The sequence below is a fragment of the Sorangium sp. So ce362 genome (assembly GCF_051519845.1).
Lineage (GTDB): Bacteria > Myxococcota_A > Polyangia > Polyangiales > Polyangiaceae > Sorangium.
Window position 1 is genome coordinate 1 of record NZ_CP150332.1, and the last position, 56,651, is coordinate 56,651.

Sequence of the window (56,651 nt, forward strand, 5' to 3'; positions counted from 1 at the left end):
ATGACGATTCCGAAACACGAGCCGCGCGAAGTCTTCGATCAGGCGATCGAGCATACGCGGACGCTTTCGCCCGCAACTTTTGATCAGTGGTTCGGGGGAGTTCAGTTCGATGATCTGACCGACGGCGTGCTCACGCTGCGCGTCCAGAACGAGTTCGTCCTCGAGTGGGTCAGGGACAACTTCCTGCCGTCGCTGACGGACAAGATCCGCGAGCTCACCGGCTGGTCGGTCCAGGTGGCGTGGACGGTCGATCAGCACCTCGACTCGCCGATCGCGAAGCGCGTGGAGCTCACCCCGGTGCGCCCGCGGGCGCTCGTGGTGCGTCCGACGAGCACGGCGCCGGCGCCGGTGCCCCGGCCCGAGCCGTCGCTCCGGCGCGTCTCGTCGCTGCCGGACGACCTGAACCCGAAGCACACCTTCGCGAGCTTCGTCGTGGGCCCGTCGAACCAGCTGGCGCACGCGGCCGCGATCGCGGCGGCGGGCGGCGGAGGCCGCCGGTACAACCCGCTCTTCATCTGCGGCGGTACGGGGCTCGGCAAGACCCACCTCATGCACGCGATCGCGCACCGCGTCTTCGAGGGCAGGCCGGACGCGCGGATCATCTACGTCTCGGCCGAGAAGTTCACGAACGACTTCATCACGGCCATCCAGCACCACCGGATGGACGAGTTCCGCGCGCGGTACAGGTCGAACTGCGACGTGCTGCTTGTCGACGACATCCAGTTCCTGGCCGGACGCGAGCAGACGCAGGAGGAGTTCTTCCACACCTTCAACGCGCTCCACACGCTCGACCGGCAGATAGTGGTGACGAGCGACAAGTACCCCCAGAACCTCGAGCGCATGGAAGAGCGCCTCGTCTCGCGGTTCTCCTGGGGGCTCGTCGCCGACATCCAGGTGCCGGAGCTGGAGACGCGCGTCGCGATCGTCCGGAACAAGGCGGCGCTCGAGGGCATCGCGCTCACCGACGACGTGGCGCTCTACCTCGCGCAGATGGTCCGCTCCAACGTCCGCGAGCTCGAGGGGACGCTGATCCGGCTGGCGGCCAAGAGCTCGCTCACCGGTCGCCCCGTGGACCTCCCGTTCGCGCGCGCCGAGATCACGGCCACGTCGCCGCCGCGGGCGCAGATGATGAGCGTCGAGGACATCCAGCGCGCGGTGTGCCACCACTTCCACCTGCGCTCGATCGATCTCACGTCGAAGGACCGCCACAAGAGCGTGGCCTTCGCGCGCCACGTGGCGATGTACCTGTGCAAGCAGCGGCTGAAGTGCAGCTTCCCGGAGATCGGGCGGGCCTTCGGCAACCGCGATCACACGACGGTGATGAGCGCCGTCCGCAAGATCGAGGCGCAGCGCGACTCCGATCCGCAGGTCCGCGCCCACCTCGAGGCGCTCGAGAAGAAGCTCGCCGACGAATAGGGCGCGCCGCGCGCCGAACAACGCGCGCCGCGCGCCGAAGTAGGCGCGCCGCGCGCCGGAGATCCTGCCGCAGCCGCTGGGCGGTCAGAGCTCCGACAGCGCGGTGCGCGCGTCGTCGGCGACGAGCTTGTTGCTGTACGCGGAGGCGAGCGCGAGCACCTCCGCGAGCTCGCCGCGCGCCTCCTCGACCTGGCCCCGCTGCTTCAGGAGCGCGCCGAGCAGGTACCGGCTCTCCAGGGCGTCCGTCCGGTAGGAGCGCGCCTCGGCGTAACGCGCGAGCTCGCGCAGGAGATCGCCGGCGCCGGCCGCGCCGCTCAGGCCGTCGAGGTAGGCGAGGTGCGCGCGGTTGATCGAGACGAGGCGCTCGTGGCCGCTCTCCTCCGCGAGCTCCTTCGACTCGGTGAGCGAGGCGTAGGCGCGCGGCAGATCGCCGAGCCGGCGGCTCGCGTCGCCGAGGTTGTGCAGCGCGGCGGCGGTCTCGAAGCGCAGGCCCGCGGACCGGGCGAGGTCGACGGCGCGCGCCGAGGTCTTCACCGCCGCGGCGAAGTCGCGGAGGAAGACGTGCACGAGGACGCGCTGCTTCTCGCGCTCGCTCGCCGCCGCGAGATCGCCCGGGTTGCCGAGCGCCTCGGCCAGATCGAGCGCGCGGATCGCCGCCTCGATGTCGCCCGTCGCCGCGCGCGTCTGGGAGATCGCGAGCAGCAGCCGCTCGTCGTCGATGTCGCCCATCGCCTCGAGCTGCTCGACCGCGCGGACCGCGCGGGTGAAATCGCCCGTCCTCACGCCGATCTCCGTCTCGCACGCGAGCGCCTTGCGGCGGAGGTCCTCCCGGTCGCCGGTGAGGGCGTACGCCTCCTCCAGCCGCGCGTACGCGTCGGCGAAGAGGTCCACCGCGCCGAGGGCGCGCGCCACGTCGACGCGCGCCGAGAGCTTCTGCTCGGGGGTGCCGGCCTCGTCGATGCGCCGGAGCGCGCGGGCCGCGACGTCGCCGAGGTCGGGCGCGGAGCGCACGCGCACGACGACGTCCGCGAGCGCGCCGAGCCACGCGGAGAGCTCCGCCGGCGAGCGGTGGGCGTGGTCGCCGAGGTCGAGCGCCTGGGAGATGAGCCGGAGCGCCGGGTCGAGCTGGCTCGCGCGGATCTTGTGGAGCGCCGCCCGCGCGTGGAACGTGGCGGCCCGGTCGCGATCGCCGGCCTGGTAGAAATGCTGCCCGATGCGCTCGGCGTGCTCGGCGCTGTCCTCGCCCACGACCGCGAGGTACGCCGCCGCGGCCGCGGCGTGCAGCTCCCGGCGGAGCTCCGGCGGGATCGCGTCGAGGACGATCTCGCCGTGCATGGGCGACGCGAAGCTCGCCTGCTCGGGGCCCTTGAGCCGCAAGAGATCGCGGGTCGCGAGCCCCGAGATCGCGCGGTTCACGAGCGAGAGCTTCTGCTGGAGGAGCGCCGCGAGGACCTCGGTCGGCACCGGATCGCCGAGGATCGCCGCCGCCTGGAGCACGGCGCGGTCGCTCGGGTCGAGCCGCCGCACCCGGGTGGCGATGAGCGTGCGCAGCGAGCGCGGCACCGCCGAGGCGCCGTCGAGCCGGGCCTTCACGGCGCCGCCGACGACGCTGAGCGCGCCGGAGTCGCTCAGCTCCTTGATGAGCTCTTCGAGGAAGAGCGGGTGGCCGCCGGCGCGCTCGCGGCAGAAGGCGAGCACCTCGGGCGGCAGGAAGGTCGCGCCGATGCGCGCCGACATGAGGCGCGCGCTGTCGCTATCCGAGAGCTCGCCGACCTGGATCCGGTAGAAGTGGGGGTGCGCCTCGAGCAGCGGCGGCGGGTCGCTGCGCGTCGCCAGGATCAGCACGGCGCGGAGCCCGCCGGCGCGGCCGGCCGTGGCGAGGAGGGTCTCGGCGGTGAGGTGGTCCATCGCCTGCGCGTCGTCCCAGGCGAAGCAGTGGAGCCGATCCTCGCAGAGGCTCTGCACCATCCGCGGGAAGGCCGCGCGCAGGATCGCGGTCGTCCCCTGCGGCGCCCGCTGGTCGACGAGCGCCGCGCCGAGCTGGCCGAGCACCGCCGCGGACTCGTCCTCGCGCAGGCCGAGCGCGCGCAGCCGCGGCAGCACCGCGCGGATGCGCTCCTCGTCGTCACCCTCCTGGATGCCGCAGAGCACCTGCAGCATCGCGGTGAGGCCGCTCCACGGGACGTCGGCGCCGTTGTGCGGGCACGACGCGACGTAGACCCCGACGTTGTAGTCGCCCTTCGAGAGCCGCCGCTCCATCTCGGCGAGCAGCCGCGTCTTGCCGATGCCGCGCTCGCCCTGGATGACGGCGATCTGCGCGCGCTTCCTCGTGGCGTCGGCGAGGATGTCCCCGAGCTGCTTGAGCTCGTCGCGGCGGCCGACGAAGCGGCCGTACGCGCCGTCCGGGGGCTGCGCCGAGGTGACCACGCGGCCCCCCTCGGGCGCGGTCCGGCCCGCGCCGGGCAGCTCCTCGGTCGTGAACGTGTTGCGGAGGACGCGCCCGGTGAGGTGTGACACGGCCACGTGCGACTCGGTCGCGCGGGCGAGCGCCTGGGCCGAGGCGATGAGCGACGTGAGCCGCTCGTCCCGGATCGGGGCGCCGCCGCTGTCGACCAGGATGCGGGCGAGGTGGATGCCGGCCGAGGCGGCCGCGCCCCCGCCGCGCGAGCGCAGGATCACGAGGGCGGCGCGCACCGCGGCCTCGGTGTCGCGGCCGTCGGCGTCGCCGAGCCCGAAGACCGCGACGAGCTGCGACGCCTCCTGCTCGAGCAGGAGCGCGCCGTAGCGCGCCAGCACCTCGCGGGCCCGCCCGATGCGCCTCGCCGCGTCGTCCTCGGGGCCCGTGAAGATGAGCACGAGCGCCGTGACCTCGCGCCGTTCGCCGAGCCCGCGCGCGGACGGGCTGCTGTCGGCCTTCTCGAGCAGCTGGAGGAGCCCCGACGCCGTGCGGCTGCGCGCGCTGCTCGTCGTGTGCGGCACCTCGACCGGCGTGCGCTCGTTGGCCCCGATCGGCTCCTCCTCGAGCACGGCGCTCGCCTCGAGCGCGGCGCCCGCCTTCTCCTCGTGGAACGGCTCCAGGAACTCGGCGAGGTCGTTCGCCCCGAACCGCTCGCCCGTCGCGTAGAAGAACCCGAGGAGCGCCTCGTGCAGCCGCCCGGCGTCGGGGACCCGATCCTCGACGTTCCTCGCGAGCATCGTGCTCACGATGTCGACGAGCGAGCTCGGCGCGTCGGGGCGCACGAGCGCGAGCGGCGGGTACTCGCTCGCCTGCAGCCGCCGCATGACCTCGAACGCCGTCGGCGCCGCGAACGGGTTCGAGCCGGCGATCATCTCGTAGAGCACCGTCCCGAGCGAGAAGAGGTCGCTCCTGCCGTCGATCGCGTCGGCGCGCGACTGCTCGGGGCTCATGTACGCGAGCTTTCCGCGGATCCTGCCGGCGCGCTTCTCGCCGACCTCCTCCTCGGTCATCGACTGCGTCGCCTTGGCGATGCCGAAGTCGGTGACCTTCACCTCTCCCTCCCAGGAGAGCAGGATGTTCTGGGGCGAGATGTCGCGGTGGACGATGCCGAGGGGGCGCGACTGCTCGTCGCGCCGCCGGTGGGCGTGGTCGAGCGCCTTCGCGATCTCGGCCGTCATGAAGACGGCCATGCCGAGGGGGATCGGCCGCTTCAGCCTCCGGCAGCGGGCGAGCAGCGTCGCCAGGTCGAGCCCGGGGACGTACTCCATCGCGATGAAGTAGCTGGTCGGATCGCCGTTCGGATGGTCGACGCGGCCGAGGTCGAACACCTGCACGATGTTCGCGTGCGAGAGGCGGACGGCGAGCTTGGCCTCGTGCACGAACATGTCCACGAAGCGCCCCTGCTCGGCGAGCTTGGGGAGGATGCGCTTGATGACGAGGACCTTCTCGAACCCCTCGACGCCGAAGCTCTTGGCCTTGAAGACCTCGGCCATGCCGCCTTCGCCGAGGCGCTCGAGCAAGCGATAGCGTCCGAAGGTCTCGTTCAGCATCGTCCCGTCGAAGCCCCGCGCAGCCTAGCGTCTAGAGCGCGCGCGGCGCTCCGGAGGGGACGGCCTCGGATCGGCGAGCGAGCCGGTCTTTGCTCCCCGGCTGCGTCGCCCGGCCGCGCGTCACGTCTCGACCGCCTTGTTCGCGCCGGCGTCATCGTCCCCTCCATACATCGACTCGGCGATCCGGAACGCCGCCCCCTCGAGGCGCGCGTACGCCGCCCGGAGCGTGTCGAGATCGCCGCCGCCGTCGAGCAGCTTCCGCAGCGCGGCGCACTCGGCGTGGACCTCGCCGAGGAGCTCGGCGTCGAGCAGATCGCCGTAGCCCTCGAGGGCCTGCTCGGTCGTGTAGGCGAGGGTCTCGGCCTGGTTGCGGATCTCGGCGAGCTCGCGCCGGAGCGCGTCGGTCTCCTTGAACCGCTGGCCCTCCGAGACGAGCCGATCGACCTCGTCCGGCGTGAGGCCGCTCGTCGGGGTCACCCGGACCTCCTGCACCCGCCCCGTCCCGAGATCCCGCGCCTCGACGCGCACGATGCCGTTCTCGTCGATGCGGAAGGTGACCTGGATCTTGGGCAGCCCGCGGGGCGCGGGCGGGATGCCGGTGAGCTCGAAGCGGGCGAGGCTCCGGCAGTCGGCGGCCATCTCGCGCTCGCCCTGGAGCACGTGCACGGGGACGAAGCTCTGGTTGTCGACGCTCGTCGTGAAGATCTCGCTCCGCTCGGTCGGGATCGTGGTGTTCCGCGGGATGAGCTTGAACATCACGCCGCCGCCGGTCTCGACGCCGAGCGACAGCGGCGTCACGTCGAGGAGCAGCACCTCGTCCACGTGCCCCGAGAGCGCGGCGCCCTGCAGCGCCGCCCCGACCGCGACGACCTCGTCGGGGTTCACGCCCTTGTTCGGCTCCCGGCCGAAGAACTCGCGCACCGCCGCCTGCACCGAGGGCATCCGCGTCATGCCGCCGACGAGGACCACGGTGTTGACGGCCGAGACGGGGAGCTTGGCGTCCCCGAGCGTCGCCCGGCAGACGTCGATGGTCCGCCGGATGAGGCTCTCGCAGAGCATCTCGAGCTCGTTGCGCCGCATCGTGCGCTCGAGGTGGAGCGGCCCGCCGCCCGGGCCGACGGCGATGAAGGGGATGTTGATCTCGGTCTCGAGCGACGACGAGAGCTCGTGCTTCGCCTTCTCCGCCGCCTCCTTGAGCCGCTGCAGCGCCATGCGATCCCGGCGCAGATCGATCCGGTGCATGCCGTCGAACTCGTCGGCGAGCAGGTCGATGAGCCGCTGGTCGAAATCCTCGCCGCCGAGGTGCGTGTCGCCGCCGGTCGACTTGACGCTGAAGACGCCGCTCGCGATCTCGAGGATCGAGATGTCGAACGTCCCTCCGCCGAGGTCGTAGACCGCGATCGTCTCGGCCTTCACCTTGTCGAGGCCGTAGGCGAGCGCCGCGGCGGTCGGCTCGTTGATGATCCGGCGCACCTCGAGCCCGGCGATCCGCCCCGCGTCCTTCGTCGCCTGCCGCTGCGCGTCGTCGAAGTAGGCCGGGACGGTCACCACCGCCTCCGTCACCGGCTCGCCGAGGAACCGCTCGGCGACCTGCTTCATCTGGCCGAGGATCATCGCCGAGATCTCGGGGGGCGAGTAGCTGCGCCCCTTGACCTCGACCCAGGCGTCGCTGTTCGACGCCTCGACCATCTTGTACGGGGCGAGCAGGACCTGCTTGCTGACCTCGGGCGCGCTGAACTTGCGGCCCATCAGCCGCTTCACCGCATAGATGGTGTTCTGCGGGTTCGTGACCGCCTGGCGCCGCGCCACCTGCCCGACCAGGCGCTCACCGCTCGCGGGGAAGCCGACCACGGAGGGGGTCGTGCGCGCGCCCTCGGCGTTCGGGATCACCCGCACGTCGCTGGCCGAGGCGACCCCTGCCCCTTCGACGACCGCCACACACGAGTTCGTCGTCCCGAGATCGATGCCGATCACCTTCCCCATATGCGGCGAAAGATACTACAGACCTGGATGCTCGCTGGGTGGGCAGACGACCGTGGCGCCCGCGATATTTGGGGAGATCGTGCGGTGAGGTGGCGGGGCACAGCAGATCCCGGAGAGGACCACCGCCCTGATGCGCATGAGGCAGGAGGTGTGCGCCCGGGGAACCGGCGCGCGCCGCCGCTGGAAGATCAGCCCGCTTCGGAAGCCGGCTCGCCGGGCGAGCCCTTCGAGACGACGACCATGGCCGCGCGGAGGAGGTAGTCGCCCTGAATGTATCCCGGCTGGACCTCCGCGATCACGACGCCGGCCGGGTGCTCGGTCGACTCGATCTGCTGGATGGCCTCGTGCACGCTGGGATCGAAGGGCTTGCCGACGGCGGCGATGCGCTTGATGCCCATGCGATCGAGCGTGTCGACGAACTGCTTCGCCACGATCCGCACGCCCTCGGCGACCGACTTCGCGTCGGGCGCGCTCTCGGCGTGGCTGGCGGCGCGCTCGAGGTTGTCGAAGACCGGGAGCAGATCCTTCAGGATCGTCTCGCGACCGCGGCGCTGCGCCTCATCGACCTCGCGCCGGGAGCGCTTACGGAAGTTGTCGAAATCGGCGGCGGTGCGCAGCAGCTGCTCGCGCATCCGCGCGGCCTCCGCCTGCGCCTCGCCGAGCTTGTCTTCGGGGGTGGGGGCTCGCTGCTCCGCCGGCTCTGCGCGTTCCGCCTGCGCTTCCGCCGTCTCCCCCGTGTTCTGGTTCGACCCATTTTGTTCCGAATCGCTCATAGGACGGCCGGCACTATAGCCAGCCGCGATCCGCTGGCAATCTCCAGGCCGAAGTCGGCCCGCGGCGGGCGAGCGCCGGCGCGTCCGGCCGGCCGCGCCTCCCGGGACCGGCCGCGGGCGCTCGCCGGTGTCCGTGACCGGGCGCTCTGGACGCGCGTTTCGCCCAGGTCTCGGCGATCAGCAGCGGCCATGCATCCACCGTTTGCTCCGACCCCCTGCCCGGCGTTAGATCGGCCCCATGAGCATCGCCACGAGCCCGGGCGGCGACCCCGCCCCGGCGAACGCCTCGACGCCCGCCAGCTCGCCGCTCCTCGCGGCGCAGAAGCACCTCCTCGGCAACTACCGCCAGCCTGCGTTCGTCCTCGACCGCGGCCGGGGTTGCGAGCTCTTCGACACGGAGGGGCGCAGGTATCTCGACATGTGCGCCGGGGTGGCGGTGGCGTCGCTCGGGCATGCTCACCCGCGGCTCGTGGCGACCATCGCCGAGCAGGCGGGCCGCCTCATGCACGTCTCCAACTACTTCTTCAACGCGGAGAACCTCCGCCTCGCCGAGGAGCTCTGCGCGAAGACCGGCTTCGACCGCGCCTTCTTCTGCAACTCGGGCACCGAGGCGAACGAGGCGATGCTCAAGCTCGCGCGCCGCCACTTCTTCAACCGGGGCGAGACGGAGCGCTACCGGATCGTCGCGTTCGAGAACGCGTTCCACGGCCGCACCCTCGGCGCGATCGCCCTGACCGGGACGCCGAAGTACCGCGAGGGGTTCGGCCCGCCGCTCGCGGGCGTCACCCACGTGCCTTACGGGGACGTGGCCGCTGTGCGCGCCGCCATGGGCCCGGACGTCGCGGGGATCCTCGTGGAGCCGGTGCAGGGGGAGGGCGGCGTCCTGCCGGCCCCGGCCGGGTTCCTCGCCGAGCTGCGGCGCATCGCGGATGAGCACGGCGCGCTGCTGCTCCTCGACGAGGTGCAGACCGGCATCGCGCGCACGGGGCACTGGCTCGGCTCGATGTACGACGGTGTCCAGGGCGACGCAGCGGCGCTCGCGAAGGGGCTCGGCGGCGGCTTCCCTGTCGGCGCGCTGGTGCTGCGGGAGCGGCTCAACGGCGCGCTGCCCCCGGGCTCGCACGGCTCGACCTACGGAGGCAACGCGCTCGCCTCCGCCACGGCGCGCACGGTGCTCGCGGTCATCGAGGACGAGAAGCTCTGCGAGGCCGCCCAGAAGCGCGGCGAGCAGCTCGGCCGCGGCCTCGCCGCGATCGCCGCGCGGCTGCCGGGCATGTGCGCCGGCGAGCGCGGGCGCGGCCTGCTCCGCGGGCTCATCCTCGCGCCCGGGGTGGACGGGCGGGCCGCGCTCGGTCGCGCGCGCGACCGGGGCGTGCTGCTCACGATCGCGGGCAGCAACGTGCTCCGGTTCACGCCGCCCCTCATCGTGAGCGAGGCGCAGATCGACGAAGCTCTGGCCGAGGTCGAGGCCGCGCTCGCCGAGACGCCGGCTGCGGGTTGAGGTGGTCGCGTCGCGCGCAGCCGGGCCCACCGTCGCGCCCCTCCCGTGCTCGGGCTGCAGCAAGCTGATCGATCCGCTGCGCGCGGGGCACGTCGCGATCTTCGACCAGCGCTTCCACTATTTCTGCAACGCCCGGTGCCGCCACACCTTCCTCGGTGAGGCGTCGCCCGCGCCGGGCGACGTCCGGCCGCCTGGCCTCGCGGCGCACGGCGCGGCGTTCCTCGGCGCTGCTGCTCGAGGGAGCTCGCCGGGGACGCCACCGGGCGCCGCCGGGCCGTACGCCTCAGCGCCGCGCGCCGAGCCCGCGCGGGCGGGCTCGGACGAGGGCGCCACGCGCATCGCCGATCTCGACGCGCCGATCGTCGACGCGTTCCCGCCCGTGTCGCTCGACGAGAAGCTCCCGGACCTGCCCCTCCTCGACGACGATCGCGCGCTGCTCGAGCCGATCGGGAACACCATCCTGAGCGAGGAGCCGCAGCGCTACGAGGCGGTCGAGGCGCGGGACATCGGCGCGCTCCTGCTCGTGCTCGCGATCATCGCGGGGACGCTCGCCGTCGCGCTCACCCTCGCCGGGGACGCGAAGCTCGTCATCGGCGCCCGCATCGTGCTCGCCACGGTGAGCGCGGGGATGCTCCTCGGCCGCGCCGCGACGACCGCGCGCGACGCCACGGACCCGCACCCGGCGCCGATGCTCGCTCCCGTCCTGGGCGGGCTCGTGGCCGCCGTCTGGGCCCTCTTCGGTCAGGATCGCGCGCTCGCGGCCGAGGCCGCGTCGCTCGCGGGCGTGATCGCCACCGCCAGCGCGATCAGCGCCTGGCTCATCGAGAGCGCCCGCCACCGCGTGTTCGCGGAGCGGGGCTGGATCGCGTCGGTGCTCTCCGCGCCGGCGCGCTGGCCGCCGGGCGCGTGGGCGCCGAGCCCGGCGCCCGCCGACCGAGCCCTTCCGCGCGGCGACGACGGCGCCGCCGAGGGCGCCGGGGTCGAGCTCTACGAGCTGCGACCGGGCGAGAGCGTCCAGGTCGACGCGGGGGATGTCGTCCCCGTCGACGTCGTGGTCACGGGCGGCGACATCGAGGTGCTCCCGTGGATCGGCGCGACCACGCCGGCCCGTCGCCGCGACGGCGACCCGGTCATCGCCGGGGCCACGGTGGTCCGGGGCCGCCTCGTCGGCGCGTGCACCTTCTCCGGCGGCGATCGCGCGGTCGCGCGCGTGCTGCTCGACGCTCGCCGGCGCGCGGACGCCCTCGCGCCGATCGCGCAGGCCTCGCGCGCCCTGACCGAGCGCTGGGCGTTCGGCGCCGCGGCGATCGGCGCGCTCTCCGCGTTCGTCGCCGGGCGGGCGCCCGTCGAGATCGCGATGACCGCGGCCGCCGTGCTCGCCGCGATGGCCACGGCGATCACGGCTTCCATCGCCTCGGTGCACGTCGCGCGGGGCATCCTGCTCGGGCTCCGCCGGGGCATCGTCTACAAGAGCGCCGACGCCTGGGATCGCGCAGGCAGGATCTCGGTCGCCGTGTTCTGCGCGCGCGGCACGCTGCTGCTCGGCGAGCCCGAGCTCGCGGAGCTGGAGGCGACCGGCCAGAAGCTCACGCCGAGCGACGTGCTCGCGCTCGCGGCCGGGGCGGAGCGCACCGAGGAGCACCCGGTCGCCACGGCGATCGTCCGCGCCGCCCGCGTCCGCGGCCTGCGGCCCGACGGGGTGCGCAACCCCAACTTCCACCCAGGCCTCGGCGTGACGGCCGTCACCTCGTCCGGCGAGGAGCTCTGCGTCGGCAACCGCGCGCTCATGCTCGAGCAGCGGATCTCGATCGCCGCGGCCGAGAGCCGCGTCGCCGAGCTCGAGGCGCTGGGGCGCACCGTGGTCCTCGTCGCGGTGGGCGCCCGCCTCGTCGGCGTCATCGGCCTGCAGGACGGGCTGCGCCCCGGGGCGCGGGCCGCCATCCAGCACCTGCTCGACGCGCAGATCGAGCCCGTGCTGATGTCGGGCGACGCGCGCGAGACGTGCGAGGCGATCGGCCGCTCGCTCGACATCGACCACATCCGCCCCGAGGTCCTCCCCGCGGATCGCGGCGCCGAGGTGCGCCGCCTGATCGACGCGGGCACGAGCGTCGCCGTCCTCGGCCACGCCGGCGTCGACGACGCCGCGCTCGGCGCCGCGGACGTCTCGGTGGCCCTGGGCGCGGCCGGCTCCGCGCCCGCCGACTTCTCCACGGTCCTCGCCTCGGACGACGTCCGCGACGCTGCGCTCTCCCTCGCGCTCGCGCACCGCACGCGCCTCGAGGCGCGCGTCGGGCTCGCGCTGAGCGTCGCCCCCGCGCTCGTCGGCGCCGCGGTGATCTCCGCGTTCGTGCTCCCGCCGGCCTACGCCCCCATCGCCTCGCTGCTCGGCGGCGTCATGGCCGTCGTCCACGCCCGCGCGCTCGACGCGAAGAGCTGAGCGCCGCGCGCGGCCTGCAGCGCCGGCGCGGGCTACGAGATGCTGGAGGCCGCGTCCTTTGTGTCGCGGCAGTCCAGGCAGACGCCGTACATCTCGTGCTTGTGCCAGGTCACCTCGAAGCCGTACTTCGCGGCGATCTCCTCCTGGAGGGCCTCGATGCGCGGCTCCTCGAACTCGATGATCTTCCCGCAGCTGACGCAGATCAGGTGGTCGTGGTGCGCGCTGGCGTCGTCCGCCAGCTCGTAACGGCTGAGGCCGTCGCCGAACCGGCGCTCCGAGGCCACGCCGCACTCCGCGAGCAGCTTGAGCGTCCGGTAGACCGTCGCGTACCCGATGCCCCGGTCGTGCGCGCGCACTTCCGTGAGCAGGTCCTCGATGGTCATGTGCGGCGCGCCCGAGAAGAAGGTGTCGACGATCAGCCGGCGCTGCGCCGTCGACCTCAGCCCCTTCTTGGCCATGTACGCCTGGAGACGGGCGCGCAGCCGGTCGAGGGCAACTTTGTCGACCTGGGTCACGCTGTCCCCCTCCCTCGCGATGACGGCCATGACGAGTTTATCCCGTTCGCGGCGAACCGCGTCAAGGCCGGCGACCGCGCCTGCTCGGCGCGACCGGGCAAGCCCCCCTGTCGCTACTCGCCGACCTGCGCCATGTAGCTGACCTGCGCGGCCGAGCCTCCCAAGGGGCTCAGCAGCGTGACGGGCGGCGCCACCATCCCGGCCGCCGACGTGTTGTCGATGACAACGTAGTAGAGGCCCGGGCGCAGCGCATAGCGGCGCGTCTCGATGATCCCGGGCTGGAGAGGGCCGCCCGCCTGCACCGGGCCGGGCGGGGGACCGAGCGGCTTGCCGGTCTGATAGGCCTCGCGCCAGGCGTCGCCCGTCGGCTTGTCGACGATCATGATGTCCACGGGGGCGCCCTGCACGCTCACCTTGAGGTAGAGCGCCTGGTCCGAGTCGGCGATCTCGAACGGCCCGAGGTAGTCGCGCTGGTGCGCGTGCACCTCGACGCTCTCGTTCGCGAACGTGTAGCGCTCGTCGTCCTCCACCTCGAACGGGTGGTGCGGCCGCTGGGGCGGCATGAGGATCCCCAGCGTGAAGTCCTTCCCGGTCTCCTCGTTGTAGAGGACGGTGAACCCGCGGGTCATCTCGCCCGCGACGATCTGGTTGCCGATCAGGTTGGCGATCCCTCCGAACGGCGCGACGTTCGCCATCACGTCGATGACGGGGTTCTCGACGTAGCCGAGCTGGAAGCTCGGGCCCTGCACGATCCGGTTCAGCCGTCCCCACACGTAGACGTCGTCGCCCGCGATCTGGAAGTCGGGCCGGTACTCGACGGACGTCGTGAGGGAGAAGCCCACCCGCTTGGCCGGCTGCATGTAGCCGTACCCCGTGCCGGTGATGTGCACGGTGACCGTCTGGGCCGAGTCGTTGACGTCGTACGAGCACTGCATCGGGAAGAACCGCCCCATGGCCGACGATCGGTCCTGCAGGCGCAGGGAGACCCCGCTCTTCAGCATCTCGGGGCAGATCTTGCTGGCGCCGAAGTTCGAGAACAGAAACCAGCGGAGGCCGGGGCTCGCGTTCACGGGACCGCTGATGCAGGGGCAGCCGACGAACGTGAACGACAGGGCGACGGCGGCGAGCGTCAGCGCGGCAGACGCGGTGGACGCGCGGGGGAGCGGGGAGCTTCGTGCGGGCACGCGGGTTAACATAGCGGGTCGACCTCGGGGCGAGAGCGGGTTTGCGCCGGGGAGGACGGCCGGTCCCGCCTCAGCGCACGAGATGCCATTGGACGCCGGGAGTGACCTCCAGATGCAGGTGATTTTTGTGCGCCCGGTCGTAGTTGGGGGTGAGGATCGACGTGAAGATGTGCTGATCCGCGGCCTCGCACACGATGGAGCGCAGCTCTCGCGCCGTCGTGTCCGCCGGAGGGCTGCCGCTCGCACCCCTGCCGGCCGCCCTGGGCTTCCCGGTCGCCCTGGCGCCCTCGCCGCACACCGGCGCGCCGCGCCTGCCGACGAAGTCGCGCTCGACGTCGAGCCACTCCTCCGCGAGCCCGTCGCCCACGCGCTCCTTGACGAACCGGTAGGGGTCGATGGCGAGCCCGCCCGGGTGCCTCGGGGCCAGCTTGCCCTCGGGCCACATCCTCGACGGAGGTCGCCAGGCCGAGAACATCAGCACCTCGACGATGTCGTGCACGCGCAGGATCCGGCTGAAGTCCGAGAGCGCGAGCGCGAGGCGGCAGTCGAAGACGTCGTTCGGGTTGTCCGCGCGCCGGTGGGTCGGCAGCGCCGTCCGGTAGAGGACCCCGCCGACCCCCTGCATCAGCCGCACCGGCGCGAGCACGCCCGGCGCGCGCGGCACCGGCTCGAACGCGATCTTCCGCCGCGCGAGCGCCGCGCGGCACTGCTCCGCGCTCAGGGCCGCGTAGCGCGCCGACGGGTGCTTCGCCCAGTCCTGATGGAACCGCACCTTCGGCTTGCCCTGCGCGCTCGGCGCGGCGGCGAGCGGGACGAGCGCGAGGGCGAGCGCGGCGGCGGTGGCGGCGTGACGTACGGACGGCATCGTTGCGGGGTCGGCCTCGCGCGGGCAGGCGAAGCGCCCGCTGGAGGAGGCGGAAAGCTGGAGGCGCCCGCCGGTGAGCGGGGCGCCGCGGAATTGCGCGCGGCGGCGGCGCCCATCCTACCGCGCCATTTGACCGGGCCGTGCGATCGCCTCAAAATAGCTCGCATGCGCATCCGTGGGCCCGGCGCCCGCTCGCGCCTCTTGATGTATGGGAGCGAAGGCCCGGCCCGCACGGCTTCCCGGTCCGGGCGGTCCCTGGGCCAGGTAGCCACAGCAGCGCACGCATGCGCCGCCTGCAGTTGACATGGGAGATTTTTCCAATCGCGCTCGAAAGATCCTTTTCGCAGCGGTCACCGAGTTCATCGCGACAGGCGACCCCGTAGGCAGCAGGACGCTTGCGCGGAAGTACGGGCTCGATCTCTCGGCTGCCTCGATCCGCAACGTGCTCGCGGACCTCGAGGAGGCCGGCTACCTCCACCAGCCGCACACCTCTGCTGGGAGGATCCCGACCGACCGCGCGCTCCGGTTGTTCATCGACGCGCTCGTCGAGCTCCGGTCGCTCTCCCCCGAGCAGCAGGCCGAGCTCAGCGCCAGGTTCACCGAGATCTACACGGTGGCGAGCGATCCGCTCCGCGAGACGGGGCGTTACCTCTCGGAGCTGTCCGGCGCCGCGGCGGTCGTCGCTGCGCCGCGGGCGGAGATCCGCGCCCTCTCCCAGCTGCGCTTCATCCCGACGAAGCCCGGGCAGCTGCTCGCCGTGCTCGTCTTCGCCGACGGCTCGGTCGAGAACCGCTTCCTCTCGATCGGCGAGTCGATCAACGAAGGGGAGCTCAACCGGATCCACAACCTGCTCGCCGACGTCATCGAGGGGCGCACGCTGGGCGAGATCCGGGACCTCTTCGCCCGCCGCCTCGCCGATGAGCGCCTCCAGATCGACGCGCTGAGGCGCCGCGCCTTCGAGCTCGGCAGCAAGGCGACGGCCGACGTGACGCGGCGGAGCCAGGTCGTCATCGAGGGGCAGAACCGCCTGATCGATCTGCCCGAGTACGCCGACGTCGACCGGCTCAGGAAGCTGATGAGGGCGCTCGAGGAGCGCGAGGAGCTCGTCGATCTGCTCGACCGCACCCTCGCCGCCGGCGCGGGCGAGGTCACCGTCTTCGTGGGCAGCGAGGCGGGCGATCTCGGCGGCGGACAGCTCAGCCTCGTCGCCGCGCCGTACATGGAGAACGGGCGCGTCGCAGGGACCGTGGGCGTGCTCGGCCCGACGCGGATGGACTACGCGAAGGTGATGCCGCTCGTCGACGCCACCGCCGCGGCCATGAGCGAGGCGCGCGGCAAGGTCAAGTAGCGCCCTTCCGGCGCGCCTCGCGGAGCCGCTCGAGCACCTCGTCGAAGTCGGGGGGCGGCGGCGCCTGGAACCGCATCGGCCGGTCGTCTGCAGGGTGATCGAAGCCGAGCTCGGCCGCGTGGAGCATCAGCCGCGGGGCGGGGATCCTCGGCCCGCGGTAGTCCCGCACGTAGACCGTCTCGCCGACGAGCGGGTGCCCGGCCTCGGCGAGGTGGATGCGGATCTGGTGCGTGCGCCCCGTCTCGAGGCGGCAGGCGACCAGCGTCACGCCCGCGGCGCCGGTCCCGTCCTGCGGCCCCGGGAGCGTCTCGATCGGCTCCACGTGTGTCACCGCGAGCTGCCCCTCGCGCCGTCCCCCCCTCGCCGAGCCGCGCAGCCCGTCGCCCCGATCCTCGATGAGGTAGCTGCGGTGGGTGCCGCGCGGGACGGCGCCGTGCGCGAGCGCCAGGTACTGCCGGTGCATCGAGCGGACGCGGAGCTGCTGCGCGAGGTGCTTCTTCGCGGCGAGCGTCCGCGCGAAGACGAGCACCCCGCTCGTCCCCTTGTCGAGGCGCTGCACCACGCCGAGCGGGGCCCGTCCGCGCAGACGGTCGCGCCGGGCCAGCACCTCCCGCACGAGCGCGTCGAGCGTCGAGGCCTGCTCCGCGGGGTCCTCGTCGCCGTAAGGGATGGTGCTCACCCCGGCGGGCTTGTTCACCACCACGACGCTCGCGTCCGCGTAGACAACGAGCTCGCTCTCGAGCTTGCGCCGCCGCACCGTCTCGGGCCGCGGCGCGTGCAGGCGGACCTCGATCGGCTCCCCGCGGAGCACCCGCCGCCGGGTGCTCGTCGCCACCGCGTTCCCGACCAGCACCTTGCCGGTCTCGATCAGCCGGCGCGCGTCGGACCACGAGACCGAGGCCAGCACCCGGACGGCCCCGTCGAGAGGCCTCCGATCCAGCTCTGCCGGCACCGTCCAGCGGCCATCCTGTGGGGGCCGGACCGGGGCGGTCGAGTCGGCGCCGAGCGGTTCGGCGTCCTGGATCTGGGGCGGCGGAGCGGGAGCGGCGGGTCGGAGCGGGCGCATGAGAGCTCGTTGGGGGCGCCTCGGCTCCGCCCACCGGCGTGGGGCCGGGCTCTACCGGCGCGGAAAACGCACATCCGCGGGGCTCGCGAGGCGAAAGACACCGCGAATGTTGACACATCGCGCGACCGGGGCCGAAGATATCGGAGCCGTCATCGCTTTCTCGCCATCTGAGAGGAGACCCGTTCGTGGCCAGCACCCTTCTCGCCGTAGACGACAGCGTGACCATGCGCAAAGTGCTCGAAATCACCTTTGCGGGTCAGGATTTCCGCGTCGTGACGGCGAGCAGCGCCGACGCTGCGCTGCAGAAGCTCAAGAGCGATAAACCCGACCTGGTGATCGCCGACATCACGCTCGAGCCGAAGAATGGCTACGAGCTGTGCAAGGCGATCAAGCAGGCCTCACCGGCGACGCCCGTCCTGATCCTGTCGTCCAAGCAGAACCCGTTCGATCCCGCGAAGGGCTCGAGCGCGCAAGCCGACGACCACATGGACAAGCCGTTCGACACCCAGCAGATGATCGACAAGGTCAAGAAGCTGCTGGCGTCGCGCGGCGAGGCGAAGCCCGCCGCCGCGGCTCCTGCGGCGGCGACGCCTGCGCCCGCGCGCACGCCCGCCGCGGCGCAGCCCGCCGCCGCGGCCACGAGCCCGCTCCAGCGCGCGAAGACCCTCATCTACACGCCGAACGCGCCCGCCACCAGCGCCGCGCCGGCCCAGGCCTCGGTCAAGACGGCGCCGGGCGGTGCGGGGAGCGTGCCGGTCACGACGACGATGGCGTTCTCGCCGACGCCGGTGTCCGGCGTGCCGAAGACGGCGTCCGGGCCCGCGGCGGTGGCGGCCACCGCCGCGGTCCAGGTCAACGGCCAGATGGCGAGCAAGCTCGAGGGCCTCGGGCTCACGCCCGAGCAGGTGGAGGCCGTGATGGCGCTTTCCCGCGACGTCGTGGAGCGCGTCGTCTGGGAGGTCGTGCCCGTCCTCGCCGAGACGATCATCAAGGAAGAGATCGCGCGCCTGACGAAGTAGCCGCGCGCCGCGGCCGCCGCGCGGCCGCGCTGCGCGGGAGCATGCGCGACCGCTGCTTTGCCCGGCGACGTGGAGTTGCTACGTCAGGGCCGCGCCTCGTTCCGCGTTCGGCGCAGCCATGAACGACACGCACGACAAGAGCAGCGGTGCGCCCGCGGATGCCGGCGACGAGACGGACGCGCTCGAAGCCGACGAGGTGCGCCTCGTGCCACAGGGCAACCCGCTCCGCTGGCGCGGCGCGGCTGTGTCCGCCGTGGGCGCCCTCCTCGCGTTCATCGTGATGGCGCTCGCGCCTCAGCTTCGCTGGGGGGTCCCGCTCGGCGCGCTCGGGATCGCCGTCGCGGCGCTCGGCCTGCTCGACTTGCTCGGCACGTTCGACGACCCGCCCGAGCGCGTCGCCGCGCGCGTCGGGATCCGCGACCTCCTCGGTCCGCTCGCGCTGCTCGGGGGCGGGCTCGTCGCGTTCTTCGTTCTCATCACGCTCAGCGTGGCGGGCTACCTCTCGCCGAGCTCCCTCTCGCGGGACGGCGCGCCCACGCTGCTCTCGCTGGCGGCGTCCGCCGTCGCCGTCCCTGCCGCGTTCCTCACGGCTGTGGTCGGCGTGTTCCGGCTCGGCGAGCGCCTCGGCCCCTGCCGCGTCGACGAGGCGGGCGCCCCGCGCCCCCTGATCCGGCGGCATGGCTTCTGGCTCGTCGCCCTCGTCACGCTGCTCTACCTGCCCATGCTCGGGAGCCACTCGCTCACCGACCCGTGGGAGACGCACTACGGCGAGGTCGCGCGCGAGATCCTGGCCAGGAACGACTGGATCTCCCTCTGGTGGGCGCAGGACGGCTGGTTCTGGTCGAAGCCGGTGCTCGACTTCTGGATGCAGGCGCTCGCGATGGCGGCCTTCGGCGTCCGCTACCGATCGGGAGAGATGCTCTCGGCGGTCGCCGAGGGGCGAACACCGTGGCCCGAATGGGCGGTCCGGCTGCCCATCTTCGCGCTCACGCTCGTCGCCGTTTACCTCCTCTACAAGGCCATCGCGCGGATCTTCGGCCGCCGCGCGGGGCTGCTCGCGGGGGTCGTCCTCACCACGATGCCGCAGTGGTTCATGGTCTCCCACCAGACCATGACCGACATGCCCTTCGTCGCGACGATGGCCGCGGCCATGGCGCTCCTCCTGCTCGGCATCCACACCGACGAGGCGGAGGAGGCGCGCGTCTACGAGGTCGAGCTCGGCGTGCTCAAGGTGGGCCTCTCGGTCTACCACCTCGTGCTCGGGGCGATCGTCGCCTGCGCGCTGCCGCAGATCCTCTACCTGCTCTCGCGTCACGTCGAGATCCACGCGGCGCCCTTCGGCCTGCGCCTCCACGGCGACGTCTTCAGCTCCGGCTCGCCGGGCAACTGCGGGCTGCCCGGCAACGAGGCCTGCCGGTCGGTGCTGCCCGTGCTCCCCGGCCTGCAGCCGGTGCTCCAGGCGATCATCTGGGCGCAGACGCTCGCGATCGTCCTGTACGCCAGCTGGGGCGAGCGGCGCGTGCAGCGGCTCCTCTTCCTCGCGGCGTGGTTCTTCGCCGCCCTCTCCACGATGGCCAAGGGGCCGGCCGGCTTCGGGCTCCCGGTGCTCTGCGCGCTCGGTTACGTCGTCGTCTCGCGCCGGTACCGCGACCTGCTCAAGATGGAGATCCCTGTCGGGCTGCTCGTGCTCGCGTGCGTCGCGCTGCCCTGGTTCGTCGCGATGTACGCGCGGCACGGCCAGCCGTTCACCGACAGGCTCCTGTTCCACGACATGTTCAAGCGCGCCTTCACCCACGTGCACGACACGAACGAGGGCGACGACGTGAGCTTCCGCTACTACGTGTGGCAGCTCGGCTACGCGATGTTCCCGTGGACGGGGCTCGTGCCCGCCTCGCTCGTGTGGTGGCTCCGGCGGCGCGAGGGGGGACCCCCGGGGGAGCCCGGCTCGGCCGAGGCCCGCCAGAGCGACGCCTCGGTGTTCCTGGCGATGTGGTTCATCTTCGGCTTCGCGCTCTTCTCGCTGATGCTGACGAAGTTCCACCACTACATCCTGCCGGCCGTCCCGCCGGCCGCGATGCTCACGGGGATCCTGCTCGACGACATGCTGCGGCTGGAGCGCGGCGCGGGCGGGCTCGCGCCGCGCTCGGGCAGCGCCTCCGCGCCGGCGCGCTCGCCCTCGACGGTCAGCTACGAGCGCGCGATGCTCGGCGCCGTCGCGATCGGCGCTGCGCTCCTGGTCTTCTTCGTCGGGCGCGATCTCGCGATGGCGCGTGAGGGGCAGGCGAGCCAGGCCAGGCTGCTGCACCTGTTCACGTACAACTACAAGCGCCCCTGGCCGCAGTCGCTCGATTTCTCCGCGACCCTCTGGGCCTTCACCGCCGCCGCGGCCGGCCTGTGCTTCTTGCTCATGGTCGCGCGCTGGCGCCGCCTCGTCCTCTACGCGCTCGTCTCGCTCGCTGTCGCGTTCACGGCGTGGGGGCTCGACGTGTACTTCGTGCGGACATCGCCCCACTGGGGGCAGCGCGAGACATTGCTCGCCTACATGCGCTCGAGCCAGGAAATCCCAGGGCCGCTCGTCGCCTACCAGATGAACTGGAAGGGCGAGAACTTCTATGCTGGCAACAAGCTGGCGGTCTTCGTGTCGAGCGGAAAGAAGTTTCAGGACTACATCAATGAGCAGAAGAAGAAGGGCGTGAAGACCTTCTACTTCGCCACCGAGCATGGGCGCATCAGCTCCCTGTCGAACGAGCTCGGCAATCCCCGCATCTTCGAGCGGCTCACGTCCATCGAGCTCAACAACAAGTTCCTCGTGGTTCGAGCAACATTCGAGTGATCGGGCGCGCCTGAAGGCGTTTATCTCACCGGCGCCGTCCGGCTGTGACGCTGTGTGCCTGCTCCGACCTGAAGACGGCGCTTGTAGATGTTCAACGGTACTGCTGCATCGGGAAATTCCTTGCACCTCTGTCGCGAGGGGAGCGCAGGAGCGCAAGGGAGCTCCGGTTCCGACGTCCTAAGTACCTGAATTCACTCCAGGAAGGTGCAGGCACGCATCGTGCTCTCTGTGAGCTCGAGCGTCGCGGCGGAGACCTCCCCCCCAGGTCCGCTGCGACGCTTTTTTTGCGCCGTGGAGCTCGCCGCACATCGTGCGACAAGCGCCTCAGTTGTCGGCGCTTGTCGGGGCAGCTTGCAACGCAGCGAAATGTCGATCCAGCGCGTCCAGGAGACCTGCTGTGGTGCTCACCTCGGCGGTCACGCCGACCCGGAGCCCCCGCTTCTCGGCGGTCGCGGTCGTGATCGGGCCGATGCTCGCGAGGAGCACGCGGTCGAGGCGCGCTGCGGCGCCCTCGCCGAGGAGATCGCAGAGGCTATCGACGGTGCTGCTCGACGTGAGCAGCACGACGTCGATCTTGCCCGCCGAGAGCGCCCGGAGCAGCTCCTCGCGGCGCTCGCTCGACGCGGGGCGGGTCTCGTAGACGGGCACCACGTCAACCTCGCAGCCGGCGGCGCGGAGGCCCTCGGGGAGCACTTCGCGGGCGACGAGCGCGCGCGCGAGGAGGACGCGGACCGGGGGGCGCGCCGCCCTGCGCTCGGCCAGCGCGGGATCGGCGAGGATGGCCTGCGCGAGCTCCTCGCCGCGGAACTCCTTCGGGACGATGTCGGCGCGGACGCCGCGCGCGGCGAGCGCGGCGGCCGTCCCGACCCCGACCGCGGCGAGGCGGGCCGAGCCGAAGGCGCGCGCGTCCAGGCCGAGCCGCTCCAGCTCCTCGAAGAAGCAGGCCACCCCGTTCTCGCTCGTGAAGACGACGGCGTGGTACCCGGAGAGCCCGCGGACCGCCTCGGTGACCCGCGCGGGGTGGGGGGGCGGGTGGATCTCGATTGTCGCGAGCTCGACCGCCTCGCCGCCGTGGAGGCGGATGAGACGCGACGTCGAGCGCGCCTGGTGACGCGGCCGGGTCACGAGGACCCGCTTGCCGAACAGCGGCTTCCGGTCGAACCAGCGCAGCGCGTCGCGCAGGCCGGTGACGGCGCCGACGACGATGACCGCGGGGCTCTGGAGCCCCGCCTCCCTGACGCCGCGGGGCAGCTCGTCGAGGCGGCTCGAGACGACGCGCTGGTCGGCCCGCGTGCCCCACTGGATGGCCGCCGCCGGCGTCGCGGGATCGCGCCGCCCCGGCCCTATCAGCCCCGCGACCACCGCATCGAGCGCCTGCATGCCCATCAGGACGCAGATGGTCCCGCGGACCGAGGCGAGCTCGCTCCAGTCGAACGCTCTGCCCGCTCGGGTGACGCCGCTGACGATCATCACGCTGGAGGCGATGTTCCGGTGCGTCAGCGAGATGCCGGCGTAGGCCGTCGCGCCGAGCGGAGAGCAGACGCCCGGCACCACCTCGAACGGCACCCCGGCCCGCGCGAGCGCCTCCGCCTCCTCCGAGCCGCGCCCGAAGAGGAACGGATCGCCGCCCTTCAGGCGCACCACGCTGCGGCCGGCGAGCCCGAGCGCGACGAGCTCCGCGTCGATCTCCGCCTGCTTCGCGTCCTTCACCACCCGATCGCCGCCGCGCTTGCCGACCGAGCGCACCTCGGCGCCCTCCCGGACGCCGTCCAGCAGCGCGGGGTGGACGAGCTCGTCGTGCAGCACGACGTCGGCCGTGGCGAGGAGCTCTGCGCCGCGCAGCGTGAAGAGCCCCGGGTCCCCCGGGCCCGCGCCGACGAGGTACACGACGCCCGGCCTGGCCGCGGCCGGCCCCCCGCCCGCGGCCCGCAGGGCCGCCACGCCGTGGCCTCCCTCCGAGGGGTCGTCACGCCTGGGAACCATCGTCAAACTCCCGTCGTTCTCTCGTTCATTCATGGCAGACGTTGATTGTCATAGCGATTCTGTAGTCAGGTTGACTCGGTGCGTTAATGGTATAGAATCGCCCCCGTTCGATTCAACGTCCGACGGTTTCTGGAGTCCATTCGATGAGATCTGTGAAACTGTTCGAGGAGCTGCGGAGCTCAGAGCGCGGCTTTCCGGACCGATGGTACGTCACCAACGGCGAGCGATCTGTCGGGCCCGTCAAGCTCGACCAGCTCGCGCGCGGCATCGAGAGCGGAATCGTCCCGCTCGATAGCTTCGTCCGCAATGAAACCTGGACCGTGTGGTGCCCGCTGTCCGACATTGCAATGGTCACGGTCGCCGCCGCGGAGACGCCTGCAGAGCAGCCGGACGAGGTCTCGGACGCGGACGACGACGATACGGTCCCGCTCTCGTCCCAGCAGACGCCCCTGACCCCGCCGCGTTCCGGGCCGGCGGCGCGCTCGAGCGCGCGCCCCGGAGCGGCCCAGCGCTGAGCGATCTCGGCGCGGCGGGGCGGGCGCGGCCGGAAGAAGGGAAGTGGATGGCCGGTCTCATGCTGGCGGTTTCGGGCGAACACTAGCCGATTCCTGCGCTCAGGCGATCCACGGATCGCGCGCGGCGAGACCGGAGCGGTCCCCGCGGGCGAAGGGCTGCTATGCTCCGCCGCCGTGTTCCCCACGAAGAGACCGCGCCGGCTCCGCCGCTCGCCCGCCCTCCGCGCCCTGGTGCGGGAGACGTCCCTCAACCCGGGGGATTTCATCCTCCCCCTCTTCTTCAACGAGGCGCTCGACGCGCCTCGCCCGGTCGGGACGATGCCGGGCGTCTCGCAGCTGCCCGTGAGCGCCGCGGCGGCGCAGGCGCGGCTCTGCAAGGAGCTCGGCATCGGCGGGACGATCCTGTTCGGGCTCCCGCGCATCAAGGACGCGTCGGGATCGAGCGCGTACGACGCGGACGGCCCCGTCCCGCGCGCCGTGAAGGCGATGAAGGAGGCGGTGCCGGAGCTCCTCGTGATCACCGACGTGTGCGTGGACGAGTACACAGATCACGGCCACTGCGGCCTGCTCCGGCAGGACGCGTCCGGCGCGGTGGACGTCGACAACGACGCGACGCTGGAGGTGCTCGCGCGGGCGGCGCTCGTCCACGCCAAGGCGGGGGCCGACGTTGTCGCGCCGAGCGACATGATGGACGGCCGCGTCGCCGCCATCCGGCGCGCGCTCGACGCCGAGTCGCTGGCGGGGACGGCGATCCTCTCCTACGCCGTGAAGTATGCGTCCGGCTTCTACGGGCCGTTCCGCGAGGCGGCGGACTGCGCGCCCAAGTTCGGCGACCGGGCGGGCTACCAGATGGACCCAGGGAACGCGCGCGAGGGTCTTCGCGAGGCGGCGCTCGATGAGGAGGAGGGGGCTGACATGCTCATGGTCAAGCCCGCGCTCGCGTACCTCGACGTCATCGCGCGCGTGCGCGAGGCGACGACGCTGCCGCTCGGCGCCTACAACGTCAGCGGCGAGTACGCGATGATCAAGGCGGCCGCGGAGCGCGGGATGATCGAAGAGAAGCGCGCGGTGCTCGAGCTGCTCACGTCGATCCGGCGCGCCGGGGCCGACTTCATCCTCACCTACCACGCGCTCGACGCCGCGCGCTGGCTCGGCTGATCCATGCGAAGCCAGGGCGCGGGCGGAGGTGCTGCGCGGCGCTCGGGGTGGGCCGCCGCCTGCGCGGTGGGGGCGTCGGCCGCGCTCGCGGCGGGGTGCGCGCCGAGCCGGTGCGACCGGTCCGAGAGCGCGAACCCGCCCATCGAGTTCACCGAGGCCGCGCCCGAGGGGGGCGTCTACGAGACGTCGGCGCCGGACGGCGAGCTCCTCTATTTTCCGGGCGGCATGCGGTACGCGCTCAAGCACGGCCTCGGCGCGCGGCCGCGGTGGTGGCAGGTCTACCTGTCGTTCGAGAGCGACGGCACGAAGCGCGGCGGCACGCTGGCGCACGCGGCGGGCAACCAGGCCGAGGTGACCTGCGTGGACGACGAGCACCTGATCGTCATGAACGACAGCTGCTCCGAGTACTGGATGCGGGTGGTCGCCGGAGGCGCGGACGGCGCTGACGAGGGCGCGACGGGAGGCGCCGTCGCCGGCAAGTGCTACGGCGACGACCCGGAGCCCGCTGAACCCTAGGCCTGCGCCACCGCCTGCCGGGCGAACTGGAGCCGGTACAGCTTGCTGTAGACGCCGCCTGCGGCGAGCAGATCCTCGTGCGTGCCCTGCTCGACGACGCAGCCCTTGTGGAAGACGACGATGCGATCGACGGCGCGGATCGTCGAGAGGCGGTGCGCGATGATCAGCGCCGTGCGCCCCTCCATGGCGCCCTCGAGCGCGCGCTGCAGGCGCGCCTCGGTGTCGCTGTCGACGTTGGCCGTGGCCTCGTCCAGGATGAGGAGCGGCGGATCGCGGTAGAGGGCGCGGGCGAAGGCGATCAGCTGGCGCTCGCCAGCGCTGAAGTTGCTGCCGCGCTCGAGCACCGGGGCGTCGAGGCCGTCCTCGCGGCGCTCGAAGAGATCGAGCGCGCCGATGCGGTTCAGCGCGTTCACCACCTTCGCGCGATCCGGGGTCGCGTCGCCGGCCGCGATGTTCGTGAGCACCGTGCCGGGGAACAGGAACACGTCCTGGGGGACGACGGCGAACTTGCGGCGCAGCTCGTCGCGAGGGTACGCGCTCACGTCGCGGCCGAAGACCCGCACGGCGCCCTCCTCGACGTCGTAGAGGCGGAGCAGCAGCGACGCCACGGTGCTCTTGCCGGCGCCGGTCGCGCCGACCAGCGCGACCTTCTCGCCGCTCCTCGCAGCCATCGAGACCTGCCGCAGCACGGGCGCGCCCGGCTTGTAGCCGAACACGACGTTGTCGAGCTCGAACGCGACGCCCTCGTCCGCGGCCTTCGCCGCGCCGCTACAGCTCGCCGTCGCCGTCGCGTCCTCGTCCTTGTTGTCGAGCAGCTCGAAGATGCGCTCCGCGCCGGCCATCGCGGACTGGAGCAGCGTGTACCGAGCCGAGAGATCGCGGATCGGGACGAAGAACATGTCGATGTAGGCGACGAAGGCGAACAGCGTCCCGAACGAGATCTCCTCCTTCAGGCTCTTCACGCCGGCGTACCAGAGCACCGCGGCGATGCAGACGCTCGAGACCATCTCGATGGCGGCGTCGAGCGTCGCGTCGAGCACGATGGAGCGGTTGTTCGCGCTGCGGTAGGCCGCGTTGATCTCGTCGAACTCCTCGGCCGAGCGCTCTTCCCTGGCGTAGGCCTGCACGACGGCCATCCCGGAGACCTGCTCGTTGAGGTACGCGTTCATCCTGGCCGTCTTCGCCCGCACCTCCCGGAAGGCGTCGCGGATCCGGCGCCGCGTCCAGTTGACGCCGAGGGCGACGGGGGGCACCGCCGCGAAGGCGAGCAACGACATGCGCCAGTCGAGCGACACCATCACCACGACGATGACGGCGAGGCGGATCAGATCGCCGAACGCGTTGAGCGCGCCGGACGCGAACATCTCGCCGATCGCGTCCACGTCGTTCGTCACCCGCGTGACGAGCCGGCCGACCGGCGTGCGATCGAAGAACCCGAGGCGCCTCGTGTGCAAGAACCCGAAGACGCGCACGCGCAGGTCGGCCATCGCGCGCGCGCCGGCGAGCTGCATCAGGTAGAGCTGCGGGAACGCGAGCGACTGCTCCGCGAGCATGATGCCCGTGAGCAGGAAGCCGTTGCGCGTGAGGCGATCGAGCCCGCCGGGCGAGTCGAAGGCGTCGAGCGCGTCGCGCATGATGAGCGGGCGCATGAGCGCCAGCAGGGCGGTGACGATGAGCAGCGACAGCGAGAGCGCGAGGTGCTTGCTCTGCGGGCGAACGAACGGCCATAGCCGCAGCAGCATGCGCGCGTCGTACGCCTCGCCGAGCTGCGCCTCCTCGTGGAAGCGGCTCAGCACGTCCTCGGTGCGGCTCGCCTTCTTCGCCCCGCGGCCCCTGTCCGCCGCCTGCGCCGGCCGCCGCGGGCTCGCGCCCACCTCTCCGGCGGCCGAGGGGCCGCTCGATTTCGACCGCATCGTCGCGCTTTCTCCGGGGCTCGGTTGCGTCACGAGAGCCCCACCGGCTGCGAGGACGGCGACGCCTCGAGGGTCGCGAGATCCTCTTCGAGCTGCTGCTCCTCGGCGAACGAAGCGTACAGCCCGCCCGCGCGGACGAGCTCGTCGTGCGTGCCGCGCTCGATGACCTGGCCCTGCTCCAGCACGACGATCGCGTCGCACCGCCGCGCGGCCGCCACCCTGTGCGTGATCAGGATGACGGTCCGTCGCGCCGCCTGCCGCTCGATCGCCTCGAGGATCGCCTGCTCGGTCTTCGCGTCGACGGCGGAGAGCGGATCGTCGAGGACGAGGATGTTCGGCTCGCGCACGAGCGCGCGCGCGAGCGCGACGCGCTGGCGCTGTCCGCCGGACAGCTGCACGCCCCGCTCCCCGACCACCGTGTCGAAGCCGTCCGGCAGCGAGAGGATCTCGTTCAGCACCTCGGCCTCGGCCGCGGCGGCGCGGATGGTCTCGGACGAGGCGGGCGAGTCCGGATCGTCGAGCGAGTAGCCGATGTTGCGGGCCACGGTGGTCGAGAAGAGGAACGCGTCCTGCTGCGCATAGCCGATGCTGGCGCGCACGGTCTCCAGGGGCAGATCGCAGATGTCGATGCCGTCCAGGAACACCGCGCCGCGCGGCGTGGGCATGAGCCGGGCGAGCAGCGTGGCGATGGTGCTCTTGCCCGAGCCCGTGCGCCCCACGATGGCGAGCGAGCCGCCCGCTTCGACCTCGAAGCTCACCCCGTCGACCACCTTCCTGGCGCCGTGGGAGAACGTCAGCTCCTTGACGGAGAGGGCGCCGCGGATGACCTCGGGGGACGGCGTCGGGCCGCTCACGACCTCGGGGATGGCGTCGAAGATCGCCTTGAGCCGCACGTAGCCGGCGCGACCGCGCTGGACGATCGCCGCGACGAAGCCGAGGGCGAGCATCGGCCACGTGAGCCGCAGCAGCGCCAGCCAGAAGGAGACGAAGTCCCCCCTCGTCATCTGCTTGTCCAGCACGAGCTGCCCGCCGTACCAGAAGACGATGAGCACGCCGACCGAGCTGATGGCCCCCATGAGCGGCCCCATGGATCCGCGCAGCTTGGCGAGGGTGAGGCTCTTCTCGAGGTAGGCCTGGTTCGTGCTCGTGAACGCCGCCATCTCGGACGCCTCGAGCGCGAAGGAGCGGACCACCCGGACGCCCGCGAGGCTCGCGAGGACGCGGTCGCTCATGGCGCCGATCGCCTCCTGGTTGTCGCGGGTGCGGACGAAGAGCTTGCTCGAGAACGAGCGGGTGACGAGCATCAGCGCGGGCATCGTCAGGAGCGCCGCGAGCGTGAGCCGCTCCGAGATGTGCAGCATCACGTACAGGGCGCTCGCGAACGCGAAGACCGAGCCGACGACGTTCAGCAGGCCGAAGCCGAGGAGGAGGCGCACCTGCGTCAGGTCGTTCGTCGCCCGGCTCATGATCTCGCCGGTCGGCATCTTGCGGAAGAAGGCCGGCCCGAGCTTGTGCAGGCGCGCGAGCAGGATCGCCCGGAGCTCGTACTCGACGTTGCGGCCCGCCGTGAAGATGGTGACCCGCGAGAAGACGCGCATGACCGCGGCGCCCACGCTCACCGCGAGCATGATGAGCGCCGCCCGCGAGGCCTCGTCCGACTGGAGGCCCACGGCGGCGTCGACGGCATCCTTGACCAGGAAGTCGCGCTTGGCCATGAGGAGCTGCTGCATCGCGAGCAGCGCCGCGCCGGCCAGGTAGAACGGGAGTTTGTGGCGGAACTGGGCGGCGAGCCCGACCGGGTAGGTTGAAGGATCGCGTTTGACCATTGAGGAGAGTGCCGCGCGGCGACGCTCAGCGCGCCTTGCGGGGCGTCGGCGCGAGCGGCTTGCGGTGCGACGTCGAGAGCGCAGGCCGATCTCGGGCATCGGCCACGAGATCGAGCTCGTCGAGATCGAGCCTCGTCGAGAGCAGGCCGAGCAGGACGCGCGCCCCTCCGCGCCCGTCGAGCTCGCTCACCACACCGATCTTGTCGCCAAAGGGCCCCCGCCGCACGCGCACCCGGCTGCCCTTCTCGAGCACGCCGCCCTTCGCGGGCTCCGGGGTGGCCTTCGCCGTGGCGTCCGGCTCGCCGGACGGGCCGCGCTGCGCCCGCGGCGCGTGCTCGACCGGCGGCTTCCGCGGGGCTTCGGCCTTCGTCGGCTGCTCCGCCTCGCCGTGCGGCGCTCGCCGGGCCGGGGAGCCGCCCTCTCCGCCGTGCCTCGGCGAGGGCCGCGGCTCTCCTCCGCGACCGGCGCCGGCCGCCGCCTTGAACAGCGTCGCCAGGGTCGGCCGGCGGGCGGGGAGGGCGGCCTCGACGCGCTCGTCGCCGCGCGCCCGCGCCTGCTCCATCGATCGCTCGCGCGCCCGGGCCTGCTCGGAGCGCCACCGCTCGTTCTCGGCCTCGATCTCGGCGTGGGCGCGCGCCCGCTCCTGCTCGATGCCCTCGAGCTTGTGGTCGAGCGCAATGCGGTCGTTCTCGCGCGACCACGCGACGAGCCGGTAGATGGGGGTGAGCGCGACGAGCGCGTCCTCGAGCTGCTCGTCGAGGATGTCGGCGTGCTCGACCGCGGTCTCGCGCGGGACCGACCAGCCGATCCAGAGCGGCACCTGCCCGTCGGCGGCGCGGCGGAGCATCTCGGCGATCGCGTCGGGCGTGGCCGCGCTGCAGGCGACGCGATCGCCCCCGCCGGCGCCGAAGGAGAACTGCTCCGGGAGCGCGTGGAGGGCGCTCGTGAGCTCGGCGGCGAGCGGCGAGGCCGGCTCGCCCGTCGCCTCCTCGGTCGCCGAGAGGCGGGCCCGGAGGTTGTCGACGTCGACCTTCGCGTCCGGGTGGACCGCGAAGCACACCTGCACCTCGCCCTCCGAGATGCGCAGCGCGAGGAACGCGTGCCGCGTGTAGGGGCTCGGATCGTCGATCGCGTCGGAGATCGAGCGGCCGCGGTCGAGCAGGCGGTCGAGCTCGTCGCGCGCCGCCTGATCACGCCAGAAGAAGACCCACTGGCAGTCGGCCCGGTGCTTGTTGCGGATCGAGGGGTGCTCGTCCGAGCCGTGAACGTCGACCGAGATGCCGAGGTCGCCCAGCCGGGCGACGACGCAGCGCGCCCAGGCGAGCGCGCGCTGCTTCACCTCGAGGCGCGGGCGTGAGTAGGCCTTCGAGGTCGCTTTTTCGGCGGCGTACGCGTCGAAGTCACGAGCGGTGAGATGCAGGGAGGGATGGCTCATTGCTTCGACTGGCTGCGAGGCGCGGCGTGGGCGGGGGCTGCCCTTGGTGGGTCACGGGAGTCGCGGGAGGAGCTGCGCTCCTCGTGAAAGTCGCGCGGATGGTATCGTGAGGAGCTTCGAAATCAAAGCCTCCGCGCCGCGCGATCGATCCCGGCGATGCGTGGAGGCGGCACGCTTGACCGCCATGACAAGCATGTCACCGTAGGCACTCCCGTGCCCCATCAAGAGGGCGATCCCACCAATATCACCTAGATCCCCGCGTAAATTGCGCATCTCCGGCGCAGCGGGGCCGCTCCCGGGCGCTCCTGTTCCCCGCGTTATCCGAGCTTACCCGAGCACCCGAGCCCGTGAGCCTGCGAGGCCCGTCGGCCTGACGAAAGAGGAATCATGGAACAGCATCGAGACGAGCACATTGTCTGCGCGAGCTGCGGCACGTCGTTCCTATTCTCGGCTGCGGAAGCCGCCGTCTACGCCGAACGGAAGCTCGCGGCCCCGCCGAAGCGGTGCCGGACCTGCCGCCGCGCGCGCAAGGACAACCGAGGGGAGCACGAGAGCGCGCCGACCGCTCGCGCGGCACAGAACCAGCGCCCTGGGCCGGCCCGGAGCGCCGGCGGGTACCGCGGCGCGGCGCGCGGTGACGGTCGGCCCCGGAAGCCCCACTACACGGGCGACGTGAACGAGTACCGCAGCCCGATGCAGGACGCGTACTCGGGGCTTGCGCCCGCGTGGACGGCGCCGAGCGCCTACCCGCACCGTCCGCGCGGCGGCGCGCCCGTCCGCGACGACGGCAACTACCGCGCGCCGTCGTTCGCCGGCGAGCGCCGAGCCGTGCCGCAGGGCCGCGGCGCGCCGCAGCAGCAGCAGCGCAACCGTCCGACGTTCTCGATCACCTGCAAGTCGTGCGGCTCCGAGGGCGAGGTCCCGTTCAAGCCTGTCGAGGGCCGCGACGTGTTCTGTCAAGCGTGCTACCGCGCGCGCAAGCCCTCCTGAGAATCCCGTCAGCGCAGCGGCCTCGAAGCGGCGCAGAGGCCCGGCCATCGTTGGCCGGGCGCCGGGCGCCGGGCGTCGGGCCTCTGGCGAGCGGAGCTAGAGGCTGATCTCGCAGGCGAGCTCGGAGGTGAAGCCGAGCTCGCCGAGCGTGATCGTGACCTTTACGCCCCCGCCGGACGCGCGGCGCGCCGTCTCCTCGACCATCCCCACGACCCACAGCCGGAGCGGCAGCGAGGCAGGGTCGAAGTCGCCGATGTGGAGCGTCACCCGCCCGGTCGGTCCGGTCGCCACGCGCCATGAGCCGAACGTGAAGAGCCGCGACCAGATCGAGGTCCCGCGGCGCATGAGCGACGCGATGTCGGTCAGCGGGCGGGCGAACAGCGTGCGCACGAGGCTGTGCAGCTCGCCGCCCACGCCGAGCCTGCCGATGTCGCGCCAGCGCTCGAGATCGCGCAGGACCAGCGACGTCGCGAGCTCCATGTACGCGTCGAGCGCCTCGAGATCGTATCCGACGAGCGCGTTGATCGAGTCGTGCTTGAAGTCGTCGGCGTAGCGGAGCGGCATCTGCGCGACGACCTCATCGCGGGCGCTCCTCCCGTACTCGTCGACGATGGTGCGATCGACGCTCCGCAGGACGGGGCCGCGCACATGGTACTGCCCCGCGAAGCGCGCCGGCAGCGGCCGGACCGGGGTGACGTTGGGCCGCCGCGTGTCGCGCTGCCGGTTGAGCAGGGCGCCGAAGTCGGCGCTGCGCACGGTCGGCTCGGCGCGGAGCCCGAGGTCGGCGCTGCGCACGGTGGGCAACGACTCGCCGCGCTGCGAGAGCATCGAGGGCTCCGAGCCTCGGTTCCGCAGCGCGTTCGAGAGCGTCGCGCCGGGCGCGGGCTTCGCCGGCTCGGACGACGGCCGCATCATGGGCGGCGCCTCGGTGACGCGCCCGCCCGACACGAGCGGCGGCGAGATGCGCATCGGCGGCGGAGGGTTCATGTCGAACGCCGTGCCCGCGCGCGATCGGTCGCGCGAGGACGAGAGCCGATCGCGCTCGTTCTCCAGGGCGCCCCCGAGGCTCAGGGCCATCCGCCGCTGCACGTTGATGAGCCTGCCGAGCGCCGCCGTCCGTCGCGGCGGATCTGGCGCGACGCGCTCGAGCTCGCGGACGACGTCGCCGGCCGTCTGGAAGCGCTTCGCGGGATCCTTCTGCAGGAGCCGCTGCACGATCGCCTCGAGCCGCGGGTCGACGGTCACGCCCGCCGAGGCGAGCGTGGGCACCTCCGCGTGCACGACGCGGAACGCGGTCGCCACGGCGGTCGGCGCGCGGAACGGCCGCGTGCCCGTGAGCACCTCGTAGAGCAGGACGCCCACGGAGAAGAGATCGCTCCGCCCGTCGAGCGGCGACTCCCCCGTGGCCTGCTCCGGCGACAGGTAGTCCGGCGTGCCGAACACGACGCCCGTGCGCGTCCGCGGCGAGGGGCCGTCGGAGTCGAGGACCTTGGCGATGCCGAAATCGAGCAGCCGGACGACGGCCGAGCCGCGGCTGGGATCGAAGGCGATGAAGATGTTCTCGGGCTTGAGGTCGCGGTGGATGATCCCCGCGCGGTGCGCGGCGTCGAGCGCCTCCAGCACCGGGAGCGCGACCCCGACGGCGGCCTCCATGTCGAGGCGGCCGAAGCGCGCGAGCGCCATGCCCAGCGACTCGCCGTCGAGGTGCTCCATCACGATGTACGGACCGAGCTCGCCGACGCCCGCGTCGATCACGTCGACGATGTTCGGGTGGCGGATCCGGTTGACCGCCTGCGCTTCCTGGAAGAACCGGTGAGAGAGCTCCGAGTTGTCCGCCAGCTCGGGGTGGAGGAATTTGATCGCAACGGCGCGACCTGCGAGCACGTGCTCCGCCCGGAACACGTCGCCCATGCCGCCCCCGCCGATGCGCTCCGCGAGGCGGTACTTGTTGTCGACGAGGAGGCCGGGGGTCGGGGGTCGAAACGCCATCTGCTGCCGCTGGCGGGCGAGGGACCAAGATCATGGTCCCCGAGAACACGCGCCCCTGTAAAGGGTTGGGAGGCACGCCCCTCCCGAAAGCTCGATCCTATTCCTTCGGTGCACGTCGCGGCTAGGTTACCTGCTCCAGGTGTGGGGCGGATCGCAGCGTGAGGCTCCTTGCCGAGGGGAGATCACGGCTCAGGTGCATTCTTCCGCAGTTCGACGATCCGGTGGGTGATCTCCGCGAACCCGCGGCCCATGGGATGGGAGGCCACGAACCGCGGCGGCACCGACAGCTTGCCGAGGTGGGCGCGCACGTTGGCCACGCCGAAGGTCAATGTAAATGCAGCGAAGGCGACGCCGTCGTTGCCGCTGTCGCCCACGAAGGCGTAGCGGTACCGGGCCCGGGTTGGATCCTCTCCGAACCGGGTCGAGAGCAGGCGTACGGCGCCCGTGGCCTTGTCGGCCGGATCGCGGGTGAGGTGGAGGTGGACGCTCGAGACGAGCGTCCTCACCCCCCGCTCGCGCAGCATGGCGCGCATCTTCTGCACGTCCTCCGGCGGGACGCGCCGGTGCTCTCCGATGTCGATGGTAACGTCGGTCACCCGCTGGTCGTTGTCGTCCGCGAGCGCAGCCGCAGGAAAACGACGCACCATGTCATCGGCGAGCGCGACGAGCTCGGCCCGACGGGCCCGCCGTGTGTCGCGGTCCAGCGCGTCGAGCTTGACGACGCGGCCTGCGCCGGCGCTCGGGGCGAGCCCTTCTCCATGGCCGGCGATCGGACCGGCCAGCTCACGGACCAGCGCGACGGCTCCGTTCTCGACGATCGTCGCGTCGATCGGCCATTGCCGCTGGATCACCTCGCCCCATCCGGCGGGCCTGCCGGTGCAGGCGATCAACGCGAGCCCCGTCTCGCGCAGGCGGAAGAGCGCACCGTAGGCGGCCTCGGTGAGGGCGCCGTGATCCAGCACGGTGTCGTCGAGGTCGAAGATCACCCCGGCGAGGCCGCGCGCGTCGTCGGGGGTCAGCAGGGAGAGTGGTTTCATCGGGCGATCGTCAGAGCGCGTCGATGCGCGCGATGAGGCTCTTCAGGTAGAGCCCCTCGGGGAAGGCCGCGGGGACGGGGTGGTCGCCCCCCTGGAAGTGCCGGTCGAACACCGCTGCCTGCATGCGGGCGTCGCGCGCGCCGAGCGCGAGCGCCCGGGTGAGGTCGTCGAGGCTCACGGCGCTGGAGCAGGAGCAGAGCACGAGGATGCCGCCCGGTCGCGTGGCGCGGCACGCCCCGGCCGCGAGGCGCCGGTAGGCCGTGAGCGCGGCGTCCTTGGACGCGCGCGTGCCTGCGAGCTTCGGCGGGTCGCAGAGGACGAGGTCGAAGCCGCCCTGCATCGACGCGCTCTGCAGCGCCTTGCGGGCGTCGTCGCGCGTGAAGCTGATCCGGTCGAGCAGCCCGTTCTCCCGCGCGCACTCCGCCCCGACCTCGAGCGCCGTCGCGCTCTCGTCGATCGCGAGGACCTCGCTCGCCCCGCCGCGGGCCGCCGCCATGGCGAACGTGCCGACGAAGCAGAACGCATCGAGCACGCGCCGGTTGTGGGCGAGCTGCTCGACGCGGGTCCGCAGCGTCCGCTGGTCCAGGTAGAACCCGGTCTTGTGGCCGAGCGCGAGCGGGATCGTGTACCGCAGCCCTCGCTCGACGAACTGCAGCCGATCGAGCCCGGGGTCGCCGCGCACCACGCCGGTGTCGGCGGTGAACCCCTCGAGCTTGGCGAGGGATTCCGGGGTCCTGTCCACGATCGCGCGCGGCGAGAGGGCCGCCTGGAGGGCGTCGAAGATCACCCCCTCGCGGCGCTTGACCCCGATCGTCCCGAGCTGCACGACCACCGTGTCGCCGAACAGATCGACGATGAGCCCGGGCAGTCCGTCCCCCTCCGCGTGGATCAGCCGGAAGGCGTCGGTCTCGTGGCCAGGCGCCCGGCCGGGCAGGCCGAGCTCGCGGCGGTGCGCGATGGCGCGCTCGATCCGGTGCCGGAACAGGGCCGCGTCGATCGGCCTGTCCTCGCGCGTGTACATGCGCACCGGGATGGCCGAGCGCGGGGTGTAGAGCCCGCGGCCGAGCACGCTGCCGTACGGATCGGTGACCACGACCTCGTCGCCGGCCACGGCGCCGCCCTCGATGCGCGCGATCGCCTGAGCGAACACCCAGGGATGCCCCGACCACACGGGCCGAACATGACCCTGCTTCAACGTAACCGTAGGCATGATGGAACCCGATTGCTCTCGATGTTGGCAGGGCTGCCGACGGGGGCGGCCGTGCCGTGACGTTTGCCGTGGGAGCTAGTACCCTGCGGGACGGCGCGCGTGTGAACCTTCCGCCACAGCGCGCCGTGGCGGCCTATGCACGCCGGCGTGCTTCGCGGCCATGGTGACGACAATTCAGCGAGATGGTCGATGGCATCCCGGTTGCTAACTTCCCTGCACCGAAGAGGAGTCGCCCGATGCGCCGTTGCTTGACCCATGCCCTTGTTGCGGTGGCGATGACCGCGCCGATGAGCGCGCTCGCCCAGGAGAACAACAACTGTCCTCCTGGCGCGTGGTTCTGTGAGGACGTGGAGCCGCCCGGCGATCCCGCCGCGGGGCCGCCTTCCGCCGCCCCTGCCGAGGCCCTCCCGGCCGAGGCGCTGCCCCCCCCATCGCCGGCCCCACCCCCGCCGCCGGGCAGGCGCGCGACCCGTCCGGCTCCGCCGATCGTCGTCTACCAGACCTCGCCGCCGGGCCAGCCGCCGCAGGTCATCGTCGTGACGCCCGGGTCCGCTCCTCCGCCGCGTGTGATCGTGCGCCGCGTGGCCCCGCCGGCTCCGCCTCCGCCGCCGAAGCTGCGCTGGCGGCGCCAGTGGGGCGTCAACTTCCGCATGCAGGGCCTCATGATGAGCCGCGAGCACGGCGGCGCGGAGGACGCCGGCATGGGCGGCGTCGGCATCAGCCTGCGTTACCGGCCGGTCCCCGCGTTCGCGCTCGACCTCGGCGCCGACATCCTCGCGGGCAACGACTACCACGGCTACCAGCGGACCGAGGTGCCGCTCTCGCTGAGCGGGATGCTGTTCGTCAACCCGCGCAGCCGCACGCAGTTCTACTTCACGGGCGGCCTGAACATGTCGCACGCCGACGTCGAGCGACCCCTGAGCGAGGCGGCGGCCGGCGGCGAGGCGTACGTCTCGACCACCGAGTACGACTACTTCGGCGTGCAGGGCGGCATCGGTCTCGAGTTCCGGCTCTCCCCCCGCCTCGCGCTGAACATCGACGCGCTCGGCTTCGTGCGCAGCCGCACGGACGACGGTGTCGTTCCCGAGTTCAGGGATCCCGTGACCGGGCGAACGACGGATACGTCGGGCGGTGGGCTCTTCCGCGGTGGGCTCAGCGTCTACTGGTGAGCGTCTCGTCCTAGCCTCCTGTCCGCCCTGACCGTGCAGGGCTCGCGTCGGCCTCGATCTCCTCGGGGCTGCCTCCTCCGCGGTCCGGGCTGCTCCCACGCGGTATAACGCCGCATCGTGCCCCAGGCCTCGACCCTACGCGCCCGTCACAGCCGCGCTCCGTTGCTCCTCTCCGTCGCCGGCGGTGCGACGTTCGCCCTCACGGCCCCGCCGACGGATCTCTATCCTGCCGTCATCGCTGGCCTCGCCCTGCTGGCGGCCGCCGTCCACGACGCCCCGACGGTCTGGCGCGCATTCGGGCGCGGCGCCGCCTGGGGAACGGCGGCGGGCATCGTGGGCCTGCGCTTCGTGCCGGAGGTCATCCAGCGCTTCACGCCGCTCGGCTCGGCGGCCTCGTACCTCGCGCTGGTCCTGCTCGCCGCCGCCCAGTCGCTCGTCTGGGCGGTCTGCGGAGGCATCACGAGCGTGCTCCTCCGGCGCCTGCGCGCACCGCTCGAGCTCGCCTTCGCGGCCGGCGTGTTCGCCGCCGTGGGCCTCCCGACGGTCTTCGGGTGGACGCCGGCGGGCCTCATGAGCCCATGGCCGGCGCTCGTGCAGCTCGCCGATCTCATCGGCGAGCGCGGCGTCTCGGTCCTGTTCGCCGTGGGGGCAGCTCTGCTGGCCCGTGCGGGGCTCGCGGCCTTCGGGGTGGCGCCGGGCGGGCGTCCGCTCGCGCGCGCGCCTGCGCCGGAGCCGCGGTCCGCCCGCCGTCGGCTGCCGCGCGCGATCCTCTACCCGGCGCTCTCGAGCGCCGCGCTCTTCGGGCTGCTCGCGGCGCACGGCGCGCTGCGGATGGCCGCGGTGGAGCGCGCCAGCGCGGGCCTGCCGACGGCGCGGGTCGCGCTCGTCAACCAGGCCGTGGGGCCTCACGAGCGCTGGCAGGCGAAGAACCACCGGCGGATCCTGCGGACCCTGCACGAGCTCACCCGGAAAGCCGAGGCCGGCGGCGCCGAGCTCACCCTCTGGCCCGAGGCGGCATATCCCTACCCCCTCCCGCACAGCGCCCGGCAGGCGCCGCGCGGCGGTCGAGCGATCCTCGGGCCGGGCGTCCGCGGTCCGGTCCTCGCCGGGCTCATCACCCATGCGCCGCCCGTGACGGCCGCCGACGGCGTGGAGGAACGGAACAGCTACAACTCTGCCACCCTCGTGCTCCCTGACGGGACCATGCAGCCGACGCAGGACAAGCTGCAGCTGCTCTGGTTCGGCGAGACGGTCCCGGGCGGCGCCTACCTGCCCTGGCTGCGGCGCATCTTCCAGAAGAGCGGCGGGCTCGTCCCGGGCGCGGAGCCGCGCGCGCTCACGCTTCCCCGAGAGCAGGGGCCCGCGCTCCGGATCGGGGTGCTCAACTGTTACGAGGACACACTCACCGGGGTGGCGCGGCGGATCACCGGGACGCTCACCCCGAACCTCCTCGTCAACATCACGAACGACGCTTGGTTCACCGGGAGCGCCGAGCCCGAGCTGCACGCGCGGCTCGCGGTCATGCGCGCCGTCGAGCTGCGCCGCGATCTCGTGCGCGCCGTGAACCTGGGCGTCGTGTCATGGATCGACGCCCGCGGCGTGGTGCGCAGCCGCGAGGAGAGCGCTGCGCCGGGGGTGACCTTCGCGACCCCGGCGGTCAGGGACACGCCCCTGACGCTCTACACCCGCCTGGGCGACGTCCCGCTGGCGTCGCTGCTCGCCCTCGCGATCGTCGTGTGCGCGCTCAGGGCGCGACGCTCCACGACGAAGGCGTCGCGCGAAGCTCGGGGCCTGGGCGCGGAAGCGCGCCCGCTCGCAGGAGCACCGGAGCTCGCGCCGCCGGATGCGGCCACGCAAGCTGCGGTTACCGACGTGCCGCTCAGCCGTCCTTGAGCGCCTTCACGGGCGCCGCGCGGAGCTTGCGGCTCGCCGGCTTGCCTTTGATGGTCATCGGCTGCTTGGTGAACGGATTGATGCCTTCCCGGTCCTGCGTGGCCGGGATCTCCTTCGCCTTGATCTTCACGAGGCCCGGGACCGTGACCTCACCCGGCCCCTCCGGACCGAGCTCTTTCTTTACCAGCTCGCCGAGCGCATCGAGCACGCTGGCCACGGACTTCTTGTCGAGGTTGGTGGCCTCGGCAAGACCAACGATCATCTGCGCCTTGGTCAGCTTGTTCGAACCGGGCATGTTTCCTCCAAGTCGAAAGGGGGCGTCCGTTTAACAAGCGAGGTTTCGTATCGCAAGCGATAAGTCATTGTGCCCCCGTCTTATTCGGCCTCGCGACGCCGCTGCGGGGCCGGATTCCAGTGGAACTGCTGCCCCGCAACGCCGCGGCGGCCTCGAGCTCCCGGGTCAAGGCCGTCATCTCCCGCTCCTCCGCGTCGGTCTTGTGGTCGTAGCCGAGCAGGTGGAGCAGGCCGTGCCCGAGCAGCATCGTGATCTCGTCGAGCAGCGGACGGTCTCGCTCGGCGGCCTGCCGGGTGGCCGTGTCGATCGAGACGATCACGTCGCCGAGCAGGCCGTGCCACACCGACGGATCCACAGGGCCTCGCCGGCCGCGCCGGCGTGACGTGGCTCCGTTCTGGTCGATCATGGGGAACGCGAGCACGTCGGTCGGCTTGTCCTTGCGCCGGTAATTGCGGTTCAGCTCGTGGATGGCCTCATCGTTCACCAGCGCAACGGAGAGCTCCACGCCCTGCAGCGCGAGGTGGGCGAGCATCTTGCTCGCGCGCCGGCGTACGACCGCCGCCGACACCCCCTGGAACGGCCCGCCCTGCGTCGTGATGGACACGACCGCGGGGGCCGCTGGGCGGCTCCCGCGTCGCTTCGTTCCCGCGCTCCCCTTGTCCTTCTCGGCCACGGGATCCGCTATACCAGCTCAGGGATCTTCTTCGCATCCGCCAAGAACTGCGCGAGCCCGACGTCGGTCAGCGGGTGCCTGGTCAGCTGCTTGATGACCTTGAGCGGCAACGTCGCGGCGTGCGAGCCGATCATGGCGGCCTGCACGAAATGGACGGGGTGCCGCACGCTCGCGGTGAGCACCTGCGTCGGGAAGCCGTAGTTCCTGTAGATGGTCACGACCTGAAGGACGAGGTCCATCCCGTCGCCCGCGGCGTCGTCGACCCGCCCCACGAACGGCGAGATGTACGTGGCCCCGGCCTTGGCCGCGAGCAGCGCCTGGGCGGCCGAGAAGCAGAGGGTGACGTTCGTCCTGACGCCCTCGGCGGCGAAGATCCGGACGGCCTTGAGCCCGTCATCGATGAGCGGGACCTTGACCACCACGTTCGGGTGAATCCTGGCGAGCTCGCGACCCTCGCGGAGGATCGCGTCCTTCTCGACCGCCACCACCTCGGCCGAGACCGGGCCGTCGACCACCTCGCAGATCTCGGCGATCACCTGCCTCGTCGGCCTGCCGCCCTTGGCGAGGAGCGACGGGTTCGTGGTCACGCCGTCGATGACCCCCATCGACTGTGCTTCCTTGATTTCCGCGATATCCCCTGAGTCGATGAACACCTTCATGGTCCTGCCTCCCGAGCCGATGAATCGGCCCTCCGGCAGTGTTCATGCTGGGATCAGACGCAGGAGCAAGGGCCCGGCGGGGGCCCTTGCTGCCACGTCGCGGTTCTCGGGCGAGCGGCGCCGGCTCAGGCCGTCGCCTCGTCCTCGACGCCGTGGCACGTGTTGAACGGCTTGCCGCTGCCGCAAGGGCACTCCTGCTCCTGCATGACGGCGGGCTGCGGCCGCGCCGGCGCGGGGTTCGCGCCGATCGGGAGGGACTCGTCGTGCTGCGCGACCGCGTCGAGCAGCGCCGCCGCGTGGCGCTGGCGATCCACCGCCTCGATCTGCGCCTCTTCCTGCTCGGCGCGCCGGACGTTCACGCTGAAGAGCTTCGTGACCACGTTCGAGGAGACGCGGGCCACCATGTTGACGAACATGTTGTAGCCCTCCTTCTTGTACTCCTGCTTCGGGTCCTTCTGCCCATAGCCGCGCAGGCCGATGCCGTCGCGGAGGTGGTCCATGTCGGTCAGGTGATCGACCCAGGCCTTGTCGAGCTCCTCCAGGTAGAGATGCCGGAAGATGCGCAGCGACAGCTCGATCCCGATCTCCTCCTCGCGCTTCTCGTAGGCCTTCTCGGCGCGCTCGTAGAGCTCGCGCGCCAGCGTCTCCTGATCGCCGATGTGCGAGACCTCGTCCGGCAGGTCGACGCCGAAATGCTCTCGGAAACCCTGGAAGATGCCGCCCCAGTCCCACTCCTCGGGCGGCTTGCGCGATGGGCACGACTCCTCGACCATCGCGCCGATGATCCGATCCATCAGATCGAGCAGGCGCTCCCGCTGCTCCGTGAGCGCCTGGGGCACGAGCGCGGCGCTCTCGTCGTAGATCTCGAGGACCTTGTCGGCGCGCGACTCGAGCTCGACCTTCACGCCCCAGCGCGTGTAGATCTCGCGCTGCAGGTTCTCGAGCTCGACGAACCGCTCCGTCTCCTCGAAGTCCTTTCGCACGATCTCACGGCGGTTGCCGTCCGCGTCGAGCGGCATCACCGGATCGTTCGCGAACATGCCAAGCAGGTAGCCGACGTCCGGCCGGACCAGCTCCACGATCGACGCGAGCGGCTTGATGGCCCGCTTCTCGCCGGTCGGCTTCCCCTCCTCGTCGAGGATCTCGGGATAGTAGCGGCCGACGAGCAGCGACTGGCGCATGTCGTAGATCGTCTTGCGCTGCGCGCTCATCACGTCGTCGTACTCGAGCAGGTTTTTGCGGATGTCGAAGTTGCGCTCCTCGACCTTCTTCTGCGCGTTCTCGACGCTCTTCGTCACCCAGGGGTGCTCGATGGGCTCGTCGTCGGGCATGCCCATCCGCTCCATCAGGTTCTTCACCCGATCCCCGGCGAAGATGCGCATGAGATCGTCCTCGAGGGACAGGTAGAACTTCGACGTTCCGGGATCGCCCTGGCGGCCGGCGCGGCCGCGCAGCTGGTTGTCGATGCGGCGCGACTCGTGCCGCTCGGTGCCCAGGATGTACAGCCCGCCGAGCTCGCGGATCTCGTTGCCCTCCGCGGTGCACTCCTTCCTGATCTCCTCGATCAGCTCCTCGAACGCCTCGGGCTCCGCCTCGGGCTGGCGGTTCTGCTCCTTGAACTTGAGCTTCGCGAGCATCTCCGCGTTGCCGCCCAGGATGATGTCCGTCCCGCGCCCCGCCATGTTGGTCGACACCGTGATGGCCCCTTTGCGGCCCGCCTGCGCGACCACGTAGGCCTCGTTCTCGTGGTGCTTCGCGTTCAGCACGTTGTGCTTCACGCCCCGCTTCGTCAGGATCCGGCTGATCGCGGTGCTCTTCTCGACGCTCGTCGTGCCCACCAGGATCGGCTGGCCAAGCTCGTGCTTCTCGAGGATCTCGTTGATGACCGCCGTGAACTTCTCCTTCTCGGTCTTGTAGACGAGATCCTCGTAGTCGACGCGGACCACCGGCTTGTTCGTGGGGATGATGACGCAGTCGAGCTTGTACGTGCTGTGGAACTCCGCCGCTTCCGTGTCCGCGGTGCCGGTCATCCCGGAGAGCTTCTTGTACAGCCGGAAGAGGTTCTGGAAGGTGATCGTCGCCATCGTCCGGCTCTCCTCCTGGATCCGGACGTTCTCCTTCGCCTCGACGGCCTGGTGCAGGCCGTCCGACCACCGGCGACCCGCGAGGACGCGGCCGGTGAACTCATCGATGATGAGCACCTTGCCGTCGCGTACCATGTAGTTGACGTCGCGCTTGTAGAGCGTGTGCGCGCGCAGGCACTGGTTCAGGATGTGCAGCGTCTCGAGGTTCACCGGGTCATAGAGGTTCGTGCCCTTGAGCACCGTGAGCGCCGTGAGCAGCCGCTCCGCCGTCTCCACGCCCTCGTCGGTCAGCGTCACCGAGTGGCCCTTCTCGTCGACGGCGTAGTGCTCCTCGTTCCGGAGCTGGGGGATGACCTCGTTGATCGAGCGGTACTTGTCGCTCGAGCGCTCCCCCTGGCCGCTGATGATGAGCGGAGTCCGCGCCTCGTCGATGAGAATGGAGTCGACCTCGTCGACGATCGCGTAGTGCAGCGGGCGCTGCGCGTACTCGAGCGCCGAGAACTTCATGTTGTCGCGCAGGTAATCGAAGCCGAACTCGTTGTTCTGGCCGTACGTGATGTCACAGCGGTACGCGTCGCGCTTCTCCGCGTCGCCCTGCTGATTGACGACCACGCCCGTCGACAGGCCGAGGAAGCCATAGAGCTTGCCCATCCACTCGGCGTCGCGCCGCGCCAGGTAATCGTTCACCGTGACGACGTGGACGCCCTTGCCCTCGAGGGCGTTCAGATAGCAGGGGAGCGTCGCGACCAGCGTCTTGCCCTCGCCGGTGCGCATCTCGGCGATGCTGCCGTTGTGGAGCACCATCCCGCCGATGAGCTGCACGTCGTAATGGCGCATCTTGAGCGCGCGCTTCGACGCCTCGCGGCAGACCGCGAACGCCGGGACCAGGATGTCGTCCAGGGTCGCCCCGTTGGAGAGCTTCTCCTTGAACTCCGCCGTCTTCGCCCGAAGCTCGGCATCCGAGAGCTTCTGCAGCTCCGGCTCCATCCTGCCGATCGCCTCGGCGCGGGGTCGCAAGCGGCGGATGGCACGCTCGTGCGAGGTGCCGAAAATCTTCTTCATCGCCCAAGTGAACATCTTACGTGCCTTGGCTCCGCGGCGGTCAGGTGGGAGGAAAGGGTCCGGCCGAGGAACGCGAACGTAGTCGCGCCGCGGGCGTCGCGCAATTCCTGGACCGCGCGCTCCGTCGACGACGCCGCCGAGGCGATCCGCCCGAGGCTCCGCCGCCCGGCCTCCGCCTCCTCCGCCGTCGGACACGCGCTCCGGCGCATGCTCGCTCCCGCACGCCCAGCGGGCGGCGTCCACGCACCCGGCCGACCACGCCCGCGCACCGGCGACCCCGCTCGGCCCGAGCCGCCCCGGCGAGCCGCCCCGGGAAACGACGGGGCGCGTCGCGCCGCAGGGAGGTCGACCCCTCCAGGATTTAAGCCGTGGTGCACGAGGGGGGACTCGAACCCCCAAGCCTCGCGGCGCCGGAACCTAAAACCGACCGGACGGACGCCAAGGGGGCCGATGCCCCGGTTTCGGCCGCGGATCTCGCGGGGCTGACCGCGCGATCAGTCCCGGCCGAGCATCCTTCCGCCCGTTCCGGCGACCCGTCCGCCCTTTCGCCAGAACCCGACGACGTAGGCGAGCCAACCGAACCGCCCACCTTTCGCTCGCCGCGCATGACGGGCGACCAGAGCCGGCACGAGCGGGCCCCGCTCGCCGTCGAGGTCGTCCCGCCGCCGCGGCTGGCGACGAGCACGCCCGGCGGCGCCGTCGCCCCGGGCGGTCGCCAGGCTGACCTGCTGGACCAGATCACGGGCGCGCTCCGGACGGCGGCCGCATGCGGAGACCTTGACACCGCCCGCGCGCTCCACGCCGCGCTCGCCCGCGCGCTCGGGGTGGCGCAGCCGCCAGAGGAGGCGAGCGGCGCGCGGGTCGTCCCGCTGCGAGGCCGGGGGAAGCGGGGAGCACGATGATGGCGCGAGGTCAAGCGGTAACCGTTGTGCTCGCGCTGCTGCTCGCCGCCGCGGTAGGCTGGCAAGAGAACGGCCGGCGAGGGCGGCAACCCTCCCGGCCGGCGACGCGAACGAGCGAGGTTCACGTGGGCGAGAAGGTATCGAAGCGGGGGGATGCGGGCAAGGACGAGACGTGCGCGGACATCGCCGCGCCGATGATGCCGCCGGCCGCGCGCGAAGTGGTGTTCGCGGACGCGTTGGCGTGGTTGCGAGCGATGCACGAGGGCCGCCCGGGCCCGTCGGGCCCCTTCTCGGGCGTAGCAGGCCGAGAGCTCGATGCGTGGTCGCCATTCGACGGCGATCCGAGCACGAGGGCGCTTGCTCGCGTCGACAGAGCCCTGTCACTCGCCCGCGCGACCAACGATCACTCGTTCATAGAGACGCTGGATCGATGCGCCCGTCTCTACCTGGAGAAGCATGGGGAGGACATCGCATCAGACCGAGCGGAAGCCGCGCGCGTGCTGCGCCATCTGGTTGCCTTCGCTACCAGTCACCCGCCGTTCGACAGGCCGGATAGCAGCGGTCGATGCGCGCTGGAGCTTGGGTTCATCATCGTTGCCTTCATCGTCGCGTCTCCGGACGAGTGGAGCAACGATCTGCGTTTGCGCGCGCTCAGCGAACCCGGGCGAGTTCTTGAAGACGTCAGAGACGCCCTAACAAGGCTGTTCGGCCGGACTCGTGGCTACGACGCGGAAGCCATCATTCGAGAAGCTCTGGTCGCAATGGGATATCCGGAGACGCAGGCTAAGAACTTCTTCGCGAAGGTCGACTGAGCGTAGGTAAGGCGCTGTGCAGCAACGTTAGTTGCACAGCTACAACTTTGGCGATTGTCAAGCGTTCGCTACCTTCGCGCGCAAAGGTATCGAACCGTGGACCGTGGGGCCACGCGGGGCCCATGGTTGGCTCATGGCAAGCGTGCAGGCTGACGTAAGCGGGCGCGCCGCAGAGGCGCAGGTGAGGAACATCGACAAGGCGACGCAGCGTCGACTCGCTGTCGCCGCGGACTGCGATCCCAGGACGGTCGTCAAAGTGTTCCGGGGCGAGCGGGTCAAGGGGATGTCCGGTGAGCGGGCGCGGAAGGCGCTCATCGAAGCCGGGTTGCTGGCGAAGGGCTGAAACCGCGCCTCTGAGAGCGCCGGGCAGACACCGGCGGCGAGGCTCAACAAGGATGCTGGCGGGCGCAGGGCGCCACGCTGTGAGGGGACGTGTATGCAGCGGATGAACGCGACGGCCGGGCCGAGCAAGGCCGGCGACATCAAGGCGAACGGGCCGCCCCGGGGCAAGGGCGGCAAGGACATCACGGCGCGCGTGCTGGCCACGCTCGCGAGCCCCAACGGGTCGGCCGCTGGGCTGCTCCCGATGCTGCTCCCTGCCCTGGTCACCCTCGTGCAGGCGGTCGTCCAGGAGATGCAGCAGGGCGACGCCGGCGAGGCCGATCCCGTGCTCGACGCGGAGGGCGCCGGCGAGCTCCTGGGCATCTCGAAGGAGGTCGCGATCCGGAAGGCGAGGGCCGGCGAGATCGCCGCGTCGAAGCTCGGCTCTCGTCTCGGCTGGCGCTTCCGGCGGTCGGATCTTCTCGCCTACCTCGAAGCGAAGCGCCGCCGGCCGGTGGCGCGCGCCGCGAACGACGCGGAAGGCCTGCCGACGGACGCCGCGGGCGTGCTGGCGGAGATGGGCCTGCCCGCCCCGCGGGGCCGTCGATGAGCCGCCCGAACAGGGCCGCGCGCCGGGCAGCAGATCGGGCGGCGAGGAAGGCCAGCGAGCCGCAGGGCAAGATGCGCACGGTCGACACGGCGAAGCTCTCCCCGGAGCTGCAACAGGGCTTCCGGGCGATCCAAGCGTACGTGGAGCGCGCCCCCTCGCTGCCCGATGACCTCGGCTCCTACGTGGCGATGTCGTTCGAGGCGACGGACATGCCCGGCGCGACGCGCGTCATGCTGTACCCGCGCGAGGTGGCGATCGTGTGCGCCCTCTTCGACGGCAAGGTGGAGCTCGCGATGGAGCTGGCCGAGCGGCCCACGACGGGGGAGCTGACGATCGTCGCAACCTCCGTGAGCGGCCGCTACGCGATCGGATCCGGCCAGATCTTCACCGCGGCGGGGGGACTGAGCATCTCGGCGCCGGGCGGCGTGGCATGAGCTCGCCGCCCTTCGACGGACCCATCGGCGGAGACGCACTCGACGGCGCCGAGCTCGCCCCGGACCGCACGCCCATGGTCGAGGTGTCGAGCAGAGATCGACCGGACACCGCCCGCGCTCGCCAGAAGCGCCCGCGCAGTCGGGAGCACAGCGACAGCGGCGCGCCCTCGGCTGGGTCGCCGCGCGTCGTGCCGCTCTCCCACGACACGCGCCCGGAGATCAGGCTTGGCCCCGAGCTCATGCAGATCGTGGATCGCGCGATCGTCGCCATGCGCAGCGACGCGGACGTCTACCAGCGAGAGGGCGTGCTCGTGCACGTCGTGCGCACGCGAACCGACCTCTCGGAAGACGGCACGTTCATCCCCGCGGGGACCCCGCAGATTCGGCCCGTGGCGCTCGCGACGCTGCGGGAGCGGCTCACGAGCGTTGCCCGCTGGATGCGCCTGGACAAGCGCTCCAACCTGTTCGTGCAGGTGATCCCGCCCGACGAGGTGGTGCAGGCCCTGCTGGCGCGCGGGGCATGGGCTGGCGTCCGGCCGTTGATCGGCATGATCGAAGCGCCCTCCCTTCGACCGGACGGGAGCCTGCTCGACGCGCCAGGGTACGATCCGACGACCGGCTACCTCTACGCCCCGAGCGCCGAGTTTCCGCCGGTGCCCCCCGAACCGACGCAGGACGACGCGCGGCGCGCTCTCGCTGAGCTGGAAGAGCTGTTCGAGGACTTCCCGCACAAGTCGAAGGACCATCGCGCGGCCGCCATCGCTGGCATCCTGACCTTGCTCGCGAGGCCGGCGATCCGGGGCAACATCCCCGCCTTGATCTGGGAATCGACAACGCCAGGCACCGGCAAGGGGCTCGGCGCGGACCTCGTTGGCGTCGTGGGCACGGGCCGGCCGACAGCGAAGCTCAACTTCCCCTCGGAGCCGGTGGAGCTAGACAAGGTCCTCGCCGGATGCGCCCTCGACGGCGCCGCGGTGATCAACTTCGACAACGTCCCAACGTCGCTGCCCTTCGGTGGCGGAACGCTCGATCGCTGCCTCACGAGCGGCGGCCGCGTGCAGATCCGCGTCCTCGGCAAGTCGGGGAACCCCACGCTCCCATGGGAAACCATGGTGATGGCGACGGGGAACAACATGTTCATCAAGGACGACCTCGCCCGCCGGTGCATCGTGTCGGCGCTCGAGAGCCACCTCGAGAACCCGGAAGAGCGCCAGGACTTCAGGCACCCCGACCTCCTCGCATGGGCGACAGCGGAGCGCCCTCGGCTCGTGTGCGCGGGGCTGATCATCCTGCGCGCCTTCATCGTCGCGGGCCGGCCGAAGATGGAGATCGGCACATGGGGATCCTTCGAACAATGGGCGGCGCTCATCCCCCCTGCGCTGGTGTTCGCGGGCGGTGGCAACCCGATGCGCACGCGGCCGACTGTCGAAAACCGAACGGACCCCGAGAAGGACGCCATGCGCATCATCCTTCGCGATTTGCCGCGGCTGGACGCGAGCGGCACAGGCATCACCGCAAAGACCATCATCGGCTGCCTTTACCCGATCGAGCGGATCAGAGGTCAAGACACGAGGCCCGACGCCTACGGCGACATGCGCGAGGCGATCGAGCAGCTCGTCCCCGCGAAACCGGGCGCGGCGCCAGATACCCGCGCTTTCGGTAGGATCCTCGCGAAGTTCAAGGGACGAGTGATCGGGGGCGTGCATCTACAGCCCAAGTCTGCGGACGGGGGGGTTATGAAGTGGCGCGTCGTGGAGGCTCGCGACGTCAAGATCGAGGCCGATGTCGAGCGCGAGGCGATCCAGGAGGAAGGCCAGCGCCGCGGGCCCAACGGCTGCGCGTTCGAGGGCTGCGACTGCACGCCGTGCGCGCCGTGCGGCGGCTGCCGAGCGACCATGAACGAGTGGGGCAAGAAGGCGCGCGGGACGCGCGAAGGCGGATGCAGGTGCGCCGGCCCCAAGGGCTGCGTGGAGTTCATCGCCTGCGACTGCAAGCCCTGCATCACGTGTACCCGCTGCACGAAGTACCCAGGCCCCGGAGGGGGGTGCGCATGCTGACCGGCGGCCCGGCGGAGATCCGTTGCGACGTGTGCGGCGCGGAGCTTGCGACCACGCAGGCGCGTGGATTCGTCCGCTGGTGGGAGCGCCGGCCGGCGGAGCTCCCGAGCGGCGCCGTCGTGGCGTTCGACGTGCTGTGCGCGGGCCCGTGCTCGGCACGACGCTCCGCGGAGCGCTGGCGAGAGCTCGGCGGGCCCGGCGCCGTCGTCGCGCTGCGGGACATGCCGCTCGACTGGATCGCGGGCCGGCGGGCGATCGTGCAGCTCGCGCGGCTCGTGCGCACCTACGACTGGACCGAGCGACACGCGCTCGAGCGGTGCCTCGACACGTTCGTCCAGGCTTCGCGGCTGCCGGACGGCGCCGGGCCGCCCTGACACCGCGCCGCCCTGCCGATCCTCGCCCTGGCCGTCGAGCCAGTCCTCGCCGCCCCCTCGCACAGCCCTCGCGTCCTCGCCGCTGGCGCCGTCGTGGCGTCCGGAGACGCGCGCGCACCCTGAGATGCGACCGGAAACCTGAATGATTTCGTGGTGACGATCGGCGTGCTTCGACGCGAGATCGAGCGGCGAAGGGGGGCGACCGAAGCAGGCGATTCCTGTTGACTCACGAGAAGAGCGGCGAATCAAGGGGGGCGTGAGAGGCGGATCAGATGGCGACCACCTCCGGGAGAATGGGTTCAATGGGTTGAATGGGTTCGTTCTATCCGCACGCGATGAAGTGTCATGTGACACTTCGGGGAGAGTGACCGGAACAGACCCATTGGACCCATTGAACCCATTCTCTCGGGGGCCGACGTTACACCCCCCCTGTAACAGTAATACGGGGGTCCGAGTCCCTAGGGGGTGTCCCTGTAAAACCGACGGGTTCGGGCTCGGAATGCGGTAGCGGGGCCGGTGACACGATCGCTTCCGATCGTGCTACCGCTCACCCGCGTGCTACCATCCGGCATGCGTACGCGTGCGGCGGCAGAGCTCGAAGCCTGGGCAGAGACGCGCGGCGGACAGCGCGCCGCGGCGCGGGAGCTCGCGATCCCTTCCGCGACGTTGAGCCGCTGGATCACCGGGGTTCGGACGCCCGTCCCAGGGGCGGAGCTGTCGCCCGCGTGGATCGAGGCGCGCACGGGCGTTGCGGCCGCCGGTTGGGATGTTCTCGCGGCGCCGCCCTCGCCGCCCTCGCCGCCCTCGCCGCCGCTCGAGAAGGCCTCGAAGGGACGCCGCGCGCCCTCGCCGCCGCCGGTAGCGCCCTCGCCGCCGGTGCCGCCCGGGAAGGTCGCGAAGGTACGCCAGCGGCTGCCGGTCGCCGGTGCGAGCACGCCCTCGCCGCCGGTGCCGGTCGCGCCGCCGGTGCCGCCCGTCGAGCCGGAACCACCCGAGCCGCCCGCGTCGCTGGACGAGCTCAAGCGCCGCGCGCGCGCCATCCCTGGCGAGCTGAGACGGCTACGCGGCCGCGTGGAGGGAGGGGGCGTGTCGGTCAGTGCGGCGGAGACCATCCGGCGCCTCCTCACCGATGAGCGCGCCGCCGCGATCGCCGCCATCGAGTCGGACGGAACGGCGACCGTCGCCGAAGTGGAGCAGCTGCGCGCCCTCGTGCTGGACGTGACCCGGGGTTGCGAGGCATGCCGTAGCAGGGTGCTGTCCGCGTTGAAGGAACACGCGCCGTGAAGGCGAGCGTGGAGGGGCCGCCCGTGGCGACCATGGCCGATCTCCGCACGAGGCTCTTGGAGCTCCCCGGAGAGATCCGGGCGATCGGGGCGGGCGTCGCCAGGGGGGCGATCGCCCCCGAACATGGCGATGCCTTGGGTCGGCTGTTGGATGCCGAGGTGCAGGCGATCGAGGTGGCGCTCGCCACCTTCCCGGATCGCGCCGCGCGCCCCGTCGAGCAACGTAGCGCCCTCGCGTCGCGGCTCGCCCTGTCCATCGCCATCGAGGGCTAGATCGGTCCGGTGCGCGCCTGCTGGCGTCGCTGTCGAGCACGAGGTGCGGCCGCGCCGTCGAGCACGAGGTGCGGCACGCGGCCGCCGGTCGCCGGTCGCGCCCCCTCGCAGCCGTCGCCGATCACCTGGGCACGAGGTGCGGCTCGCGGTGGGGCACGAGCACGCCCTCGCCGATCTGGCCGGCGTCGCTGTCGAGCACGAGGTGCGGCCGCCGGTCGCCCTCGCCGGCGTCGCCCGCGCTGGCGAGCGTTCACCTGGGCAGGACGTCGAGCACGAGGTGCGGCCGCGCCGGTCGCCGATCTCGAGCACGAGCTCGCCAGGCGTCGAGCGCGCCGTGGGGGTCGCGCTGGCTCGCCGGTGCGGCTCGCCGGTCGCGCCCTGAACACGAGGTGCCGCCGGGTCGCGCGGCCGCGCTGGCGTCGAGCACGAGGTGCGCGCCGTGGGGCACGAGCACGAGCTACAGCTCGCCGATCACCTGGGCACGGGCTCGCCGGCGTCGCCCTGGGCAGCGCAGGACGCGCTCGCCCCCGGTGGGGGTCGCGCCCTGGGCTCGCCGGTCGCGGCGTCGCCGGCGACGTCGAGCACGCCCTCGCCGCCGCCCTGGGCACGGGCACGCCCTCGCCGTCGAGCACGAGGCCGCCCTCGCCGGTGGGGGTCGCGCCCTGGGCTTGCCAGGGGCCGCCCTGGGGTCGCCGGTCGCGCCGTCGCCGATCACCTGGGCACGAGGTGCGCGCCGGGGCGTCGCCCTGGGCAGGGCAGGACGTCGAGCACGAGGTGCGGCTCGACGCCGTCGCCGGTCGCGCCCCCGTCGCGGCGTCGCTGGCGAGCACGCCCTCGCCGCGGCGTCGCCCCCTGGACAGCGCAGGGCAGGACGTCGAGCCGCGTCTCGCCGGTGCGCGCCCTGGGCACGAGCTACAGCTCGCCCGTGGGGCACGAGCACGCCCTCGCCGTCGTCGCCCTCTCCGGTGCCGCCCTGGGCTCGCCAGCGTCGCCGGTGGGGCACGAGGTGCCGCCGGTCGCCGGCGTCGCTGTCGAGCACGAGCTCGCCGATCACCTGGGCACGAGGTGCCGCTCGCCCTGGGCAGCGCCGCGCAGGACGTCGAGCGGGGAGCGGGCCCCCTCGCCGCCCTCGCCGATCTGGCCGGCGTCGCTGTCGAGCACGCGGTGCGTCTCGCGGTCCCTGGCGTCGAGCGCGAGCACGAGCTCGCCAGCGTCTCTCTATGCCTGGAATCGACCCACGGCCAGCGGCGCGCTTGCTGACTCCATCCAAGACTCGAAGGGGATCCCGTAGAGTCTCGCCAACATCGAGCGCTTGTCGCCGCCGGGTCGCGCCCGGCCGGTCATCCAGTGCCCAACGGCCGATCGGGCGACTCCGCACCGTCGGGCGATCTGTGCCTGGTCCAAGCCGAGCTGAGACAGAAGCATCGCGCCGCGCGTACGTTGGAAGCTCATCGGTGAGGCGAGCATGCCACGAACCGAAGCGCCCGGCGCGCACGGGCCGCCATGAGCACTCGTGAGCTATTATGCAGCGGCGCTAAGCCGTCTCTTGGCATGACATGAAGCACATTGCTTGACCGCAGACTACGCGCCCGCAAACTAAAGGCATGAGCAATCGGAGTGCTTCTGTCTGGCTCGACGAAGAGCTCGAGCGGCGCATCAACACGCGGCGCATCACACCAGGTGGCCGGATCCGGTCTTTCAGCGTGGTTGCGCGAGAGGCATTGATCAAGGGGCTCGACGCGCTGGAGCGCGAGGGGTCGCGCGTCGCGTCCATCTCGACTCACCCGGGTTTCAACGCGACATCCGACGCGCCGAAATGCGCGTGAGAGAACCCGTGTCGTTCAAGCGGTCCAAGCTTGCCAGGGTGTCGAAACGCCACGTGGAGCGACAGCGCATCGAGCGAGCTCTATCCCGCACCCTGAACTCGACACCTGCATCCAAGCGGCACGACGGCGCACGCCGCGCGCGGCCGTTGAAGAACAACAACACACGAGGCGCGCCGTAGGGCGCGAGTAGACTATGAACATGGCCAAGCTGATGAAGTTTCACGACGAGCTCGCGAGCGGTCTCCGGTACCCGATGAGCGATCGGCTGCGAGGCGGGCAGCTCAAGGCGGCCGCGGCGTCGCCGGGCACGCCCACGAAGCGGCCGCCCGGCGGGCGCAGCGACGACCGCGATCCCCCGATGCATCAGGACTCGCACCGCAAGGATGGCAAGGGCTTGGACCGATACAGGCGAGACGGCACGCGCCCCGGTGATCGGCCGCCGGGCGCGCCGCCCTCGCCGTCGAGCACGCCCACGAAGCCAGCGGCGGCCGCTTCGCTCGAGGCCGTTCGCGCCGAGAACACGCGCTTGCGTGCGGAGATCGCCAGGCGTGAGAAGGCCTCGAAGGCGCCGCCGGCGCATCGCGGTCCGGCGCTCCTCACGGGCCGCGAACGTGAGGAGCTGGATCGGGCCATGGGCATCACCCCGACGCGAGCGACGGGCCCCGGGCTCGACGAGCTCGGGCGGTTCGTGGTCGGCGTCGAGACGCCCACGCAGACGCGCGCGCGCCTCGCTCGGGCTGGGAAGGCGGCTTGATCATGGGGCTTCGTGACCTCCTGGGTTCATGGCTATCCGGTGCGCGGGATGCGTCTCTGGAGCCTCACGAGCACGTCGAACAGACGCGCCTCGCGCTCTCTTCGACCGAGCGGGAGCAGCTCGATTCCGCCCGACGGCGCGATGATGCAGCGGCCGCCCTCGCCGCCGCAGAGCAGGCGTACGACAGCGAACCGACGGACGAGAACGGCGCCAAGGTCCTCCGCGCCCGGGAGGCCCGCGATCTCGCCGCCCTCCGCGCCGAGCGCGCCGGGAAGCGCCTCGAGGAAGCCCGCGCCGCCCTCGAGGCCTCCGAGCGGGACGTGTGCCGCGCCCGCCTGCAGAAGGCCCGTGCCGAGGCTGCCGCGCGCGCGCCGGAGCTCCGCCGGGCGGTCGACAGCGCCCGCGCCGCCGTGACGCGCTCGAACCCCGCGACCGCCCTCGCCCAGGTCGTCGAGACCATGCAGCGCGCGGAGGAGGAAGCCCGCGCCGAGCTGGCCAGCGCGACGGCCGAGCTCGAGGCGCTCCCCGTGGAGCTCGAGCGCATCGAGGCGGAGCTCGTCTCCCTCGCCCCCGAGCTCTCGGACGACGTCGCCGCGGCGCGCTCCGCCCGCGCCGGGGAGGCCCGCGCGGATCTCGCCCGCCGCGCCTCGCTCGAGGCCCTCCGAGAGACGATCGCGGGGGACCTGGCCACCGCCGCCGCCGCGGCGGAGATCGCGGACACGTACAAGGCCCGCGCCCTCGCCGCCCTCGCCGCCCAGCGCTCGGCCGCTGTGGAGGCCTCGAAGCTCGGCCTCGAGGCGAAGCCGCTCGCCGATGAAGTCCTCTCCGTGCACGTCGCCCATGCACGCTACATGGCTCGCTCGGCGGAGCAGCGCGACGCGAGGGCCCATGCCGCGGAGCTGTGGAAGACGCTGCTTCCGGAGCAGCATTATCACCCCCTGGGAATCAAGCACATCTCCCACGACGAGGTGATCGAGCTCTGCTTGCGCGCGTGCAGCGGGGCAGAGCTGATCAGGATGATCGAGCGCGTCGGACACGAGCGGGCCTTTGCAGCGGGCGACATCCACGACGCCAGCCGCCGCGCGCAGGAGGCGCAGGCGCGCCCGGGACGACCGCCGAGCGTGCGTCACGCGGACGAGCTCGATCACGTTCACCACCGACCGCGCCCGATGAACTGACCACCACCCCGGGGCTCGGGCGCCGCGCCACGAGCTGAGAGCCGCTCACCCTCGCCGCGGGCGGAGCGCCCTTGTCAGGGCGTCGATCCCGCGAGCGCGCCACTTGTAGGCCGTGCTGCGCGGAACGTCTCGCTGTTCTGCAACATCATCCATCGACATCTCGTGAATGTCGTGGGCCATGATGACGGCGCTCTCTTCCTCGGGCAGCCGTCGCAGGGCTTCGAGGAAGGCGACGCGCATCTCCTCGCGCTCGAGGGCTTGCTCCGGAGTCGGTGCGCCATGCTCGGCGCGCGGCGGCTCCGCAACGATCTCCTCGCGCCGCACCCGAGCGGACTCGAGGTGATGAGCGATCCGGTGATAGGCCAGCTTCCGGAGCCAGATCGCCAGCGCGCGCGATGGTTGCAGGTCCGGGTCGGGGCGATACCGATCCTGCTCCGAGGCCTCCCACGCAGCGAGGAGCACGTCTTGCGCGAGGTCCTTGACGTCCTCCCTCGTCGCCTTCCCTTGCAGGGCGCGGGCGATGAGGCCGCGCACGTGCCGCACCTGGCCGACGAGATCCGCCGGGGTCAACCGCTTCGCGGCGAACCGCCGATTGCGGATGATGAAGACGGCAGCGAACGCGATGAGCTGCCCGAACGTGAGGACTACGAGGTCCGGCGCCATATGGCCACCCCCTGGACTGGCACGAGCGAGATGTAGAGCGCGATCAGGATCGACCGCGCGAGATCCCAGGCGTCGAAGATGCCCACGCGGAAGGGGCCGAGCAGCATGAGCGACTCACCGATGACGATGAAGCCAGCGGCGAGGTGATGCGTCCTGCCCCGCTCACCTCCGAGGAACCACAGGATCAAGCAGCCGACGGAGGTGCAGAGCGCGGCGAGCTCGAGGGCGAGGTAGGCGCGGCCGAGGAGCTCACCGCGGAAGGTGGGGTAGCCGGCGGCGAGGACCGCGACCGCCACGACGTAGACGGCGAGCACGCCCCACGGGCGACGACGGCCGAAGATCCACACCGCGAGCGCCGCCACCCCGGCGATCCAGCCGATGAACAAGGCGCTCTCCACGTGGAACGCCAAGCGCGTCCAGCCGGTGAACGGCGCGCCTGCGAGCTCGGCGCGGGCGGGCGCGAGGACGCCGATCCGGATCGCCCGGCGCACGACGTTGGCCGCGAGCCCGTACGCGAGGAGCCATGCGACCGGGCGGTGCTCGGGCCGATGCCGCGCGACGACCCAGGCAAGGAGCGTCGCGAGCGCCAGGAGGGCGTACAGCGCCGGGATCACGGCGCCCGTCCTGGCGGATGGACAGGTGAGGCGAGCGGCACGCGCTGACGGTACGCGGCGCGCGCGGGTGGGCCAAAAAAGCGAGGCTCCGAACAGGGGCCCCTGACGTGCAGCCCAGGGGGGCGAGGCGCCCTCTACAGGCGCGGCGGGGAGGAGGGCGCTACCGGAGGCCGAAGAGGGCCAGCAGGTACTGAAGGACGTTTCCGATGAACCCAGGGTCAGGCGGCTCGATCATGGCCGGGAGGCTACCAGCGCCCGCGGGGCGACGTCGTCCACTTTCTTGGCCCGGCGGGTCCGCCTGTGGCACGCGCGCGCCCGCGCGAGGGGGCCGGCGCGGTGTCAAGAGCGAAGGCGCGCCCGAGCGTGCTGCGTGTGCCTCGAGGGGCGCCGCCGGCGAGCGCACGGCCGAGCGGCGCGCCGGGAGGCTACCAGGGCTCCCTGCCGGTGGGTGTCGATTTCGTGGGACAGGAGCGGCCGCGCCCGTAAGCGGCGCCCGGGTCGGCGGAGCTCCGGAGCACAGCGGCGCTCGCGCTGGTCGGGCTCGAGCTCCCCGCCGGTGCAGAGCGGCCCGCGGGCGAGCTGACACGCCGATCGCCCAGACCCGAGCGATTCCACGACGTTGCGGCCGTTTTCGGCCCCTGAGCCGATCACCCCCTCCGGGCCTGCCGGCCGCCGTGCGGGGAGGTTTGCCGTACGGTGCGGCGAACCATGGTGATGAACACCACGGTTGAAAACCTCAATGATTCCGATATTCGCACCACAGTGGGGCGCACGCGGCGGCACGCGATATGTTGAACATACCGCGTGAAACACGAGTGATTCCGGCCGTCTCCGCTCGGTGCGGCGACGGGCGCCCGTCGAGCGCCGATCCATGCGGCGCGCGCTGACACGCCGCTCCTGATGTGCCGCGTCGGCTGCGCCGCGTTGACCTACAGCGCCTCCTGAATCGACACGCCCGAGGCGCAACAGGATTGACCGTTGCGCAACGTTCGGCCACGATGGGTAACGTGGTGCCCAAGTTCAACATCCCCATGAGCGACGAGCTCAGGGAGGCTGTGCGGAAGCTGCGACCCAAGCTGGGCGCGCGCTCCGACGCTGCTGCGATCCGCATCGCCGTGGCGCGGCTCTGCCGTGAGCACGGGATCGCGGTGCGCGGCTCCGTGGAGCATCCCGACCCAGACGATCAGCCCGACGC

General features: G+C 71.8%; 48 protein-coding genes (1 of these 48 running past the window's edge). 25 read left to right on the plus strand and 23 right to left on the minus strand.

Features of this window, described 5'->3' with window-relative positions; translation table 11 throughout:
• The gene (gene dnaA / locus WMF17_RS00005) at positions 1 to 1,416 is read left to right on the plus strand and encodes a chromosomal replication initiator protein DnaA (RefSeq protein ID WP_437599911.1); all 1,416 of its coding nucleotides are present in this window, start codon (positions 1 to 3) and stop codon (positions 1,414 to 1,416) included.
• 84 nt (positions 1,417 to 1,500) lie between these two features.
• Here the strand turns inward: dnaA and WMF17_RS00010 are convergent, their stop codons facing one another.
• The 3 genes from WMF17_RS00010 to grpE form a co-directional block, all read right to left on the minus strand.
• Positions 1,501 to 5,424 (minus strand): serine/threonine-protein kinase, encoded by a 3,924-nt coding sequence (locus tag WMF17_RS00010; protein ID WP_437647279.1) that lies wholly within the window; start codon positions 5,422 to 5,424, stop codon positions 1,501 to 1,503.
• Positions 5,425 to 5,544: 120 nt separating this feature from the next.
• Positions 5,545 to 7,407: a molecular chaperone DnaK gene (dnaK, locus tag WMF17_RS00015; protein WP_437599914.1), complete on the minus strand. Its 1,863-nt coding sequence runs from the start codon at positions 7,405 to 7,407 to the stop codon at positions 5,545 to 5,547.
• Positions 7,408 to 7,595: 188 nt separating this feature from the next.
• Positions 7,596 to 8,180, minus strand: coding sequence for a nucleotide exchange factor GrpE (gene grpE / locus WMF17_RS00020; protein WP_437599915.1), 585 nt, complete (start codon positions 8,178 to 8,180; stop codon positions 7,596 to 7,598).
• Positions 8,181 to 8,418: 238 nt separating this feature from the next.
• On the opposite strand from grpE, the gene WMF17_RS00025 reads away from it, so the two are divergent.
• Positions 8,419 to 9,681, plus strand: coding sequence for an aspartate aminotransferase family protein (locus tag WMF17_RS00025; protein WP_437647281.1), 1,263 nt, complete (start codon positions 8,419 to 8,421; stop codon positions 9,679 to 9,681).
• A 1-nt stretch (position 9,682) separates the two neighbouring features.
• Complete coding sequence (locus WMF17_RS00030; protein ID WP_437647282.1) at positions 9,683 to 12,118, plus strand: HAD-IC family P-type ATPase; 2,436 nt, start codon at positions 9,683 to 9,685, stop codon at positions 12,116 to 12,118.
• Between the two features lie 32 nt (positions 12,119 to 12,150).
• On the opposite strand, the gene WMF17_RS00035 is transcribed toward WMF17_RS00030, so the two are convergent.
• From WMF17_RS00035 to WMF17_RS00045, 3 genes are all read right to left on the minus strand, one after another.
• The gene (locus WMF17_RS00035) at positions 12,151 to 12,663 is read right to left on the minus strand and encodes a Fur family transcriptional regulator (RefSeq protein WP_437599919.1); all 513 of its coding nucleotides are present in this window, start codon (positions 12,661 to 12,663) and stop codon (positions 12,151 to 12,153) included.
• Between the two features lie 83 nt (positions 12,664 to 12,746).
• Complete coding sequence (locus WMF17_RS00040; protein WP_437599921.1) at positions 12,747 to 13,817, minus strand: hypothetical protein; 1,071 nt, start codon at positions 13,815 to 13,817, stop codon at positions 12,747 to 12,749.
• A 70-nt stretch (positions 13,818 to 13,887) separates the two neighbouring features.
• Positions 13,888 to 14,682 carry a hypothetical protein gene (locus tag WMF17_RS00045; RefSeq protein ID WP_437647284.1) on the minus strand — a complete coding sequence of 265 codons (795 nt, stop codon included), beginning with the start codon at positions 14,680 to 14,682 and terminating at the stop codon, positions 13,888 to 13,890.
• A 304-nt stretch (positions 14,683 to 14,986) separates the two neighbouring features.
• Here WMF17_RS00045 and hrcA point away from each other — a divergent pair, with 304 nt between their 5' ends.
• Positions 14,987 to 16,030 carry a heat-inducible transcriptional repressor HrcA gene (hrcA, locus tag WMF17_RS00050; protein WP_437599923.1) on the plus strand — a complete coding sequence of 348 codons (1,044 nt, stop codon included), beginning with the start codon at positions 14,987 to 14,989 and terminating at the stop codon, positions 16,028 to 16,030.
• On the opposite strand, the gene WMF17_RS00055 is transcribed toward hrcA, so the two are convergent.
• Entirely contained in the window at positions 16,023 to 17,096 is a 1,074-nt protein-coding gene (locus WMF17_RS00055; RefSeq protein ID WP_437647286.1) for an RluA family pseudouridine synthase, read from the minus strand. The genes hrcA and WMF17_RS00055 overlap by 8 nt on opposite strands.
• Before the next feature lie 185 nt (positions 17,097 to 17,281).
• Here WMF17_RS00055 and WMF17_RS00060 point away from each other — a divergent pair, with 185 nt between their 5' ends.
• Together WMF17_RS00060 and WMF17_RS00065 are read left to right on the plus strand one after the other, a co-directional pair.
• The gene (locus WMF17_RS00060) at positions 17,282 to 18,115 is read left to right on the plus strand and encodes a response regulator transcription factor (protein ID WP_437647288.1); all 834 of its coding nucleotides are present in this window, start codon (positions 17,282 to 17,284) and stop codon (positions 18,113 to 18,115) included.
• Positions 18,116 to 18,233: 118 nt separating this feature from the next.
• A complete protein-coding gene (locus WMF17_RS00065) occupies positions 18,234 to 20,948 on the plus strand; it encodes an ArnT family glycosyltransferase (RefSeq protein WP_437647290.1) in 2,715 nt (904 codons plus the stop codon).
• Positions 20,949 to 21,272: 324 nt separating this feature from the next.
• Here the strand turns inward: WMF17_RS00065 and cobA are convergent, their stop codons facing one another.
• A complete protein-coding gene (gene cobA / locus WMF17_RS00070; RefSeq protein WP_437647292.1) occupies positions 21,273 to 22,931 on the minus strand; it encodes a uroporphyrinogen-III C-methyltransferase in 1,659 nt (552 codons plus the stop codon).
• Between the two features lie 143 nt (positions 22,932 to 23,074).
• Here cobA and WMF17_RS00075 point away from each other — a divergent pair, with 143 nt between their 5' ends.
• The 3 genes from WMF17_RS00075 (at position 23,075) to WMF17_RS00085 (ending at position 25,120) form a co-directional block, all read left to right on the plus strand.
• Positions 23,075 to 23,446 (plus strand): DUF4339 domain-containing protein, encoded by a 372-nt coding sequence (locus tag WMF17_RS00075; RefSeq protein ID WP_437599929.1) that lies wholly within the window; start codon positions 23,075 to 23,077, stop codon positions 23,444 to 23,446.
• Positions 23,447 to 23,620: 174 nt separating this feature from the next.
• Positions 23,621 to 24,604, plus strand: coding sequence for a porphobilinogen synthase (gene hemB / locus WMF17_RS00080; RefSeq protein WP_437599931.1), 984 nt, complete (start codon positions 23,621 to 23,623; stop codon positions 24,602 to 24,604).
• A gap of 3 nt (positions 24,605 to 24,607) precedes the next feature.
• Positions 24,608 to 25,120: a hypothetical protein gene (locus tag WMF17_RS00085; RefSeq protein ID WP_437599932.1), complete on the plus strand. Its 513-nt coding sequence runs from the start codon at positions 24,608 to 24,610 to the stop codon at positions 25,118 to 25,120.
• On the opposite strand, the gene WMF17_RS00090 is transcribed toward WMF17_RS00085, so the two are convergent.
• From WMF17_RS00090 to nusG, 3 genes are read right to left on the minus strand one after another with little or no spacing between them, the layout of a single operon-like run.
• On the minus strand, positions 25,117 to 27,033 hold the full coding sequence (locus WMF17_RS00090) for an ABC transporter ATP-binding protein (protein WP_437599934.1): 1,917 nt from the start codon (positions 27,031 to 27,033) through the stop codon (positions 25,117 to 25,119). The two genes, WMF17_RS00085 and WMF17_RS00090, sit on opposite strands and share 4 nt — an antisense overlap.
• 29 nt (positions 27,034 to 27,062) lie before the next feature.
• Positions 27,063 to 28,859: an ABC transporter ATP-binding protein gene (locus WMF17_RS00095; RefSeq protein ID WP_437647294.1), complete on the minus strand. Its 1,797-nt coding sequence runs from the start codon at positions 28,857 to 28,859 to the stop codon at positions 27,063 to 27,065.
• A 25-nt stretch (positions 28,860 to 28,884) separates the two neighbouring features.
• Positions 28,885 to 30,294 carry a transcription termination/antitermination protein NusG gene (gene nusG, locus WMF17_RS00100; protein ID WP_437599936.1) on the minus strand — a complete coding sequence of 470 codons (1,410 nt, stop codon included), beginning with the start codon at positions 30,292 to 30,294 and terminating at the stop codon, positions 28,885 to 28,887.
• Positions 30,295 to 30,681: 387 nt separating this feature from the next.
• Here nusG and WMF17_RS00105 point away from each other — a divergent pair, with 387 nt between their 5' ends.
• Positions 30,682 to 31,284, plus strand: coding sequence for a zinc-ribbon domain containing protein (locus tag WMF17_RS00105; protein ID WP_437647296.1), 603 nt, complete (start codon positions 30,682 to 30,684; stop codon positions 31,282 to 31,284).
• Between the two features lie 96 nt (positions 31,285 to 31,380).
• Here WMF17_RS00105 and WMF17_RS00110 read toward each other — a convergent pair whose 3' ends face one another.
• From WMF17_RS00110 to WMF17_RS00120, 3 genes are all read right to left on the minus strand, one after another.
• On the minus strand, positions 31,381 to 33,273 hold the full coding sequence (locus WMF17_RS00110) for a serine/threonine-protein kinase (protein WP_437599938.1): 1,893 nt from the start codon (positions 33,271 to 33,273) through the stop codon (positions 31,381 to 31,383).
• A gap of 182 nt (positions 33,274 to 33,455) precedes the next feature.
• Positions 33,456 to 34,310, minus strand: coding sequence for an HAD hydrolase family protein (locus WMF17_RS00115; protein WP_437647298.1), 855 nt, complete (start codon positions 34,308 to 34,310; stop codon positions 33,456 to 33,458).
• Between the two features lie 10 nt (positions 34,311 to 34,320).
• Positions 34,321 to 35,520 carry a class I SAM-dependent rRNA methyltransferase gene (locus WMF17_RS00120; RefSeq protein ID WP_437599941.1) on the minus strand — a complete coding sequence of 400 codons (1,200 nt, stop codon included), beginning with the start codon at positions 35,518 to 35,520 and terminating at the stop codon, positions 34,321 to 34,323.
• 236 nt (positions 35,521 to 35,756) lie between these two features.
• Between WMF17_RS00120 and WMF17_RS00125 the strand changes: the two genes are divergently transcribed.
• On the plus strand, positions 35,757 to 36,689 hold the full coding sequence (locus tag WMF17_RS00125; protein WP_437647300.1) for a hypothetical protein: 933 nt from the start codon (positions 35,757 to 35,759) through the stop codon (positions 36,687 to 36,689).
• Between the two features lie 162 nt (positions 36,690 to 36,851).
• The gene (gene lnt / locus WMF17_RS00130; protein ID WP_437647302.1) at positions 36,852 to 38,582 is read left to right on the plus strand and encodes an apolipoprotein N-acyltransferase; all 1,731 of its coding nucleotides are present in this window, start codon (positions 36,852 to 36,854) and stop codon (positions 38,580 to 38,582) included.
• On the opposite strand, the gene WMF17_RS00135 is transcribed toward lnt, so the two are convergent.
• The 4 genes from WMF17_RS00135 to secA all read right to left on the minus strand — a co-directional run bounded on the left by WMF17_RS00135 (position 38,569) and on the right by secA (position 43,370).
• Entirely contained in the window at positions 38,569 to 38,877 is a 309-nt protein-coding gene (locus WMF17_RS00135; protein WP_104976744.1) for an HU family DNA-binding protein, read from the minus strand. The genes lnt and WMF17_RS00135 overlap by 14 nt on opposite strands.
• Positions 38,878 to 38,941: 64 nt before the next feature.
• Positions 38,942 to 39,550 carry an rRNA maturation RNase YbeY gene (ybeY, locus tag WMF17_RS00140; protein WP_437599944.1) on the minus strand — a complete coding sequence of 203 codons (609 nt, stop codon included), beginning with the start codon at positions 39,548 to 39,550 and terminating at the stop codon, positions 38,942 to 38,944.
• Between the two features lie 8 nt (positions 39,551 to 39,558).
• Positions 39,559 to 40,209, minus strand: a complete 651-nt coding sequence (fsa, locus tag WMF17_RS00145) for a fructose-6-phosphate aldolase (RefSeq protein ID WP_437599945.1) — start codon at positions 40,207 to 40,209, stop codon at positions 39,559 to 39,561.
• A 125-nt stretch (positions 40,210 to 40,334) separates the two neighbouring features.
• Entirely contained in the window at positions 40,335 to 43,370 is a 3,036-nt protein-coding gene (secA, locus tag WMF17_RS00150; protein WP_437599946.1) for a preprotein translocase subunit SecA, read from the minus strand.
• 590 nt (positions 43,371 to 43,960) lie between these two features.
• Between secA and WMF17_RS00155 the strand changes: the two genes are divergently transcribed.
• From WMF17_RS00155 to WMF17_RS00200, 10 genes are all read left to right on the plus strand, one after another.
• Positions 43,961 to 44,257 carry a hypothetical protein gene (locus WMF17_RS00155; protein WP_437647304.1) on the plus strand — a complete coding sequence of 99 codons (297 nt, stop codon included), beginning with the start codon at positions 43,961 to 43,963 and terminating at the stop codon, positions 44,255 to 44,257.
• A complete protein-coding gene (locus WMF17_RS00160; RefSeq protein ID WP_437647306.1) occupies positions 44,254 to 45,069 on the plus strand; it encodes a hypothetical protein in 816 nt (271 codons plus the stop codon). The genes WMF17_RS00155 and WMF17_RS00160 overlap by 4 nt, the downstream gene beginning before the upstream one ends.
• 133 nt (positions 45,070 to 45,202) lie before the next feature.
• Positions 45,203 to 45,412 (plus strand): hypothetical protein, encoded by a 210-nt coding sequence (locus tag WMF17_RS00165; protein WP_437647308.1) that lies wholly within the window; start codon positions 45,203 to 45,205, stop codon positions 45,410 to 45,412.
• Between the two features lie 93 nt (positions 45,413 to 45,505).
• Positions 45,506 to 46,000, plus strand: a complete 495-nt coding sequence (locus tag WMF17_RS00170; protein ID WP_437647310.1) for a helix-turn-helix domain-containing protein — start codon at positions 45,506 to 45,508, stop codon at positions 45,998 to 46,000.
• Positions 45,997 to 46,434 carry a hypothetical protein gene (locus WMF17_RS00175; protein ID WP_437647311.1) on the plus strand — a complete coding sequence of 146 codons (438 nt, stop codon included), beginning with the start codon at positions 45,997 to 45,999 and terminating at the stop codon, positions 46,432 to 46,434. Before WMF17_RS00170 ends, WMF17_RS00175 begins: the two co-directional genes overlap by 4 nt.
• The gene (locus WMF17_RS00180) at positions 46,431 to 48,491 is read left to right on the plus strand and encodes a hypothetical protein (RefSeq protein ID WP_437647313.1); all 2,061 of its coding nucleotides are present in this window, start codon (positions 46,431 to 46,433) and stop codon (positions 48,489 to 48,491) included. The genes WMF17_RS00175 and WMF17_RS00180 overlap by 4 nt, the downstream gene beginning before the upstream one ends.
• Positions 48,485 to 48,865 (plus strand): hypothetical protein, encoded by a 381-nt coding sequence (locus WMF17_RS00185; protein WP_437647315.1) that lies wholly within the window; start codon positions 48,485 to 48,487, stop codon positions 48,863 to 48,865. Before WMF17_RS00180 ends, WMF17_RS00185 begins: the two co-directional genes overlap by 7 nt.
• Before the next feature lie 570 nt (positions 48,866 to 49,435).
• Positions 49,436 to 50,149: a hypothetical protein gene (locus tag WMF17_RS00190; protein WP_437647317.1), complete on the plus strand. Its 714-nt coding sequence runs from the start codon at positions 49,436 to 49,438 to the stop codon at positions 50,147 to 50,149.
• Positions 50,146 to 50,421 (plus strand): hypothetical protein, encoded by a 276-nt coding sequence (locus WMF17_RS00195; protein ID WP_437647319.1) that lies wholly within the window; start codon positions 50,146 to 50,148, stop codon positions 50,419 to 50,421. The genes WMF17_RS00190 and WMF17_RS00195 overlap by 4 nt, the downstream gene beginning before the upstream one ends.
• Positions 50,422 to 50,569: 148 nt before the next feature.
• Positions 50,570 to 50,803 carry a hypothetical protein gene (locus tag WMF17_RS00200; RefSeq protein WP_437647320.1) on the plus strand — a complete coding sequence of 78 codons (234 nt, stop codon included), beginning with the start codon at positions 50,570 to 50,572 and terminating at the stop codon, positions 50,801 to 50,803.
• 329 nt (positions 50,804 to 51,132) lie between these two features.
• Here WMF17_RS00200 and WMF17_RS00205 read toward each other — a convergent pair whose 3' ends face one another.
• The 3 genes from WMF17_RS00205 to WMF17_RS00215 all read right to left on the minus strand — a co-directional run bounded on the left by WMF17_RS00205 (position 51,133) and on the right by WMF17_RS00215 (position 51,888).
• Positions 51,133 to 51,330 (minus strand): hypothetical protein, encoded by a 198-nt coding sequence (locus WMF17_RS00205; protein ID WP_437647322.1) that lies wholly within the window; start codon positions 51,328 to 51,330, stop codon positions 51,133 to 51,135.
• A 141-nt stretch (positions 51,331 to 51,471) separates the two neighbouring features.
• Complete coding sequence (locus tag WMF17_RS00210) at positions 51,472 to 51,621, minus strand: hypothetical protein (protein WP_437647324.1); 150 nt, start codon at positions 51,619 to 51,621, stop codon at positions 51,472 to 51,474.
• Between the two features lie 18 nt (positions 51,622 to 51,639).
• A complete protein-coding gene (locus tag WMF17_RS00215; protein ID WP_437647326.1) occupies positions 51,640 to 51,888 on the minus strand; it encodes a helix-turn-helix domain-containing protein in 249 nt (82 codons plus the stop codon).
• Positions 51,889 to 52,446: 558 nt separating this feature from the next.
• Here WMF17_RS00215 and WMF17_RS00220 point away from each other — a divergent pair.
• Complete coding sequence (locus WMF17_RS00220; RefSeq protein ID WP_437647328.1) at positions 52,447 to 53,001, plus strand: hypothetical protein; 555 nt, start codon at positions 52,447 to 52,449, stop codon at positions 52,999 to 53,001.
• 2 nt (positions 53,002 to 53,003) lie between these two features.
• A complete protein-coding gene (locus WMF17_RS00225; RefSeq protein ID WP_437647330.1) occupies positions 53,004 to 54,179 on the plus strand; it encodes a hypothetical protein in 1,176 nt (391 codons plus the stop codon).
• A 45-nt stretch (positions 54,180 to 54,224) separates the two neighbouring features.
• Here the strand turns inward: WMF17_RS00225 and WMF17_RS00230 are convergent, their stop codons facing one another.
• Together WMF17_RS00230 and WMF17_RS00235 are read right to left on the minus strand one after the other, a co-directional pair.
• Positions 54,225 to 54,842 (minus strand): RNA polymerase sigma factor, encoded by a 618-nt coding sequence (locus WMF17_RS00230; protein WP_437647332.1) that lies wholly within the window; start codon positions 54,840 to 54,842, stop codon positions 54,225 to 54,227.
• Positions 54,824 to 55,456, minus strand: coding sequence for a hypothetical protein (locus tag WMF17_RS00235; protein ID WP_437647334.1), 633 nt, complete (start codon positions 55,454 to 55,456; stop codon positions 54,824 to 54,826). Before WMF17_RS00235 ends, WMF17_RS00230 begins: the two co-directional genes overlap by 19 nt.
• 998 nt (positions 55,457 to 56,454) lie before the next feature.
• Here WMF17_RS00235 and WMF17_RS00240 point away from each other — a divergent pair.
• Positions 56,455 to 56,651: the 5' portion of a hypothetical protein gene (locus WMF17_RS00240; protein WP_437647336.1), read on the plus strand. Its footprint extends 70 nt past the window's final position; only the first 197 of its 267 coding nucleotides appear in the window; its start codon is at positions 56,455 to 56,457; its stop codon lies off the right edge, out of view.

Coding starts and splice junctions, on each gene's coding strand:
- dnaA (WP_437599911.1), top strand. CDS start 1: ATGACGATTCCGAAACACGAGCCGCGCGAAGTCTTCGATCAGGCGATC.
- WMF17_RS00010 (WP_437647279.1), bottom strand. CDS start 5,424: ATGCTGAACGAGACCTTCGGACGCTATCGCTTGCTCGAGCGCCTCGGC.
- dnaK (WP_437599914.1), bottom strand. CDS start 7,407: ATGGGGAAGGTGATCGGCATCGATCTCGGGACGACGAACTCGTGTGTG.
- grpE (WP_437599915.1), bottom strand. CDS start 8,180: ATGAGCGATTCGGAACAAAATGGGTCGAACCAGAACACGGGGGAGACG.
- WMF17_RS00025 (WP_437647281.1), top strand. CDS start 8,419: ATGAGCATCGCCACGAGCCCGGGCGGCGACCCCGCCCCGGCGAACGCC.
- WMF17_RS00035 (WP_437599919.1), bottom strand. CDS start 12,663: ATGGCCGTCATCGCGAGGGAGGGGGACAGCGTGACCCAGGTCGACAAA.
- WMF17_RS00045 (WP_437647284.1), bottom strand. CDS start 14,682: ATGCCGTCCGTACGTCACGCCGCCACCGCCGCCGCGCTCGCCCTCGCG.
- hrcA (WP_437599923.1), top strand. CDS start 14,987: ATGGGAGATTTTTCCAATCGCGCTCGAAAGATCCTTTTCGCAGCGGTC.
- WMF17_RS00055 (WP_437647286.1), bottom strand. CDS start 17,096: ATGCGCCCGCTCCGACCCGCCGCTCCCGCTCCGCCGCCCCAGATCCAG.
- WMF17_RS00065 (WP_437647290.1), top strand. CDS start 18,234: ATGAACGACACGCACGACAAGAGCAGCGGTGCGCCCGCGGATGCCGGC.
- cobA (WP_437647292.1), bottom strand. CDS start 22,931: ATGGTTCCCAGGCGTGACGACCCCTCGGAGGGAGGCCACGGCGTGGCG.
- WMF17_RS00075 (WP_437599929.1), top strand. CDS start 23,075: ATGAGATCTGTGAAACTGTTCGAGGAGCTGCGGAGCTCAGAGCGCGGC.
- WMF17_RS00085 (WP_437599932.1), top strand. CDS start 24,608: ATGCGAAGCCAGGGCGCGGGCGGAGGTGCTGCGCGGCGCTCGGGGTGG.
- WMF17_RS00090 (WP_437599934.1), bottom strand. CDS start 27,033: ATGCGGTCGAAATCGAGCGGCCCCTCGGCCGCCGGAGAGGTGGGCGCG.
- WMF17_RS00095 (WP_437647294.1), bottom strand. CDS start 28,859: ATGGTCAAACGCGATCCTTCAACCTACCCGGTCGGGCTCGCCGCCCAG.
- nusG (WP_437599936.1), bottom strand. CDS start 30,294: ATGAGCCATCCCTCCCTGCATCTCACCGCTCGTGACTTCGACGCGTAC.
- WMF17_RS00105 (WP_437647296.1), top strand. CDS start 30,682: ATGGAACAGCATCGAGACGAGCACATTGTCTGCGCGAGCTGCGGCACG.
- WMF17_RS00110 (WP_437599938.1), bottom strand. CDS start 33,273: ATGGCGTTTCGACCCCCGACCCCCGGCCTCCTCGTCGACAACAAGTAC.
- WMF17_RS00115 (WP_437647298.1), bottom strand. CDS start 34,310: ATGAAACCACTCTCCCTGCTGACCCCCGACGACGCGCGCGGCCTCGCC.
- WMF17_RS00120 (WP_437599941.1), bottom strand. CDS start 35,520: ATGCCTACGGTTACGTTGAAGCAGGGTCATGTTCGGCCCGTGTGGTCG.
- WMF17_RS00125 (WP_437647300.1), top strand. CDS start 35,757: ATGCGCCGTTGCTTGACCCATGCCCTTGTTGCGGTGGCGATGACCGCG.
- WMF17_RS00135 (WP_104976744.1), bottom strand. CDS start 38,877: ATGCCCGGTTCGAACAAGCTGACCAAGGCGCAGATGATCGTTGGTCTT.
- fsa (WP_437599945.1), bottom strand. CDS start 40,209: ATGAAGGTGTTCATCGACTCAGGGGATATCGCGGAAATCAAGGAAGCA.
- secA (WP_437599946.1), bottom strand. CDS start 43,370: ATGTTCACTTGGGCGATGAAGAAGATTTTCGGCACCTCGCACGAGCGT.
- WMF17_RS00155 (WP_437647304.1), top strand. CDS start 43,961: ATGACGGGCGACCAGAGCCGGCACGAGCGGGCCCCGCTCGCCGTCGAG.
- WMF17_RS00160 (WP_437647306.1), top strand. CDS start 44,254: ATGATGGCGCGAGGTCAAGCGGTAACCGTTGTGCTCGCGCTGCTGCTC.
- WMF17_RS00165 (WP_437647308.1), top strand. CDS start 45,203: ATGGCAAGCGTGCAGGCTGACGTAAGCGGGCGCGCCGCAGAGGCGCAG.
- WMF17_RS00170 (WP_437647310.1), top strand. CDS start 45,506: ATGCAGCGGATGAACGCGACGGCCGGGCCGAGCAAGGCCGGCGACATC.
- WMF17_RS00175 (WP_437647311.1), top strand. CDS start 45,997: ATGAGCCGCCCGAACAGGGCCGCGCGCCGGGCAGCAGATCGGGCGGCG.
- WMF17_RS00180 (WP_437647313.1), top strand. CDS start 46,431: ATGAGCTCGCCGCCCTTCGACGGACCCATCGGCGGAGACGCACTCGAC.
- WMF17_RS00185 (WP_437647315.1), top strand. CDS start 48,485: ATGCTGACCGGCGGCCCGGCGGAGATCCGTTGCGACGTGTGCGGCGCG.
- WMF17_RS00190 (WP_437647317.1), top strand. CDS start 49,436: ATGCGTACGCGTGCGGCGGCAGAGCTCGAAGCCTGGGCAGAGACGCGC.
- WMF17_RS00215 (WP_437647326.1), bottom strand. CDS start 51,888: ATGCTCGCCTCACCGATGAGCTTCCAACGTACGCGCGGCGCGATGCTT.
- WMF17_RS00220 (WP_437647328.1), top strand. CDS start 52,447: ATGGCCAAGCTGATGAAGTTTCACGACGAGCTCGCGAGCGGTCTCCGG.
- WMF17_RS00225 (WP_437647330.1), top strand. CDS start 53,004: ATGGGGCTTCGTGACCTCCTGGGTTCATGGCTATCCGGTGCGCGGGAT.
- WMF17_RS00230 (WP_437647332.1), bottom strand. CDS start 54,842: ATGGCGCCGGACCTCGTAGTCCTCACGTTCGGGCAGCTCATCGCGTTC.